General features: G+C 59.1%; 55 protein-coding genes (2 of these 55 only partly in view). 18 read left to right on the forward strand and 37 right to left on the reverse strand.

The window, feature by feature from the left end; genetic code table 11:
• Positions 1-620: the 3' portion of a hypothetical protein gene (locus tag GHO32_RS13970; protein WP_153334405.1), read on the forward strand. 130 nt of this gene lie to the left of the window's left edge; 620 of the gene's 750 nt are visible here — the last part of the coding sequence; its start codon lies beyond the left edge, outside the window; it ends in the stop codon at positions 618-620.
• Between the two features lie 540 nt (positions 621-1,160).
• On the opposite strand, the gene GHO32_RS13975 is transcribed toward GHO32_RS13970, so the two are convergent.
• The gene (locus GHO32_RS13975; protein WP_153334403.1) at positions 1,161-2,021 is read right to left on the reverse strand and encodes an SDR family oxidoreductase; all 861 of its coding nucleotides are present in this window, start codon (positions 2,019-2,021) and stop codon (positions 1,161-1,163) included.
• Positions 2,022-2,210: 189 nt separating this feature from the next.
• Here GHO32_RS13975 and exbB point away from each other — a divergent pair, with 189 nt between their 5' ends.
• From exbB to GHO32_RS14005, 6 genes are all read left to right on the forward strand, one after another.
• On the forward strand, positions 2,211-3,191 hold the full coding sequence (gene exbB, locus GHO32_RS13980) for a tonB-system energizer ExbB (protein ID WP_153334401.1): 981 nt from the start codon (positions 2,211-2,213) through the stop codon (positions 3,189-3,191).
• Positions 3,192-3,197: 6 nt separating this feature from the next.
• Positions 3,198-3,623, forward strand: a complete 426-nt coding sequence (gene exbD / locus GHO32_RS13985; RefSeq protein ID WP_153334400.1) for a TonB system transport protein ExbD — start codon at positions 3,198-3,200, stop codon at positions 3,621-3,623.
• Complete coding sequence (locus GHO32_RS13990; protein WP_153334399.1) at positions 3,620-4,366, forward strand: energy transducer TonB; 747 nt, start codon at positions 3,620-3,622, stop codon at positions 4,364-4,366. The genes exbD and GHO32_RS13990 overlap by 4 nt, the downstream gene beginning before the upstream one ends.
• Before the next feature lie 266 nt (positions 4,367-4,632).
• On the forward strand, positions 4,633-5,553 hold the full coding sequence (locus GHO32_RS13995; RefSeq protein WP_153331249.1) for a hydrogen peroxide-inducible genes activator: 921 nt from the start codon (positions 4,633-4,635) through the stop codon (positions 5,551-5,553).
• Positions 5,554-5,562: 9 nt separating this feature from the next.
• Positions 5,563-7,638 carry an ATP-dependent DNA helicase RecG gene (recG, locus tag GHO32_RS14000; RefSeq protein WP_153334398.1) on the forward strand — a complete coding sequence of 692 codons (2,076 nt, stop codon included), beginning with the start codon at positions 5,563-5,565 and terminating at the stop codon, positions 7,636-7,638.
• A gap of 81 nt (positions 7,639-7,719) precedes the next feature.
• The gene (locus tag GHO32_RS14005) at positions 7,720-9,120 is read left to right on the forward strand and encodes an aminoacyl-tRNA deacylase and HDOD domain-containing protein (RefSeq protein ID WP_153334397.1); all 1,401 of its coding nucleotides are present in this window, start codon (positions 7,720-7,722) and stop codon (positions 9,118-9,120) included.
• 106 nt (positions 9,121-9,226) lie between these two features.
• On the opposite strand, the gene GHO32_RS14010 is transcribed toward GHO32_RS14005, so the two are convergent.
• From GHO32_RS14010 to GHO32_RS14040, 7 genes are all read right to left on the reverse strand, one after another.
• Positions 9,227-9,865, reverse strand: a complete 639-nt coding sequence (locus GHO32_RS14010; protein WP_153334396.1) for an ABC-type transport auxiliary lipoprotein family protein — start codon at positions 9,863-9,865, stop codon at positions 9,227-9,229.
• Entirely contained in the window at positions 9,862-10,800 is a 939-nt protein-coding gene (locus GHO32_RS14015) for an MlaD family protein (RefSeq protein WP_153334395.1), read from the reverse strand. Before GHO32_RS14015 ends, GHO32_RS14010 begins: the two co-directional genes overlap by 4 nt.
• Before the next feature lies 1 nt (position 10,801).
• Positions 10,802-11,605 (reverse strand): ABC transporter ATP-binding protein, encoded by an 804-nt coding sequence (locus GHO32_RS14020; protein ID WP_048371183.1) that lies wholly within the window; start codon positions 11,603-11,605, stop codon positions 10,802-10,804.
• Entirely contained in the window at positions 11,602-12,732 is a 1,131-nt protein-coding gene (locus GHO32_RS14025; RefSeq protein WP_153334467.1) for an ABC transporter permease, read from the reverse strand. The genes GHO32_RS14020 and GHO32_RS14025 overlap by 4 nt, the downstream gene beginning before the upstream one ends.
• A 79-nt stretch (positions 12,733-12,811) precedes the next feature.
• Positions 12,812-13,855: a DUF5924 family protein gene (locus GHO32_RS14030; protein ID WP_153334394.1), complete on the reverse strand. Its 1,044-nt coding sequence runs from the start codon at positions 13,853-13,855 to the stop codon at positions 12,812-12,814.
• A gap of 183 nt (positions 13,856-14,038) precedes the next feature.
• Complete coding sequence (locus tag GHO32_RS14035) at positions 14,039-14,704, reverse strand: fumarylacetoacetate hydrolase family protein (RefSeq protein ID WP_153334393.1); 666 nt, start codon at positions 14,702-14,704, stop codon at positions 14,039-14,041.
• A 23-nt stretch (positions 14,705-14,727) separates the two neighbouring features.
• Positions 14,728-16,122, reverse strand: coding sequence for an FAD-binding oxidoreductase (locus GHO32_RS14040; protein WP_048371175.1), 1,395 nt, complete (start codon positions 16,120-16,122; stop codon positions 14,728-14,730).
• Positions 16,123-16,328: 206 nt separating this feature from the next.
• On the opposite strand from GHO32_RS14040, the gene serA reads away from it, so the two are divergent.
• Entirely contained in the window at positions 16,329-17,558 is a 1,230-nt protein-coding gene (gene serA, locus GHO32_RS14045) for a phosphoglycerate dehydrogenase (protein WP_048371173.1), read from the forward strand.
• 56 nt (positions 17,559-17,614) lie between these two features.
• Here serA and GHO32_RS14050 read toward each other — a convergent pair whose 3' ends face one another.
• Entirely contained in the window at positions 17,615-18,040 is a 426-nt protein-coding gene (locus GHO32_RS14050; protein WP_153334391.1) for a DUF4399 domain-containing protein, read from the reverse strand.
• Between the two features lie 138 nt (positions 18,041-18,178).
• Between GHO32_RS14050 and GHO32_RS14055 the strand changes: the two genes are divergently transcribed.
• Entirely contained in the window at positions 18,179-18,679 is a 501-nt protein-coding gene (locus GHO32_RS14055) for a transporter substrate-binding domain-containing protein (protein WP_153334389.1), read from the forward strand.
• A 50-nt stretch (positions 18,680-18,729) separates the two neighbouring features.
• On the opposite strand, the gene GHO32_RS14060 is transcribed toward GHO32_RS14055, so the two are convergent.
• The 3 genes from GHO32_RS14060 to GHO32_RS14070 are packed head-to-tail and all read right to left on the reverse strand — an operon-like array spanning position 18,730 to position 22,529.
• Positions 18,730-19,983: a cytochrome c gene (locus GHO32_RS14060; RefSeq protein WP_153334387.1), complete on the reverse strand. Its 1,254-nt coding sequence runs from the start codon at positions 19,981-19,983 to the stop codon at positions 18,730-18,732.
• Between the two features lie 12 nt (positions 19,984-19,995).
• On the reverse strand, positions 19,996-21,780 hold the full coding sequence (locus GHO32_RS14065; RefSeq protein WP_153334384.1) for a GMC family oxidoreductase: 1,785 nt from the start codon (positions 21,778-21,780) through the stop codon (positions 19,996-19,998).
• Between the two features lie 2 nt (positions 21,781-21,782).
• A complete protein-coding gene (locus GHO32_RS14070) occupies positions 21,783-22,529 on the reverse strand; it encodes a gluconate 2-dehydrogenase subunit 3 family protein (RefSeq protein WP_153334382.1) in 747 nt (248 codons plus the stop codon).
• Between the two features lie 296 nt (positions 22,530-22,825).
• Here GHO32_RS14070 and GHO32_RS14075 point away from each other — a divergent pair, with 296 nt between their 5' ends.
• Complete coding sequence (locus GHO32_RS14075; RefSeq protein ID WP_153334380.1) at positions 22,826-23,464, forward strand: dual specificity protein phosphatase family protein; 639 nt, start codon at positions 22,826-22,828, stop codon at positions 23,462-23,464.
• Here the strand turns inward: GHO32_RS14075 and GHO32_RS14080 are convergent.
• The gene (locus GHO32_RS14080) at positions 23,461-24,528 is read right to left on the reverse strand and encodes an aminopeptidase (protein ID WP_153334378.1); all 1,068 of its coding nucleotides are present in this window, start codon (positions 24,526-24,528) and stop codon (positions 23,461-23,463) included. The genes GHO32_RS14075 and GHO32_RS14080 overlap by 4 nt on opposite strands.
• Positions 24,529-24,653: 125 nt before the next feature.
• On the opposite strand from GHO32_RS14080, the gene GHO32_RS14085 reads away from it, so the two are divergent.
• Positions 24,654-25,070, forward strand: coding sequence for a hypothetical protein (locus GHO32_RS14085; RefSeq protein ID WP_153334376.1), 417 nt, complete (start codon positions 24,654-24,656; stop codon positions 25,068-25,070).
• Positions 25,071-25,074: 4 nt separating this feature from the next.
• On the opposite strand, the gene GHO32_RS14090 is transcribed toward GHO32_RS14085, so the two are convergent.
• Positions 25,075-25,308 carry a DUF1161 domain-containing protein gene (locus tag GHO32_RS14090; protein ID WP_048371159.1) on the reverse strand — a complete coding sequence of 78 codons (234 nt, stop codon included), beginning with the start codon at positions 25,306-25,308 and terminating at the stop codon, positions 25,075-25,077.
• A 145-nt stretch (positions 25,309-25,453) separates the two neighbouring features.
• Positions 25,454-25,885 (reverse strand): OsmC family protein, encoded by a 432-nt coding sequence (locus tag GHO32_RS14095; RefSeq protein ID WP_048371157.1) that lies wholly within the window; start codon positions 25,883-25,885, stop codon positions 25,454-25,456.
• A 215-nt stretch (positions 25,886-26,100) separates the two neighbouring features.
• On the opposite strand from GHO32_RS14095, the gene GHO32_RS14100 reads away from it, so the two are divergent.
• Positions 26,101-27,105, forward strand: a complete 1,005-nt coding sequence (locus GHO32_RS14100) for an LLM class flavin-dependent oxidoreductase (RefSeq protein ID WP_048389157.1) — start codon at positions 26,101-26,103, stop codon at positions 27,103-27,105.
• Between the two features lie 96 nt (positions 27,106-27,201).
• Here the strand turns inward: GHO32_RS14100 and GHO32_RS14105 are convergent, their stop codons facing one another.
• Together GHO32_RS14105 and GHO32_RS14110 are read right to left on the reverse strand one after the other, a co-directional pair.
• Positions 27,202-27,426: a DUF1161 domain-containing protein gene (locus GHO32_RS14105; protein ID WP_048371153.1), complete on the reverse strand. Its 225-nt coding sequence runs from the start codon at positions 27,424-27,426 to the stop codon at positions 27,202-27,204.
• A 118-nt stretch (positions 27,427-27,544) separates the two neighbouring features.
• A complete protein-coding gene (locus GHO32_RS14110) occupies positions 27,545-27,760 on the reverse strand; it encodes a dodecin (RefSeq protein ID WP_048371152.1) in 216 nt (71 codons plus the stop codon).
• A 155-nt stretch (positions 27,761-27,915) separates the two neighbouring features.
• Between GHO32_RS14110 and GHO32_RS14115 the strand changes: the two genes are divergently transcribed.
• Positions 27,916-28,239 (forward strand): YqjD family protein, encoded by a 324-nt coding sequence (locus GHO32_RS14115; protein WP_048371150.1) that lies wholly within the window; start codon positions 27,916-27,918, stop codon positions 28,237-28,239.
• Here the strand turns inward: GHO32_RS14115 and GHO32_RS14120 are convergent.
• The gene (locus tag GHO32_RS14120) at positions 28,236-29,126 is read right to left on the reverse strand and encodes a LysR family transcriptional regulator (RefSeq protein ID WP_153334374.1); all 891 of its coding nucleotides are present in this window, start codon (positions 29,124-29,126) and stop codon (positions 28,236-28,238) included. The two genes, GHO32_RS14115 and GHO32_RS14120, sit on opposite strands and share 4 nt — an antisense overlap.
• Positions 29,127-29,239: 113 nt before the next feature.
• Between GHO32_RS14120 and trpB the strand changes: the two genes are divergently transcribed.
• Together trpB and trpA are read left to right on the forward strand one after the other, a co-directional pair.
• Positions 29,240-30,460, forward strand: a complete 1,221-nt coding sequence (gene trpB / locus GHO32_RS14125) for a tryptophan synthase subunit beta (RefSeq protein ID WP_048371147.1) — start codon at positions 29,240-29,242, stop codon at positions 30,458-30,460.
• Complete coding sequence (gene trpA, locus GHO32_RS14130; protein ID WP_048389165.1) at positions 30,460-31,266, forward strand: tryptophan synthase subunit alpha; 807 nt, start codon at positions 30,460-30,462, stop codon at positions 31,264-31,266. The genes trpB and trpA overlap by 1 nt, the downstream gene beginning before the upstream one ends.
• Positions 31,267-31,426: 160 nt before the next feature.
• Here trpA and GHO32_RS14135 read toward each other — a convergent pair whose 3' ends face one another.
• The 7 genes from GHO32_RS14135 to phoB form a co-directional block, all read right to left on the reverse strand.
• The gene (locus GHO32_RS14135; protein ID WP_153334372.1) at positions 31,427-31,852 is read right to left on the reverse strand and encodes a Bro-N domain-containing protein; all 426 of its coding nucleotides are present in this window, start codon (positions 31,850-31,852) and stop codon (positions 31,427-31,429) included.
• A gap of 373 nt (positions 31,853-32,225) precedes the next feature.
• The gene (epsC, locus tag GHO32_RS14140) at positions 32,226-33,152 is read right to left on the reverse strand and encodes a serine O-acetyltransferase EpsC (protein WP_048371143.1); all 927 of its coding nucleotides are present in this window, start codon (positions 33,150-33,152) and stop codon (positions 32,226-32,228) included.
• An 89-nt stretch (positions 33,153-33,241) separates the two neighbouring features.
• Positions 33,242-34,624: a pitrilysin family protein gene (locus tag GHO32_RS14145; protein ID WP_153336155.1), complete on the reverse strand. Its 1,383-nt coding sequence runs from the start codon at positions 34,622-34,624 to the stop codon at positions 33,242-33,244.
• A gap of 109 nt (positions 34,625-34,733) precedes the next feature.
• Complete coding sequence (locus tag GHO32_RS14150; RefSeq protein WP_153336156.1) at positions 34,734-36,392, reverse strand: Na/Pi cotransporter family protein; 1,659 nt, start codon at positions 36,390-36,392, stop codon at positions 34,734-34,736.
• Between the two features lie 231 nt (positions 36,393-36,623).
• Positions 36,624-37,964, reverse strand: coding sequence for a hemolysin family protein (locus GHO32_RS14155; RefSeq protein WP_048371137.1), 1,341 nt, complete (start codon positions 37,962-37,964; stop codon positions 36,624-36,626).
• Between the two features lie 123 nt (positions 37,965-38,087).
• Positions 38,088-39,410, reverse strand: coding sequence for a phosphate regulon sensor histidine kinase PhoR (gene phoR / locus GHO32_RS14160; RefSeq protein ID WP_048371136.1), 1,323 nt, complete (start codon positions 39,408-39,410; stop codon positions 38,088-38,090).
• A 64-nt stretch (positions 39,411-39,474) separates the two neighbouring features.
• The gene (phoB, locus tag GHO32_RS14165; protein ID WP_048371134.1) at positions 39,475-40,167 is read right to left on the reverse strand and encodes a phosphate regulon transcriptional regulator PhoB; all 693 of its coding nucleotides are present in this window, start codon (positions 40,165-40,167) and stop codon (positions 39,475-39,477) included.
• A gap of 151 nt (positions 40,168-40,318) precedes the next feature.
• Here phoB and GHO32_RS14170 point away from each other — a divergent pair, with 151 nt between their 5' ends.
• A complete protein-coding gene (locus GHO32_RS14170; protein WP_153336157.1) occupies positions 40,319-40,696 on the forward strand; it encodes a hypothetical protein in 378 nt (125 codons plus the stop codon).
• Between the two features lie 79 nt (positions 40,697-40,775).
• Here the strand turns inward: GHO32_RS14170 and GHO32_RS14175 are convergent, their stop codons facing one another.
• From GHO32_RS14175 to GHO32_RS14210, 8 genes are all read right to left on the reverse strand, one after another.
• Positions 40,776-41,666 carry an ABC transporter permease subunit gene (locus tag GHO32_RS14175; protein ID WP_153336158.1) on the reverse strand — a complete coding sequence of 297 codons (891 nt, stop codon included), beginning with the start codon at positions 41,664-41,666 and terminating at the stop codon, positions 40,776-40,778.
• Positions 41,663-42,583 (reverse strand): ABC transporter permease subunit, encoded by a 921-nt coding sequence (locus tag GHO32_RS14180; protein WP_048371123.1) that lies wholly within the window; start codon positions 42,581-42,583, stop codon positions 41,663-41,665. Before GHO32_RS14180 ends, GHO32_RS14175 begins: the two co-directional genes overlap by 4 nt.
• Positions 42,580-43,722, reverse strand: a complete 1,143-nt coding sequence (locus GHO32_RS14185) for an ABC transporter ATP-binding protein (protein ID WP_048371122.1) — start codon at positions 43,720-43,722, stop codon at positions 42,580-42,582. Before GHO32_RS14185 ends, GHO32_RS14180 begins: the two co-directional genes overlap by 4 nt.
• A 69-nt stretch (positions 43,723-43,791) precedes the next feature.
• Complete coding sequence (locus tag GHO32_RS14190) at positions 43,792-44,886, reverse strand: polyamine ABC transporter substrate-binding protein (RefSeq protein ID WP_282364055.1); 1,095 nt, start codon at positions 44,884-44,886, stop codon at positions 43,792-43,794.
• A gap of 239 nt (positions 44,887-45,125) precedes the next feature.
• Complete coding sequence (locus GHO32_RS14195; protein ID WP_048371120.1) at positions 45,126-46,238, reverse strand: polyamine ABC transporter substrate-binding protein; 1,113 nt, start codon at positions 46,236-46,238, stop codon at positions 45,126-45,128.
• Positions 46,239-46,422: 184 nt separating this feature from the next.
• A complete protein-coding gene (locus GHO32_RS14200) occupies positions 46,423-47,787 on the reverse strand; it encodes an aspartate aminotransferase family protein (RefSeq protein WP_123750750.1) in 1,365 nt (454 codons plus the stop codon).
• Positions 47,788-47,845: 58 nt separating this feature from the next.
• Positions 47,846-49,204, reverse strand: coding sequence for a glutamine synthetase family protein (locus GHO32_RS14205; RefSeq protein ID WP_048371116.1), 1,359 nt, complete (start codon positions 49,202-49,204; stop codon positions 47,846-47,848).
• Between the two features lie 36 nt (positions 49,205-49,240).
• Positions 49,241-50,017: a gamma-glutamyl-gamma-aminobutyrate hydrolase family protein gene (locus tag GHO32_RS14210; protein WP_153336159.1), complete on the reverse strand. Its 777-nt coding sequence runs from the start codon at positions 50,015-50,017 to the stop codon at positions 49,241-49,243.
• 278 nt (positions 50,018-50,295) lie between these two features.
• Here GHO32_RS14210 and GHO32_RS14215 point away from each other — a divergent pair, with 278 nt between their 5' ends.
• Both GHO32_RS14215 and GHO32_RS14220 read left to right on the forward strand, forming a co-directional pair.
• Positions 50,296-51,672, forward strand: coding sequence for a glutamine synthetase family protein (locus GHO32_RS14215; protein ID WP_048371112.1), 1,377 nt, complete (start codon positions 50,296-50,298; stop codon positions 51,670-51,672).
• A 114-nt stretch (positions 51,673-51,786) separates the two neighbouring features.
• Positions 51,787-52,431, forward strand: coding sequence for a TetR/AcrR family transcriptional regulator (locus GHO32_RS14220; protein ID WP_178113892.1), 645 nt, complete (start codon positions 51,787-51,789; stop codon positions 52,429-52,431).
• Between the two features lie 461 nt (positions 52,432-52,892).
• Here the strand turns inward: GHO32_RS14220 and tauD are convergent, their stop codons facing one another.
• The 4 genes in view from tauD to tauA are tightly spaced (at most 55 nt apart) and all read right to left on the reverse strand, a layout consistent with a single transcriptional unit that may run on beyond the window.
• Positions 52,893-53,726 carry a taurine dioxygenase gene (gene tauD, locus GHO32_RS14225; RefSeq protein ID WP_153336161.1) on the reverse strand — a complete coding sequence of 278 codons (834 nt, stop codon included), beginning with the start codon at positions 53,724-53,726 and terminating at the stop codon, positions 52,893-52,895.
• 55 nt (positions 53,727-53,781) lie between these two features.
• Positions 53,782-54,615, reverse strand: coding sequence for a taurine ABC transporter permease TauC (tauC, locus tag GHO32_RS14230; protein WP_048371105.1), 834 nt, complete (start codon positions 54,613-54,615; stop codon positions 53,782-53,784).
• Positions 54,612-55,406: a taurine ABC transporter ATP-binding subunit gene (gene tauB / locus GHO32_RS14235; protein ID WP_153330245.1), complete on the reverse strand. Its 795-nt coding sequence runs from the start codon at positions 55,404-55,406 to the stop codon at positions 54,612-54,614. The genes tauC and tauB overlap by 4 nt, the downstream gene beginning before the upstream one ends.
• A gap of 27 nt (positions 55,407-55,433) precedes the next feature.
• Positions 55,434-56,200, reverse strand: the 3' portion of a protein-coding gene (tauA, locus tag GHO32_RS14240) for a taurine ABC transporter substrate-binding protein (protein WP_153336162.1). It continues 214 nt past the right edge of the window; only the last 767 of its 981 coding nucleotides appear in the window; its start codon lies beyond the right edge, outside the window; it ends in the stop codon at positions 55,434-55,436.

The raw sequence follows: 56,200 nt of genomic DNA on the forward strand, positions 1-56,200 counted from the left end.
ACCTGCGTGAAGCCTTGCTGGCTAACGGGCCGAACCTTGAATGGGACATCGACGCCAAAAACGCCAAAGCCAACTACACCAACGGCTTTGAGTGGGTCGAAGGCAAATTGACGCCTGGCCACAAGGGCGCCTGGCAAGTGGCGGTGTATGGCAGTTCGGCCATCGAGCTTGATATGCAGGGCGCAGAGCTGGTTCAGGCCGCTTCAGACGCCGACCCTCAGCAGTCCTTTGTGCGCACGCCGCTAAAGCTGAGCAGTGAAGCCCCATTAGGTACGAATTTCGAGTACGCGCTCAAGGCGGCCTATCTGGGCGGTCAGTGGCGTGTGATCAGCGGCTTGGGGCAGGGCAATACCGTGACCTTTATGCCGGACGGTCAAGTCAAAGGCCTGCCCAACAACAACGCCTACGCCCTGTGCATGGCGGGCGATTGCGCGTCGATGAGTGGCGAATACGACAGCCTGTGGCTGCAACAGGACGAAATCGGCGCCGCGCATATCTTTGTGCGAAACGGCAACCGGCTTGAAATCTTCCAGGCACTAGACTCCGCCAAGCCTGACGAAATGCCCCAGCTCTACCCTGGCAAACAGGAATGGGTGCTGGAGAAACAGCCTGCTATGTAAGCAGGCGGAGCTGCCGAAGGCTGCGATCTTTTGATCTTCAAAAGATCGCAGCCTTCGTGCCTCGACAGCTCTTATCAAACATAAAATAAGCGATTGATTTTAAAGGCTTTGAAGGAGCGAGCTTGCTCGCGATCTTTTGATCTTGATCTAAAAGGCCCCATTAAACCACGCTGGCTGAACGCAGGTTTTGCGCAGAGGGTAACCCGGCAGGACGCCGGGTTAGCCGCGACACGGCCATGGATGGCCGATCGCGGCGGGCCCACGGAGCAAGGCCTGTGGTGAGGGCATGCCGAGCCAAAGCGAGGCACCGAGGGGTAGGGGCAAAAGCGTTTTGGTTACTTTGCCGCTTTTGCAAAGTGACGCGGCGTAAGGCCGGAACCCTAAGTGGCCGTTGCCGCAGCAACGGATATGTACTCAAGTCAAGAGCTCCCTCACCCTAGCCCTCTCCCGAAGGAGAGGGAACCGATTGGGGGATGCTGAAGATACTCGCTGTCCTGTTTGCTGCGCGACAGCGCGGCGTCGAAGACGGGGCGGCCCCTCCTACGGTTTCATAGCGTCGAGAATCGCGGCATAGCCTTCGCGGTAGCTTGGGTAGCGCGGCTCCCAGCCCAATGCTTTAGCCCGTGCGTTACTGCAACGCTTGCTGCCCGCACGGCGCACGCTCGCCTCTTCGGCCCATTCGGTCACACCCAGGCGCTCGCGCAACCAGTCCACCACCTCGGCCAGCGGCGCGGGTGCGTTGTCGACACCGATGTAGCAGTCGTCCAGCGTTTTGCCCTGATCAGCCGCTTCCAGCAAAAAGGCCAGCAGCCCGGCAGCGTCATCGGCGTGAATGCGGTTGCCGTACAGCGGCGGATTGACCGCAACCCGATAACCCTTGCGCACTTGCCCCAGCAGCCATTCCCGGCCCGGCCCATAAATGCCGGTCAGGCGCACGACACTGGCGGGCACACCGCTGCGCAGCGCTACTTGCTCGGCCTCGAGCATGATGCGACCGGAGTAGTTGGTGGCCTGCGCAGGGGAGGTTTCATCCACCCATTCCCCGTCTTGCTGCACATAAACGCCGCTGCTGGACACAAACAACAGGCGCTTGGGCTGCTGGTTATGCTGTTTGAGCCAGCTCAAGGTGTGCTTCAAACCCTCAACATAAGCGGCCTGATAACCCGCCTCATCGTGTTCGGTGGCCGCGGTGCTATACACCAGGTAATCAATCGGGCCGGTCGGCCAGTCAGCCGGGCATGCCTCATTGAACAGGTCGCCTGCGACACCGATAACGCCTGCTGGCAAGCGATCGATGGAGCGGCGCAGCCCATAGACCTGCCAGCCTTTATCGAGCAACTGAGTGGCCAAGCGACTTCCGACATCACCGCAACCGACGATCAATGCTGTGGCATTGGACATCTCAAAACTCCTTACCAAATGTTACAAAAATGGCTGAACGGACACGACCAAGGTCGTGACATTTGAAAAAAACAAGTGCATTCGCTTTTGTTAACAAGAATTACTTGCAATAATAACGCATCGTTTGCCCTGGGTCTTAAGACGCGCTGTAGGGCAATTCTTCTTTTTCTTTCTTCAGGTCCGGCTAGCATGACACGCAATCAACCCACCGCTTCGCCAACCCAGCTTTCGAGCCCTTCACGTCTATGGCGTGGGCTTGCGGCGCTGATGTTCAGCTTCTTGCTGGCACCTGCTGCGGCCTTTGCCGATGAGCCTGCTGCCCCCGCTGCACATTCTGCGACCGAAGCTGCGGCCCCGGCGCCTGTTGCTGCCCCCGTCGCGACCGACCCTGCCCTGGCAGAAGGCACTGGCGCACCGGCCGATGATGCACCGCAAGTGATCGCTGAAGAAGACAACAGCCTGGGCATGGCCCACGACCTGTCCCCATGGGGCATGTACAAAAACGCTGACATCATCGTAAAAATCGTGATGATCGGCTTGGCCATTGCGTCGATCATCACCTGGACCATCTGGATTGCCAAAGGCTTTGAAGTCTTGGGCGCCAAGCGTCGTCTGCGCGGTGAAATCGCTAACCTGAAAAAAGCCCGTACCCTTCAGGAAGCCAGCGAAACCGCTGCCAAAGAAGGCACCCTCGCGCACCTGCTGGTGCAAGACGCGATGGAAGAAATGCGCCTGTCGGCCAATAGCCGTGAGAAAGAAGGCATCAAGGAACGTGTGAGCTTCCGTCTTGAGCGCCTGGTGGCTGCCTGCGGTCGTAACATGAGCAGCGGCACCGGCGTGCTGGCAACCATCGGTTCCACCGCCCCGTTCGTAGGTCTGTTCGGTACCGTGTGGGGCATCATGAACTCCTTTATCGGTATCGCTAAAACTCAAACCACCAACCTGGCCGTGGTTGCACCGGGTATTGCCGAGGCCTTGCTGGCCACTGCACTGGGCCTGGTTGCAGCGATCCCTGCGGTAGTAATTTACAACGTCTTCGCCCGCTCCATCACCGGCTACAAAGCTCAGGTGGCGGATGCGTCGGCAGAAGTGTTGCTGCTGGTTAGCCGTGACCTCGATCACCTGCCGCCCGAGCGCAGCTCGCAACCGCACATGGTGAAAGTGGGGTAATCGGCCATGGGCCTGCATTTAAAAGAAGGCGATGACGATCTCGCCGAGAACCATGAAATCAACGTCACCCCCTTTATTGACGTGATGCTGGTGCTGCTGATCATCTTTATGGTGGCCGCACCGCTGGCCACTGTGGATATCAAGGTTGACCTGCCCGCTTCGACCGCCAAACCGGCGCCACGGCCAGAGAAACCGGTGTTCCTCAGCGTCAAGGCTGATCAGCGCCTGTACCTGGGCGAAGAGCCGGTCACGGTTGAGGCGTTGGGTCCGACCCTGGATGCCAGGACTCACAACAACAAAAACACGACGATCTTCTTCCAGGCCGACAAAGGCGTGGACTACGGTGACTTGATGAGCGTGATGGATGCACTGCGCGCAGCCGGTTACTTGAAGGTAGGTCTGGTCGGATTAGAGACGGCAGCCAAGAAATGACCATAGCGCGCCAAAAGATGACGCGTTACGCAATCAGCTTGGCCGTGGTGTTGGGTGTCCATGCAGTGGCAGTGATTCTTGCCCTGCAATGGTCCAACCCACGGGCTATCGAACTTCCACCGCAAGCCATGATGGTTGATCTGGCGCCGATGCCAGCACCACCACCGCCTGCGCCGCCGAAAGTGGTGACACCACCGCAACCACCGGCCCCAGTGGAAGAGTTGCCGATACCCAAGCTGGCTGAAGCGCCCAAGCCGAAGATCGCTGTTCCAAAACCGGTCAAACCCAAGCAAAAGCCTCAACCGCCCAAGCCTGTGGAAAAACCTGATCCGGTCAAAGAAAAGCCGTCAGAAGAGAAACCAAGCGACGCCACGCCGACCAAGGCCCCGACTGAGAAGTCTGCTGCACCGGCTCCTGGCCCGTCGCCACAACAACTGGCTGCCAAAGCCAGCTGGGAAGGTACGTTGCTGGCCCACTTGGGCAAGTACAAGAAGTACCCACCAGCAGCTCAGTCGCGGGGCAAGGAAGGTCTGAACCGTCTGCGCTTCGTGGTCGACGCTGAAGGCAAGGTGCTGTCCTACGAGTTGGTAGGTCGCTCCGGCAACGCGGATCTGGACTGGGCCACCCTGGAAATGATTCGCCGGGCACAGCCATTGCCCAAGCCGCCGCCAGAAATGCTGACCAACGGCAGCATCGAAATCGTGGCACCGTTTGTTTATTCCATCGATAAACGTCGGCGTTAACACCACAAAGGGCACCTCAGGGTGCCCTTTGTGCATGTTGGCCCCGCCCCTGTAGCCGCTGACGAGGTACGAAGGCTGCGATGCGGGCCGCAGGACCGCCGTTCGGGGTCGCTTCGCAACCCATCGCAGCCTCATGCTTCGTCAGCGACTACAAAGCTGCGGATGAAACCTGCCGCAGTCACTGTGGTTCCCTGGGCAATGAGTGATAACGTGCGTCTATCGATTGCAGCCGTTATGCTTGGCTCGTCAATACAGGGACGCCCGCTATGACTCTTACCGAATTGCGCTACATCGTTACGCTCGCCCAAGAACAACACTTCGGCCATGCCGCCGAGCGTTGCCACGTCAGCCAGCCGACGCTGTCAGTGGGCGTGAAAAAACTGGAAGACGAACTCGGTGTGCTGATTTTCGAGCGCAGCAAAAGCGCTGTGCGTCTCACGCCTGTAGGTGAAGGTATCGTTGCCCAGGCGCAAAAGGTGCTTGAGCAAGCCCAGGGGATTCGCGAACTGGCCCAGGCCGGCAAGAACCAACTGACCGCTCCGCTCAAAGTCGGGGCGATTTACACCGTTGGCCCGTACCTTTTCCCACACCTTATTCCGCAACTGCATCGGGTCGCCCCGCAAATGCCGTTGTACATCGAAGAAAACTTCACACACGTACTGCGCGACAAACTGCGCAACGGCGAGCTGGACGCGATCATCATCGCGCTGCCGTTCCACGAAGCCGACGTGCTGACGTTGCCGCTCTACGACGAGCCGTTCTATGTGCTGATGCCGAGTGAACACCCGTGGAGCAAAAAAGACACCATCGACGCCAGCCTGCTCAACGACAAGAGCTTGTTGTTGCTGGGTGAAGGCCACTGCTTCCGTGACCAAGTGCTTGAGGCCTGCCCGACGCTGACCAAAGGCGCTGATGGCGCCAAGCACACCACGGTGGAATCCAGCTCGCTGGAAACCATCCGGCACATGGTGGCCTCGGGCCTGGGGATTTCGATCCTGCCGTTGTCGGCGGTCGACAGCCACCATTACGCACCTGGCATTTTGTCGGTGCGCCCGCTGACCCCGCCGGTGCCGTTTCGCACGGTAGCAATTGCCTGGCGCGCCAGCTTCCCTCGGCCAAAAGCCATTGAAATCCTCGCGGACTCGATCCGCCTGTGTTCCGTGGCCAAGCCACCTGCTGCGACGTAAGAAGCTGAAATGACTGAGTTGTCTAACGTGCCGGTCACCGTGTTCAAGGGCGTCGGTGAGGCCATGGCCGAGAAATTGGCCAAGGTCGGGCTCGAAACCGTTCAGGACGTGCTTTTCCACCTGCCATTGCGCTATCAGGACCGCACCCGTGTGGTGCCGATTGGCGCGCTGCGGCCGGGGCAAGACGCCGTGGTCGAAGGCCGGGTGATCGGCCTCGACGTGGTAATGGGTAAGCGCCGTAGCCTGCTGGTGCGTATTAACGACGGCACCGGCGGCTTGAGCCTGCGATTTTACCATTTCAGCAATGCGCAAAAAGAAAGCCTCAAGCGCGGCACCGAAGTGCGCTGCTATGGCGAGGCGCGGCCCGGTGCGTCGGGGCTGGAGATTTACCATCCCGAATACCGCGCCATCACCGGCGCTGAGCCGCCGCCGGTCGACACCACCCTGACGCCGATCTACCCGACCACCGAAGGCCTGACCCAGCAGCGCTTGCGCCAACTCAGCCAGCAAAGCCTGGCCATGCTTGGGCCGCGCAGCCTGCCCGACTGGTTGCCGCCCGAACTGGCCAAGGATTACCAACTGGCCCCGCTGGACGAGGCCATTCGCTATTTGCATCAGCCGCCCGCCGATGCCGATGTTGAAGAACTCGCGCTGGGCCATCACTGGGCCCAGCACCGCCTGGCGTTTGAAGAACTGCTGACTCACCAGCTTTCGCAGCAACGCCTGCGCGAGAGCTTGCGCTCGCAGCAAGCTCCGGCGTTGCCCAAGGCTAAAAAGCTGCCCAAGCAATACCTCGCTAACCTGGGCTTCCCGCCCACGGGCGCGCAAGTGCGGGTCGGCAACGAAATCGCCTACGACCTCAGCCAGCCCGAACCCATGCTGCGCCTGATCCAGGGCGATGTGGGCGCGGGTAAAACCGTTGTCGCAGCCCTGGCCGCCCTGCAGGCGCTGGAGGCCGGTTATCAGGTGGCCTTGATGGCGCCCACTGAAATCCTCGCCGAGCAGCACTTCATCAGCTTTAAACGCTGGCTGGAGCCGCTGGGTCTCGAAGTCGCCTGGCTGGCCGGCAAGCTCAAGGGCAAGGCGCGGGCAGCATCGCTGGAGCAAATCGCTAATGGCGCCCCGATGGTGGTCGGTACCCATGCGTTGTTCCAGGACCAGGTGCAGTTCAAGAACCTGGCGCTGGTGATCATCGACGAACAGCACCGCTTCGGCGTGCAGCAACGTCTGGCCTTGCGCAACAAAGGCGTGGGCGGGGTCATGTGCCCGCACCAGTTGATCATGACCGCCACCCCGATCCCGCGGACCCTGGCCATGAGCGCCTACGCCGACCTCGACACCTCGATCCTCGACGAACTGCCGCCCGGCCGAACCCCGGTCAACACCGTGCTGGTGGTCGACACGCGGCGGGTTGAAGTGATTGAGCGGGTGCGCGCGGCCTGCGCCGAAGGGCGACAAGCGTATTGGGTGTGCACCCTGATTGAAGAATCCGAAGAAATGACCTGCCAGGCCGCCGAAAGCACCTTCGAAGACCTGTCCAGCGCGTTGGGCGAGCTGCGCGTTGGCCTGATCCACGGCCGCATGAAGGCCGCTGAAAAAGCCGAAGTCATGGCCCAATTCAAAGCCGGCGAGCTGCAATTGCTGGTCGCAACCACCGTGATCGAAGTCGGCGTGGACGTGCCCAATGCCAGCCTGATGATCATCGAAAACCCCGAGCGTCTCGGCTTGTCGCAACTGCACCAGCTGCGCGGGCGCGTGGGCCGGGGCAGCGCGGCCAGCCATTGCGTGCTGCTCTACCATCCGCCGCTGTCACAAATCGGACGTCAGCGTCTGGGCATCATGCGCGAAACCAACGATGGTTTTGTGATCGCTGAAAAAGACCTTGAACTGCGCGGCCCCGGCGAAATGCTCGGCACCCGGCAAACCGGGCTGTTGCAATTCAAAGTGGCCGACTTGATGCGCGATGCCGATTTGCTACCCGCCGTGCGCGACGCCGCCCTGGCGTTGCTGGAGCGCTGGCCGAGTCACGTCAGTCCATTACTGGATCGCTGGTTACGCCATGGCCAGCAGTACGGTCAGGTGTAAAAAAGATCGTTCAGTAAATACAGATGCGGCCGATCCAATACCGGGTTATCAAATTTGAGTTGCACACATCGGATGCAGATCATGAGTAAAGTCGCTATTGCCCTCGCCGTTCCGAGCACGCCACCGGTTGTTCAGCAGTTGCTCAGTGAACGGGCGGTTGCCTATCGAGAAGTCCTCGACCATCCGGGGCTCAACCCGGACAGCAAAGTCCAGGCCGTGCTGCTCGATGACACCGCTGGCGCCTTGATGGTGATGTTCGCCCAGAGCCAATTGCTTGACCTCAACCGCTTGGCCGACTTGATCGGGCGTCGCATGGCTGCTGTTGCCCAAAGTCGGCTGCGCGAGATACTCGACCGCCATGGCCTGAAGCAACTGCCGGGTCTGCCGGCCATTACCCGTTCGTCTTGCCTGTACGAAGAGCAACTGCTGCAACAGCCGCTGCTGCTGATCAGCTCGGGTGAGCCGGGCCTGTTGCTGGAAGTCACCCGCGAAGACTTCCTGCGCTTGCTGGGCGTGGCCAACGCCGGGCGCTTTGGTGAGCCTCTGAGCGAGATCACCCTCAACCTGAACCGCCCTGACGACGACAGCGAAGCCATCACCCAGGCAGTCAAGGCCTTCACGGCGCGACGCATTCAGCAGCGGCTTGAAGCCACCATCGAAATACCGCCGCTAGCAGAGAGCGTGCGCAAAATCATGCGCCTGCGGGTTGACCCTGAAGTCACCATCGATGAAATCACCAGCGTGGTGGAAACCGACCCGGCGCTGGCGGCCCAAGTCATGAGCTGGGCATCGTCGTCGTACTACGCGGCGCCGAGCAAAATCCGCTCCGTTGAGGACGCCATCGTGCGCGTGCTGGGAGTTGATCTGGTGATCAACCTGGCCTTGAGCCTGTCACTGGGTAAAACCCTGAGCTTGCCCAAGGACAACCCGCAGTCCTGCACGCCGTACTGGCAACAGTCGATCTACACGGCGGCGGTAATTGAAGGCCTGACCCGCAGCATGCCGCGTGACAAACGCCCGGAAACCGGGCTGGCGTATCTCGCCGGGCTACTGCACAACTTCGGCTACCTGTTGCTGGCCCACGTGTTTCCGCCGCACTTTTCGCTGATCTGCCGCCACCTTGAGGTCAACCCGCACGTTAGCCACAGCGTGATCGAGCAGCACCTGCTGGGCATCAGCCGCGAACAAATGGGCGCCTGGCTGATGCGCCATTGGGGCATGCCGGATGAATTGACCGCCGCGTTGCGTTTCCAGCACGACCCGGACTACATCGACGCCGATGCCGAATACCCGAATCTGGTGTGCATGGCCTTGGGCTTGTTGCGCAATCGCGGGGTTGGCCACGGGGCCTATGCGCCACTGCCTGATGCGCTGTTCGAGCGCTTGAATGTGACCCGCGAAAAAGCCGAAGACGCGGTCAACAAAGTGCTGGAAGCCGAAGTGCTGCTGCGCGAACTCGCCAACAAATTCAGCCAGGTCTAACGCGTAACCTTTCATGTGGGAGCGGGCTTGCTCGCGATATAGGCGACGCGGTGTGTCTGTAACACCGAGTCTTTCCCATCGCGAGCAAGCCCGCTCCCACGGATAGTTACCGTTGCGACTGCGACTGGGCCTGCCCTTGCTGGATCGCCCACTGCACCACTTGCGGCATCAGCGTATCGGCCGCCTGGCCAAAGCCTGCGACAACCTGCGGCACCATCGGATTGCTCAGCGGTTGGCGTGCTTCAAAACGTTTGGAACTGATGATGCGCTGATCGCTGCTGCGCACCAGTCGAGCGTTGTATTGCACCAGCACTTCCGGGCTTTTGCCGTTGTAGTGCGTCTGGAACGCCAACAACTCGCCGCCTAATTCGTAATCGGACTGCAAGTTGCTGTCATCGGTACTCAGCGCCTGCACCCGGCCGTCTTGTAAAAAGGCGTCCAGCAGGCGATTGCGCAACAATGCCGGGGCCGCGTCGCTCCAGCGTGCGCCCTTGTAGTTGCTGATCAGGTTGCCGTCGGGCACCACGGCGATGTTCTGGCTGTTCAGCGTGTTGCTGGCCATTGGTTTATCAAGGCGCAACGACCACTTCACCGGGGCGCCCTGGTTGGCCGCAATCGGCGTTTGCGCATCGGGCAGGCGATACACGTCTACCACTTCGGGCTTGGGGAAAATCGAGCAAGCGCTGAGCAGGCTCAGGCTGGCGGCCAGGAAGAGGGAGCCTGCCAGGCGGTAAGGTCGGATCATGGGGTGAATTCCTTGTTCTGCTCGCGGCCCAGCAAGTAACCGCTCGGGTTGGCTTCCAGACGCCGCGAAATGCCCCGCAGCGTGTTCAGCGTCTCGCGCAATTCATTGACCGCCGGGCCCAACTGATTAAGCCCTTGCAGCCCGCTGTTGAGCGAGGCTTCGTTGTTGTTGATCAGCGTGTTGATGGTCGCCGTGCTCTGCTCCAGCGAGTGCATGGCCTGCTCGGCGCTGGTGAACACTTGCTTACCCTGGCTGTTGAGCAAGCCGTTGGCGTTGCGCATCAGTGCGGTGGTTTGCTCCAGCGTCGCCGAGGCTTGTTTGCCCACTTGCGACAGCTGCTTGAGGGTCTGCGCGATGTCGTTGCGCTGGTCAGCAATGGCGCTGGTGGTTTGCTCAAAATTCGACAGGGTTTTGGCCACGCTGTCGACGTTCTCATGGGAGAACAATCGGTTGGCGTTGTGCAGCAGGATGTTGATGTTGGCCAGCATGTCGTTGCCATCGGTCAACAGTCGGGCAATCGGCGAGGGCGAGGCCACGATCACCGGCAATTTGCCGTCTTTGCCTTTGAGCATCGGGCTGCTTGGGTCACCGCCGCTGAGCTGGATGATCGAGGTGCCGGTCACGCCGGTCAGTGCCAGCTTGGCCTTGGTGTCGACTTTAACCGGCGTGCCGGCCGCCAGGCGAATGCGCGCCAGTACGCGACGCGGGTCTTTGTCGTCCAGACGCAGTTCAATCACGTCACCGACCTTGATCCCGTTGTATTGCACCGAGCTGCCTTTGGACAAGCCGCTGACGGCCTCGTTGAACACCACTTCGTAGTCCGTGAACGTATCGTCCATGCTCGACTTCGCCAGCCACAGGCCAAACAGCATGGCGCCTGCGACGACCAACACGCTGAACAGGCCGATCAATACATGATGGGCGCGGGTTTCCATGTCAATGCTCCTTACGCTGGGTTGCCGCTTCATACGCGGCGCGGCCACGAGGGCCATGGAAATACTCATGAATCCAGGGATCGTCGAAGTTTTCGACTTCGGCGATTGGCGCGGCGACCAACACCCGTTTTTGCGACAACACCGCCACCCGGTCCGTGATGGTGTACAGCGTGTCGAGGTCGTGGGTGACCAAAAACACACTCAAACCCAGCGCATCGCGCAGGGTCAGAATCAGTTGGTCGAACGCCGCCGCGCCAATCGGGTCGAGCCCGGCCGTGGGTTCGTCAAGAAACAGGATGTCCGGGTCCAGCGCCAGGGCACGGGCCAGAGCGGCGCGCTTGATCATCCCGCCAGACAGCGCCGAAGGGTACTTGTCGGCAGCCGACAGCGGCAGCCCGGCCAACGCCAGCTTGACCAGCGCCAGATGCTCGGCGTCGGGGCGGCTCAGCCCGGCGTGTTCGATCAAGGGCATGGCGATGTTTTCGGTGACCGTCAGCGACGAAAACAGCGCGCCTTGCTGAAACAGCACACCAAAACGCCGCTCAATCAACGATCGCTGGGCTTCGGGCAGGCTCAGCAGGTCTTGGCCGAATACCCGCACTTCGCCCTCTGTGGGGCGGCGCAGGCCGACAATGCTGCGCAACAGCACCGATTTGCCCGTGCCGGAGCCGCCAACCACGCCGAGAATTTCGCCTTTGTACACATCCAGATCGAGGTGCTCGTGCACGGTTTGGGTGCCAAACCGATTGCACAGGTCGCGCACTTCGATCACCGCCTCGCGAGGCGTCTTCGTTGGCGTACTCACCAGCCCATCTCCATAAAGAACAGCGCGGCCACGGCGTCGAGCAGGATCACGATAAAGATCGACTGCACCACGCTTGAGGTGGTGTGCGCACCCACCGACTCGGCGCTGCCGCTGACTTTAAAGCCCTCAAGGCAACCGACGGCGGCAATCAAAAACGCAAAGAACGGCGCTTTGACCATGCCCACCAAAAAGTTTTTAACGCCGATGTCGGAATGCAGCATCGAAATAAACATGTCCGGCGAGATGCCCAGCGACACCACGCACACCACCGCGCCGCCCAAAATCCCGGCCATCATGGCCAGAAAGGTCAGCATCGGCAGGGCGATCAGCAGCGCCAGCACCCGTGGCACCACCAAAAGGTCCATGGGGTCCAGGCCTAGCGTGCGGATTGCATCGATCTCTTCGTTGGCCTTCATCGAGCCAATTTGCGCGGTAAACGAACTGGCCGTGCGGCCCGCCAGGAGGATGGCGGTCAGCAGCACGCCAAACTCACGCAGAAATGAAAACGCCACCAGGTCGACGGTGTAGATCCCGGCGCCAAAATTGGCCAGCACCGTGGCCCCCAAAAACGCCACCACGGCGCCCACCATAAAGGTCAGCAGCGCCACAATCGGCGTGGCGTTGAGGCCGATTTGTTCGATCTGCGCCACCACCGGCGTGACGCGCCACTGCTTGGGGCGCAACAGGTTGCGGGCAATGCTCTGCAGAATGACCCCGATAAACCCCAGCAACTGCAAGGTGTCTTGCCACAGCGTGTAGACCGCGCTGCCGATGCGGCTCAGCAGCAAGAGGCCGATATTGATTTCGACCGCTTTGACCGGCACGCAGAAGTCGCGCATCGAGGAGTACACGGTTTGCAGCAGGGCGCGGTCGGCCTCGGGGAGTTTGGTGGCGCTGTCGGCCAGTTGGCTGACGCGCTCGGCGCCCAGCAACTCAACCAGCAACGACGCGCCTGCGGTGTCCAGGCGGGACACGTCATCGAGGTCAATGTGAGTACTGGCGTCGTATTTGCCCGCGAGCTGTTCAGTCAGCTTTTTCAGCCGGGCATAATTGGCCAATGTCCATTGGCCACTGATTATCAGCCGCGCAGGATTACTTGACGTGTCTAGTTGGGCATCGCCCGCCATGGCAGTAATAGTCGTAGGCTCCATGCTCAGTACGCTTAAACGCAGACCTTATGTAATAGCACACTCTTGTAAAAGTGTTTCAGTTTGCCTGTACATCGGTGGGCGTGGATTGATCTGTGTCGGTGACTTTGAAGCGCAGCACACCAATCATCTGTCCGTCTTCGGTCAACACTTTGACCTGCCAGCGCCCGACCGGGTTGGGCGGGAAGTTCAGTTTGTGGGTCCAGGCCCGGTAGCCTTCCTTGCGTCCGCCGTGAATATCCAGGGCGATGCGGTCCACCTCTTGGCCGTTGAGCAGCCACACGTGGTAGATCCGCTCGTTGAGGCCGCGGGGCGCATTGATCGAGGTGTAGGCATACAAACCCTGGCTGCGCAGCTGGCTGACGCTGATCTGCTCGATGCTCTCGCCGGGCGTGCGGCTCTGGACTTGCGTCGTGACCGCGACTTCGGTCATCCACAGCGTTGCGGGCGGCACCCACGAGCGTAGCAGCCAGCCCGTCGCCCCCAGCGCGATGACGATCAGCGGCAACACCAGCCAGCCACGCCAGGTTTTAAGGGGCAGGCTGACTGCCATGCTGGGGATTGAAAGCAGCACGGCTGCGCCCAGCGCCAGTTTGTAGCTCTCGGCGGTGGTCAGGTTAAGGATGATCGGCAGCGCAGTCAGCAGCGCCGCGAACAGCGCCAGCGTGTGCATGCCCAGGTACAGCCAGCGCCGTGGTGCCAGCCATTTGTAATACAGCGGGTCGGTGATGGTCACCAGCGCGGCGGCGCCCAGCAGGCCGGTAAACACCAGTTGGCCGCTGTTCCAGGTGGTGGTGATGAAAAAGAACGGCAGGACGAAAAACAGGCTTTCCTGATGAATCATCTGCGTTGCATAACGCAGCAAAGGCGGGGGGATTTCGCGTTTAAAGACGCGGGCAAACCATTGGGTCAGGGTGTTTTCGAGCATCAGCCAGACCCAGCTCACCAGCAGGATCACCGCGATCCAGCGGGCCATGCCTTGCTGGCGGTCCACCAAAATGAAACTGCCCACACCCGAGCAAAAACCGAACAGCGCAATCAGCCCTGGGTAACGCTTCATCAACTCCAGGACGCGCTGTACGTAGTGGTTCCAGTTTGGCATTCGGTGATTCACATTCTGCGTAGGAAAAATCCGCAACAGAATAACGGTTTAGCGCGGTTGGCGTCCGGGGGATTGCGCCCCAGTTGGCGAATACCCCGTAGGAGCCGCCGAGGAACGATGGCTGCGATCTTTTGATGTTCAAGGTCAAAAGATCGCAGCCTGCGGCAGCTCACAGAGGGAGTATCAGCGAACGATGCTTTCGAAGCGGCTGGCGCCTGGCAGTTCCAGCACCAGCTCATCGCCCACGTTCAGCGGGCCAACACCCACAGGCGTGCCGGTCATGATCACGTCGCCCGCTTGCAGCGAGAAGCACCCGGCCATGTACTGAATCATCGGCACAATCGGGTTGAGCATCAGGGCGCTGTTGCCGTCCTGGCGCACTTCGCCGTTGATGGTCAGGCGGATGCCAATGTCAGTCACGTCCGGGAACGTGCAGCTCGGTACGAACGGTGCGAGTACGCAGGCGCCGTCGAACGACTTGGCGACTTCCCACGGCAGACCTTTAGCCTTGAGCTCAGATTGCTTCTCGCGCAGGGTCAGGTCCAGGCCCGGCGCGAAGCCCGAGATCGCGTCCAATACTTCTTCGGCGCTTGGGTTGTTGGACAACGGCTTGCCGATCAGCACCGAAATTTCGGCTTCGTAATGCACCGAACCGCGATCGTGCGGGATGGCAAACCCGCCTTCGGTCGGCACCACACAACTGCCGGGCTTGATAAACAAGAGCGGCTCAGTCGGGATCGGGTTATCCAGCTCTTTGGCGTGCTCGGCATAGTTACGCCCGATGCACACGACTTTGCCGATAGGAAAGTGAATCCGGGTACCGTCGACGTATTGGTGCTGATAGCTCATGGATCGACTCCGCTGGGGGTTAGTTAAACCGCAAAAATCTTGCCTGGGTTCATGATGCCGTTCGGGTCGAACACGGCCTTGAGGGCTTTCATGTACTCGATCTCAACCGGCGAGCGGCTGTAGGTCAAGTAATCACGTTTGGTCATGCCCACGCCGTGTTCTGCCGAGATCGAGCCGTTGTACTTCTCGACCGTTTCAAAGACCCATTTGTTGACCGTCGCGCACTTGGCAAAGAACTCGTCCTTGCTCAGGTTCTCGGGCTTGAGAATGTTCAAGTGTAGGTTGCCGTCGCCGATGTGGCCGAACCAGACAATCTCGAAGTCCGGGTAGTATTCGCCGACGATGGCGTCAATTTCTTTCAAGAAGGCCGGTACTTTCGACACGGTGACCGAAATGTCGTTTTTGTACGGCGTCCAGTGCGAAATGGTCTCGGAGATGTACTCACGCAGCTTCCACAGGTTGTGCAGCTGGGTTTCGCTCTGGCTCATCACGCCGTCCAGTACCCAGCCTTGCTCGACGCAGTGCTCGAAGGTTTCCAGGGCGGTGTTGGCCACTTCTTCAGTGGTCGCTTCAAATTCCAGCAGCGCGTAGAACGGGCAGTCCGTGTCAAACGGCGAAGGTACGTCGCCACGGGCCATGACTTTGGCCAATGCCTTGTCAGAGAAGAATTCAAAAGCCGTCAGATCCAGTTTGCTCTGGAAGGCATGCAGCACCGGCATGATGGCATCGAAGTCGGCGGTGCCGAGCACCATGGCGGTCAGGTTTTTCGGTGCCCGGTCCAGGCGCATGGTAGCTTCGACCACAAAGCCCAACGTGCCTTCGGCGCCGATAAACAGCTGGCGCATGTCATAGCCGGTGGCGTTTTTGATCAGGTCTTTGTTCAGTTCCAGCACGTCGCCCTTGCCGGTCACCACTTTCATGCCCGCCACCCAGTTGCGGGTCATGCCGTAGCGAATCACCTTGATCCCGCCGGCATTGGTGCCGATGTTGCCGCCAATCTGGCTGGAACCGGCCGAGGCGAAGTCCACCGGGTAGTACAGACCGTTTTCTTCGGCCAGGTTTTGCAGGGCCTTAGTGACCACGCCCGGCTGGCAGACCGCTGTGCGGTCGGTCAGGTTGAGGTCGAGCACCTGGTTCATGTAATCGAAAGACACCACCACTTCGCCATTCGCCGCAACGGCTGCTGCCGACAAGCCAGTGCGCCCGCCCGATGGCACCAGCGCGACCTTGTGGGTGTTGGCCCAACGCACGATGGCCTGGACCTGTTCGATGGTTTTCGGGAAGACGATCGCGGTGGGCGCTGGAGCGAAATGCTTGGTCCAGTCCTTGCCGTAAGCATTAAGGGAATCAGCATCGGTAAGAACCTTGCCAGGCTCTACCAGGGTCTTCAGCTCTTCAATTACGGCAGGATGGGTCATCAACAGAACTCTCGAACAATTCATGGTCATCCTGAGTACGCTTCACGTCGCAGGAATGGGTGTTTAGCGGGGCGCTTATGCTAGCATACGACCCCCCCGTCGAATCGAGCCGTAGGACGATTCACGGTGCCGGTCTTCACGCCGGCCAGGCCAGCTCAGGCTGTCCATTCCCTGCCATTTTTTCTCTGGGACACAGGTTTACGCAGATGAGCAAGACTTCTCTCGATAAGAGCAAGATCAAGTTCCTTCTTTTAGAAGGCGTCCACCAATCCGCTGTTGAAGTACTGAAGTCTGCTGGTTACACCAGTATCGAGTACATCACCAGTTCCTTGCCTGAAGCCCTGCTGAAGGAAAAGATCGCTGATGCCCATTTCATCGGCATCCGTTCCCGTACTCAGCTGACCGAAGAAGTGTTCGACTGCGCCAAGAAACTGGTGGCTGTTGGTTGTTTCTGCATCGGCACCAACCAAGTCGATCTCAACGCTGCTCGCGAACGCGGTATCGCTGTATTCAACGCCCCTTACTCCAACACCCGTTCGGTGGCTGAGTTGGTGCTGGCTGAAGCGATCCTGTTGCTGCGCGGCATCCCTGAGAAAAACGCTTCCTGCCACCGTGGTGGCTGGATCAAAAGCGCGGCCAACTCCTTCGAAATCCGTGGCAAAAAGCTCGGTATCGTCGGTTATGGTTCGATTGGTACTCAGCTGTCGGTACTGGCTGAAGGCCTGGGCATGCAAGTGTTCTTCTACGACACCGTGACCAAGCTGCCATTGGGCAACGCCACTCAGGTCGGCAACCTGCACGAACTGTTGGGCATGTCCGACATCGTGACCCTGCACGTGCCTGAAACCCCGGCTACCCAGTGGATGATCGGCGAGAAAGAAATCCGCGCCATCAAAAAGGGCGGCATTCTGATCAACGCCGCACGTGGCACCGTGGTTGAGCTGGACGCCCTGGCTGACGCGATCAAGGACAAGCACCTGATCGGCGCCGCTATCGACGTGTTCCCGGTTGAGCCGCGTTCCAACGACGACGTGTTCGAAAGCCCGCTGCGTGGCCTGGACAACGTGATCCTGACCCCGCACATCGGTGGTTCCACCGCTGAAGCCCAAGCCAACATCGGTCTGGAAGTGGCAGAAAAACTGGTCAAGTACAGCGACAACGGTACCTCCGTATCGTCTGTCAACTTCCCGGAAGTGGCCCTGCCGGCTCACCCTGGCAAGCACCGTTTGCTGCACATCCACGAGAACATCCCGGGTGTGATGAGCGAGATCAACAAGGTCTTCGCCGAAAACGGTATCAACATCTCCGGCCAGTTCCTGCAAACCAACGAAAAAGTGGGTTATGTGGTGATCGACGTCGACGCCGAGTCCTCGGACCTGGCGCAAGAGAAGCTGCAAAGCATCAACGGCACCATCCGTTGCCGCGTGCTGTTCTAAATCGCGCGCAATAAAAAGGGAGACCCTCGGGTCTCCCTTTTTTTTGACTGCTGTACTTACTTCACATTAACCGTAATTTTCTTCGACACGATCACCGGGTCGAAGGCTTGGTGGCCGGTGTCGCCCAGCTCAAGCTGCAAGGTGTGTTTGCCTGGGGCCAGGGTCAGTTGGGTTTCAGTCTGCGCTTTGCCGAAATGCAGGTGGTGTTCGTCAGTCGGGATCACCTGGCCTGGTGCAATCGGCTGGTCAACATCGACCAGCAAGTGGTGATGGCCAGAATGTGGGGCCGGATCGCCAGCGGGTTTGAGGTCGATGCCTTCAATGCCGAATTTTACGGTGAAGGTTTTATCCACCGTGGCGCCATCCGCCGGGGAGGTAATCGACACTTTTGCGCCCTCAGGCGCGGGAGTGGCAGCCAGGGCCAGAACCGAAGCGCCCATCAACACAGAAGCCAACGCAACACGAGACAGTAGAGCTTTCATTTGTATCTCCGGTTTTTGAAAAAATCGTCGGGCATGCACAACTTTGAGCAGATCTGCTGTCCAACGCCGCAGTTGACCAACATAAAGCAAAGCGAGCGCTTATTGCGAATCGCTTTCATTAAATTCAAAGGAGTGACCATGCGTTTTTTGCCAGGCCTGATGCTTTTATTGCCATTGGCGAGTCCTTTTGCTCACGCAGAACTGATGGACGACGTAAACGATCGTGGTGAATTGCGCATCGCACTTGAGGGCAACCAGGCCCCTTACAGCTTCCAGCAGGATGGCCACTTGACCGGCTTTGACGTCGAACTGGGCGAAATGCTGGCCCGGGAGCTGGAGGTCAATTCCTCGCTCTTGGTCACAGACAGTGATGACCTGCTTTCGGGGGTCGAGAGCGGCAAGTACGACGTGGCCATCAACCACATTGCTATGACTCCTGAACTTCAGGATCGGTTCGATTTCAGCGAACCTTATTTAGCCTCGCCCGAGGTGGCGATCCCTTTCCAGAAAGACAACCCGGCGTTTCAGGGCAGCCTGGACAAAGCCTTGCAGCGCATCAAGGCGGATGGCCGTCTGGCGGCATTGTCAGAGAAGTGGCTGGCCAATGACGCGACTGAGCCCCAGACTTCAGATCAATAACCCCAGGCGCTGCGCAAGAGTGCCCGGGGCTATGGTGTGTGTCCGCGTCCTTAGTCGCGCAACGCCTTCACCTGTGCCGGTTTCACCTCATCGCCTTTATTGCCCCAACTGGTACGAATGAAATTGACCACATCGGCTACTTCCTGATCCGACAGCCTCCAGTCGAAACCCGGCATGGTAAAGGTTGAGGGCGCGGTGTGCGTGGCCGGTAAGGTCCCGCCTTTAAGCACAATGTGAATCAGCGAAGTCGGGTCGTCTGATTGCAATACCGGGTTACCCGCCAATGCCGGGAACACACGGGTGTAGCCATACCCATCGGTGCGATGGCAGGCCGCACAGTTGTCGATGTACACCGCCGCACCGCGCTTGTTGTCATTACCGTTCCATAAGGCATCGGGCACTGTCGGGTCATATTTATGAGGTCTGTCTGCCGAATCGACCGCAGGTAATGTCTTCAAGTAGCGAGCGATAGCGGTCAGGTCGGCATCAGACATGTACTGCATGCTGTGTACGATCACGTCGCTCATACCGCCGAACACCGCGCTGCGATCACTGCGGCCGGTCTTGAGAAACTGCACCAGTTGTTCTTCGCTCCAACTGCCCAGGCCGTCCTTGTGGTCGCCGCGCAGGTTCTTCGCGATCCAGCCTTCCAGCGGCGCACTGCCCGACAGAAACGTGCTGCCCTCTGTCGCGCTCAAGGCTTTTTCCTGCATGGTCAGCGCCCGTGGGGTATGGCATGCGCCGCAATGTCCTAGACCTTCCACCAGATACGCACCGCGACTCACCACCGGATTTTGCCCAGGGGCAGGGGTGAAGTCGGCCACTGCGGGGGCAAACGTCCAGCGCCACATAGCCAATGGCCAACGCATGCTTAACGGCCAGGGAATATCGACCGCTCGGTTCTCGGCAGCGACCGGCTTAACGCCCTGCATGAAGTAGGCATACAGCGCTTGCATGTCGGCCTGGTTGACCCGCGCGTAAGACGGGTAAGGCATCGCCGGGTACAACGTGCTGCCGTTTTTGGCGATGCCATGGCGCACAGCGTTGTCGAAATCGTCAAAGCTGTAGGCGCCGATGCCGCTCGGGTCCGGAGTGATGTTGGTCGAGTAAATCGTACCGATCGGGGTTTCCATGGGCAGGCCGCCAGCGAAAGGCTTGCCACCTTTGGCCGTATGACACGCCACACAGTCACCGGCTCGCGCCAGGTACTCACCGTGTTTGATCAAGGCTGTCTGATCGACTTCAGCAGCCAGCGCCGAAAAACTGCCCAGCAGTGCCAAGGTCGCGATAACAACTGATTTCATGGTCATCGCTCCTTATGCCTGAACCAGTGGGCCGGGGTTTTTCAGGTACTGTTCGCGGATCGCCCTGGCCGACCAGTAGGTCAGCGCGGCCACAAGACCGGTCGGGTTGTAACCCAGCCCCTGCGGGAACGCCGAAGCGCCCGGTACAAACACGTTGTGTACGTCCCACGATTGCAGGTAACGGTTCAGCGCACTGGTTTTTGGGTCAGTGCCCATGATCGCGCCGCCGTTCAGGTGAGTGGTCTGGTAGGACGCGGTGTTGAAGTGTTCACCCACTTTTTTACCGAGCAGGGCGATGGCTTTGGGGTTCATCGCTTCGGCGATCTTGCCCATTTTCTCCATCATGAAACGGTTCATTTTGATGTCGTTTTCTTGCCAGTCGAAGGTCATCCGCAAAAGAGGCTGACCGTAGGCATCGCGATAAACCGGGTCTAGATCGAGATAGTTACCACGGTAGGATTGATGCGCGCCGTGCGCGTCCATTGATACCTGGTGGGTGTAGTAATCAGCGGTGGCTTTTTTCCAGGCGCTGCCCCAGGCCGGTGTGCCAGGTGGGTTGGACGTGCCGGCAATGGGACGGCTGCCGGCCTGGTTGACCCACATCGGCGAGCCACCCACAAAGCCATGTGGCCCGTGGTCAAAGTTATCGGCGTTGAAATCATCAATGGCCACGCCATTACCGCCCGCACCGATAAAGTTGTTGGTGTGCACCTCTTTATCGAAATAGGCCTTGATGGTGCCCATGTTCTGGTACGCGAAGTTTTTGCCGACCACCCCTTCGCCGGTTTTCGGGTCGTACGGTTTGCCGATGCCCGAGAGCAGCATCAAGCGCACGTTGTGGAACTGGAACGCACCCAAAATCACCAGGTCTGCCGGTTGTTCGATTTCACGGCCCAGCGCGTCGATGTAAGTGACGCCCGTGGCTTTGCTCTTGGTGCTGTCCAGGTTGACCCGAATCACATGGGCGTCAGGGCGCAACTCAAAGTTGGGCAGCGGCTTGAGCGCGGGCAAAATGTTCACGTTAGGCGAGGCTTTGGAGTACATGTAGCAGACATAACCGCTGCAGAAACCGCAGAAGTTGCACGGCCCCATTTGTGCGCCATACGGGTTGGTATAAGGCCCTGATGTATTGGCCGACGGCAGGTTATACGGTTTGTAGCCCACGTCAGTGGCCGCTTTCTGGAAGAGCTGGGCCGACACCGTGTTCTTTTGCGATACCAGCGGAAAGTGGTCGGAACGATCCGCCGCATACGGGTTGCCACCCCGGCCTTCGCCCACAATGCGGCCGTTCACGGTCCAGGCCTGGCCCGAGGTGCCGAACACTTTTTCGGCGTAATCGAAGAACGGCTCCAGTTCTTCATAACTGACGCCGAAGTCCTGGATGGTCATGTCCTTGGGGATAAAGTTTTTGCCGTAGCGTTCTTCGTAGTGGCTGCGCATGCGCAGTTCAATCGGGTCAACCCGAAAATGTACCCCCGACCAGTGCAACCCGGCGCCGCCCACACCGTTGCCAGGCAAAAATGCTCCCAGCTGGCGATTGGGCAAGGCCACGTCATTGACACTATGGCGAATGGTCACGGTTTCTTTCGATACATCCTGAAAGAGCTTTTTGCGCACGCTGTATGTCAGTTCGTCGATGACCTGAGGGTAGTTACCGTCCGGGTACGTGTCCTGCATCGGGCCGCGCTCAAGGGCTACAACGTTTAGACCGGCTTCGGTTAACTCTTTGGCCATGATCGCGCCGGTCCAGCCGAAACCAACGATGACGGCATCAACTTTTTTCATAACGGTCGACATGCTCAGGCCCTCTCGCCGCGAATGGAAACTGCCGGGAAGGGGTACTGCTCGTTGCGTTCGACCCAGTCCATAAAGTCAGCGCGAGCGCCGGGGAAGCCGATCATGGTCCAGCCGACCATGCCCTTGTTGCCGCCGTGAATGGGGTCGCAAAAGAAGCCTTCCTTAGTGTTTTGCAGCAGGAAACTGAAAAACATCTTGGCCGGGACGTTCTCGAAGTGGGGCGTTCCGGCCTCCAGCTGTTTGAGCACTTCGTCTCGGGTAGCGCTGTCTAGCCCAGCAAATGTTGAGTTATAGGTCGATTTGCACAGTGCCTCCGTGGCAGCGATGCCCAAGCGGTAGATCTGTTTGGGCACAAGCTTGCTCTGCCAGCCCATCTCGGCCGGCGCATCGGTATTGAACGGACCCTGCATGAACCACAGGGCTCCGCTGGCGTACGGTGTATGCATTTGCCGGTCTATGTATTCCGGGACGCCAGCTTCCAGAGCGCCGGGGCCTTGCTCGTCGGCGGGGATCAGGCGTGCTACCGCAGCGTTTAGAAATGCCCACTCTTGGGCCGTGAAATACGTCGGCTCATAAGGTGTGGCAGGGGAAGACGTGCGCCCCACAGGTTCAGGTGTGGCTGTGGCGCCCTCAGCAGGTGTCGCCATGAGCACAGAACCGCCGAGGCCGGTGCTTGCCACAGTGACTACCGGAATCAGCGTTAGGGTTTTGCGCAAAAACTCACGCCGCGGGTTGTCTTGTTCAGACATGGGAGGGGCACCTCTTCAGACATTCACGGGTAGCAGTTGCTCAGTGGCAACTTTCATTTTGGCAGCGACAAGCGTCGCAGATGAGCTTAAAAAATAGGTATCAGCAATTAATAGTTACAAATACTAGCAGGTAAGGGGCGCGGCTGAATCGATTCATGCGTAATTTTGCCGCACCTCAACGCTGCAACAGCGCTGGCTAATCACGAATTTTTGACAAGTGGCTCACACAGTTTTTATCAGGCCTGACTCACTCTAGCGCCACCTCCTTATCCTTTAGTCGAAGTGGTTGCGCTGACATGCCCAAAGCCCGGTTTGCTCCTGCCCTGTGCCTGACATTATTGGCGGCGTTTTCGCTGCCCCAGGCGATGGCCGATGATTTTGCCGTGGTGCGCCCGCCCCAATGGGCGCAGCCGGTTGATGCGCAATACAACCTGTACCAAATGTCGCCCACGCTGTACCGCAGCGCCTTGCCCGATGACCAGGCCCAGCCTTTGCTGGACAAGCTGCACATCGGCACGGTGATCAACTTTCTGCCCGAAGCGGACAGCAGTTGGTTAAAAACCCCGGGGGTTGAACAGGTCCAATTACCGTACCGCACCAATCATGTCGATGACGCCGATGTACTGGCCGCCTTGCGCGCCATTCAAACAGCTCAGGCCCATGGCCCGGTATTGATGCACTGCAAACATGGTGTCGACCGCACGGGCTTGATGGCAGCCATGTATCGCGTGGTGGTGCAGGACTGGAGCAAAGAAGACGCGCTGAAAGAAATGACCCAAGGTGGCTTTGGCGAAAACTCGCACTTCAAAGATGGCATCAAGTACATGACCCAAGCCAATATCCCGAAACTGCGTCAGGCCCTGGCCAGCGGCGCGTGCAGCACCAGCCCGTTCGCATCTTGCGTGGTCAAGAACTGGTTGAGCCCCAAGGCTTAAGGGTTATTGGCCTCAGGTAAAGCCCCGGCCCACTGGCGCAGCGCCGCTTTGCGCTGCATCGGTGGCAGCTTGCCCAGCTGTTCAACGGCCTTGTAAAACACCGACCAGTCACCGCCGGTTTGCTTGAACAACGCCGCAAAGGCCGGTACCCATTGGTCATACAACCCGAACGGCAGCAGCTTGGCGTTGTTCATCGGGGCATTGACCCACGCGTCGTAGCGGTTGTTGCCCGCCCATTGCTGGTCGCGCAGCGCACGGTATTCACGGCGCATTCGCTCAAACTCCGCGGCTTTACGCTGACGCATCTCAGCCGCCGGCAACGTTTGCGTGTACAGCTGCTGCAGGCGCTGGCGTGTGCTCAGGACCAAGGCAATAAACTGTTCGCGCTGCTGCAAACCCATGGTGTGTGCCGCTGGCAGCCCTTGATAGGCGCGCCATTGGCGCGTGCCTTCCTGCTCGACAAAGCTGGCAAATGACTCGTTGAACTCGGTGTCGTCCTTCACATAAAAGCGCTGATGCGCCAGCTCGTGAAAAATTAGCGTGGCCAACCGCTCATCGCCCCAGTGCAGCATGCTGTTAAGGATCGGGTCATCAAACCAGCCCAGGGTCGAGTACGCCTCAACCCCACTAACCCACACATCCATGCCTTGCTCGCGCTTGAGCGCGGCATCCCCGCGAGCGGCACCCTGTGAGTAATAACCCCGGTAGGCCACGCACCCTGCCACCGGGAAGCAATAGGTGACCGGGTCGAGCGAAAACTCCGCTGTCGCAAACACATTCCACACCACGTACGGTCGCTGAATATCGGCGTACAGGCGATAACTCTGGTTGTCAGGCAGCTTTAACTGTTCGCTGGCAAAGGTCCGGGCCGCCTGGGACCGGGCCAGATGCTGGCGCAAAACAGGGTCACGCTGAGGGTCGGCCACCACCTTGGCCACCGGCTCGCGGGCTTGCAACACGTGCCATTGGCCGGTGAGCAATTGCGAGTAGTAACCCGTACTGGAGCAACCGTATAAAAGAGGTAGAAAGGCGAGGGCAATCAGGCAGCGAACAGTCAGGGGCATGGTGCGGTCCAGTGGGCGACAAGTGCTCAGCAAACACACCCTATGTGACGGGTGAGAAAAAGCCCAGCACCCTGTGAGAGTGGTCTGGCGCTATGCTTATGCATCACAACTTGATGGACACTCCCATGCGCACGCTTCTGCTCTTGCTCACGGCCAGCCTGCTCAGCGCCTGTGCCAGCACGCCTCTGCCGCCACACGACCCGAACATGGCCTGGGTTGATCTGGAAACCCAAACCGGCAAGCTGATCATGGCCGAGCGTCTGGATAACCAGCGCCTGAACGACGGGCGTTATTTTCAGGTAACTCCCGGCAACCACGAGCTGATGGTGCGCTTTGACTACGAAGTGTTTATCGGCGGGATGGGCATGTTCAGCGAGCCGCAAGAGCGGCTGTGTTACCTCTCCGTCAACTACGCGGATTTCCAGCCCGGCCAACGCTACCGGTTGCAGGCACGCTCACTGGGCTTTAACGCTTACGCGCGGTTGTACAACGCCGAAGGCAAGGTGCTGGCCGAGGAGCGGCTGGTGAACTGCCTGCCTTAGTCCGTCAGTTATCGTTTTTCTGATAGATGATCTTCTTCGTGCCGTTTTCGCACGAACCTACCACCATGTTCTGATCGTGTACTTCGTCATTGGTCACGATCTCGAGCGTGTAAGACGACACGTTATTGGCCTGAATCTTGGCTTCGATTTCAGCCTTCAACTCGTCGCAAGGCTTGGGCGCTGCCCATACCGAGGTGGCCAAAGCACAACTGATTACCGCTAAAGCAAAACGTTTCATGATGAGACTCCCTTCTTGCAGAACGCACAGTAATGGTCAGACGCAATCGGCGGCTATTCGATCACATTCGGCGGTGTCTGCGAACTGTCCGGGCAAACGCCGCCCCCACTGCGATGCAGGCGGGGGCGTACGTTGGGTCTATCGATCAGGCCTGCAGCGTGGCGTCGAGGGTGATTTTGGCGTTCAGCACCTTGGACACCGGGCAGCCTTCTTTGGCTTTTTTGGTCAGCTCATCGAATTGCTGCTGGGTCGCGCCCGGTATTTTGGCCTTGAGGATCAAGTGCACCGCAGTAATCGCAAACCCGCCCTCGACTTGATCCAGGGTGACTTCAGCCTTGGTGTCGATGCTGTCGGCCTTAAGCCCGGCATCGCCCAAAATCATCGACAGGGCCATCGAAAAGCAGCCGGCATGGGCGGCGCCGATCAGTTCTTCAGGGTTGGTGCCCTTGCCACCTTCAAAGCGGGCCTTGAAGCCATACGGTGCGTCGCGCAACACGCCCGTCTCGGTAGAGATGGAGCCGATGCCGGTTTTGAGGTCGCCTGCCCAGTGTGCCGATGCAGTCTTTTTAATACTCATACGTGCCTCCTGAAGAACGGCGTGAAGGTTTCACGCCTTGACTGAGGTTGTGAGGGGTGTCGGCTCCACAAAGTTCATCCTGTCGGACAAATCGCATTTTTTCGTGGCTCAAATGATGAATGCCATTGAAACTCGGGTATATGCCCATATTGCTGTCATCACTGGCGGGTTAATGCGAGTGCCTGAACCTGCCCCTCACTTGGAGTAGCCAGCTGATGAAACGATTGTCTGATGTCAAATTCTCGACCCTCGACCTGGTGCCTGTGCGCGAAAACGGTAGCGCCGCCCAGTCGTTGCACAACTCGCTGGATTTGGCCCAACACGTAGAAAAGTTTGGCTACAACCGTTTTTGGGTAGCCGAACACCACAACATGGACGGCATCGCCAGCTCGGCGACCTCGGTGCTGATCGGTTATCTGGCCGGTGGCACCTCGACCATTCGCGTCGGTTCGGGCGGGGTGATGCTGCCCAACCACGCACCGCTGGTGATTGCCGAGCAGTTCGGCACGCTCGAAAGCCTCTACCCTGGGCGCATCGACCTGGGCCTTGGCCGTGCGCCGGGCTCCGACCAAATGACTGCCCGCGCCCTGCGCCGTGAGCGTTCCGGCAGCGCGGACGACTTCCCGGAAGACGTCGCCGAGCTGATGCGCTACCTGGGCCCACGCACCCCGGACCAGCGAGTGATCGCCATGCCCGGTACCGGCACCAACGTGCCCGTGTGGTTGCTGGGGTCAAGCTTGTTCAGCGCGCAACTGGCCGGTGAGCGTGGCTTGCCCTACGCCTTCGCCTCACATTTCGCACCGCGTTTGATGCACGAAGCGATTCGCGTCTACCGCAACCACTTCAAGCCTTCGGCGGTGCTCGACAAGCCGTATGTGATGTTGGGTGTGCCGTTGGTCGCGGCCGATACTGATGAACAGGCTGAATACCTGTCCACCTCCGTGCTGCAACGCATTTTGGCCTTGATGCGTGGGCAGAGCCTGGTACAGCGCGCGCCGGTGAAAACCATGGACGGGCTGTGGCTACCCCACGAGAAAGAAGCAGTGATGAGCTTTTTGGGCCTGGCGATGGTCGGCAGCCCCGAGAAAATCCGCGCCAAACTGCAAGTGCTGGTCGAACAGACCCAGGCAGATGAGCTGATTTTTACCTGTGACCTGTACGAGCATGCAGACCGTATTCATTCCTACGAACTGCTGTCGCAAGTCATGAAAGGGGCCTAAACCCACGTAAAGCCTGTAGGAGCGAGCTTGCTCGCGAGCTTTTAAACAATCAAAAGATCGCGAGCAAGCTCGCTCCTACAGGTGTATTTCAAGGTATCAGCCGCGCTTGTAAACGATATCTTTGGTGCCGCCTTCACATGAGCCCACGACTTTTCCGTCAGAGGCAGTGCCCTTGTCGACCACTTCCAGCGAATAGTGCGGGACGCCATTAGCATCAATCTTCGCAGCAATTTCGCTTTTCAGTTCCTCACAAGGCTTGCCCGCTGCGAAAGCAGTGCCCGCCAGACTCAGTAAAGCTACAGCCACTAAAATCTTTTTCATCGGTCAGTTCCCCAGATCAAAACAAAATGGGTGCGACACGACTGCTCATGTCGCACCCAGAGGGTTTAGCGGACTTTGTGGCAAACGGCCAGTTTGTTGGCTAAAAGTCTGACGCAGATCAGCTGCTGGCGATCCGGAAACCGACCTTCAGCGTCACCTGATAGTGCGCCACCTTGCCGTCCTTGATATGCCCGCGCGTGTCCAGCACCTCAAACCATTCCAGGTGTTTGATGGTTTTGTTGGCTTCGGCCAGTGCATGACTGATGGCGTCTTCTATGCTGCTTGGGGACGAGCCTACCAGTTCGATTTTCTTGTAGGTGTGATGGTCAGACATAACGTTCTCCTTTGTCGTCAATCAAAGCCTAGCAGCGAATCTGCTGAATACTTCGTGGGCCGTTCGCAAGGAAAAGTTCAGGTTTTTTGCACTTTCTGAAAACGGCGCAGTCGGACTAAACACGCACCCTCACTCACAAATGCAGGAGAGCCCTAATGGCTAGCAATACTTCACGTAAAGCGTCATTGCAAAGCATGGAAGCCGAGATCGAGAGCCTGCTCAAGTCTCTGGAGAGCTTCAAGCACGACGCGTCTGACGAGTCCAAAAAGACCCTTGGCGCCCTCAAAAGCAATGCCGAGAACGCGCTGAAACATTCGCGTCACCTGCTCAGCGACGCGTATGAAGAAGTGAAAGACAAAACCCGCGAAACCGCCATTGCCACCCGTGAATACGCACAAGAGCATCCATATGCGACCGCCGGCGTTGCACTGGGTGCATTGGGCCTGCTGGCGGCTTTTCTGCTCTGCAAGCGTAACTAATCCTGCGCAAGCTCAGCCTTGAGCCATTGCGCCAGTTGCCGAGCGCGCCCGTCTGCGGCGCGCTTTGGCACCCACAACGCCAGCTGCGCCGGGGTTTGAGTAAAGCCCCACGGCGCAGTCAGGCGACCGGCTCGCACGTCCTCAGCCACTAACGGCTCAGGGGCAATTGCCACACCCAGGCCCGCCACTGCGGCTTCGAGCAAGTAGTACAAGTGCTCAAACCCTTGCCCGTAATTTAACGCCTTCGCATCGATCGCCTGTTGTTGTGCCCAGCTGGGCCACGCCTGCGGTCGCGACGTGGTGTGCAGCAGCGGTTCATCCAGCAGGGCGCTGGCCGGTGCCTGACACAGTTGCGGGTAATGCGCGTAATGCGGGCTCAGCACCGGGCCGATGCGCTCACTGGCCAATTCGTACACCTGCATGTCAGCGGGCCATGGCGGCTCGGCAAACACCAGCCACGCGTCCAGCCCGGAGCGGCGCGGGTCCAGATCGCCTTCACCGGCCGACAGGTGCAAACGCAAATCTGGCAAGTCGGCTTTCAAACGGCCCAGACGCGGGATAAACCAGCGCGCCAGCAAACTGCCCGAACAGCCCAGCACAAACGGCGCGTCGACATGGCTTTGCGTGAGTTCGGTGCATACATTACGCAAGCGGTCGAAGGCTTCGCTGCTGGCATCGCGCAGGCGGATCCCGGCGTCCGTGAGCTTCAGGCCGCGGCCTTCCTTCACAAACAGGCTGACCCCCAAGTGTTCTTCAAGCACTTTGATTTGCCGACTAACGGCACCGTGGGTGACGTTAAGCTGCTCGGCCGCCTGGCTGACGCTGTTCAGGCGGGCGGTGGCTTCGAACGCGCGCAGGGCGTTCAGGGGCGGGAGATCGCGGCTCATGGTATCTGTGAGTTTTCCTGACAGGTTGTGGCGATCTTATCGGTTTTCATCTGGCGTTGTCGCGCGTAAAGTCAGGCCCATCGACCTTCGCACCTCTTTATCTGGAGCGTCACATGACCCAATCCACATTGCGTAACGGCCCGGACGACAATGGCCTGTTCGGCTCATTCGGCGGCCGCTACGTCGCTGAAACCCTGATGCCGCTGATCCTCGACCTCGACCGCGAGTACGAGCTGGCCAAAAAAGACCCTGAGTTCATCAAAGAACTGGCCTACTTCCAGCGCGACTACGTGGGCCGTCCAAGCCCGCTGTACTTTGCCGAGCGCCTGACCGAGTTTTGCGGCGGCGCCAAGATCTACCTCAAGCGCGAAGAGCTGAACCACACCGGCGCGCACAAGATCAACAACTGCATCGGGCAGATTCTGCTGGCGCGGCGCATGGGCAAAAAACGCATCATCGCCGAAACCGGCGCAGGCATGCACGGCGTTGCGACGGCCACCGTGGCCGCACGTTTTGGCCTGCAATGCGTGATCTACATGGGCACCACCGACATCGAGCGCCAACAGGCCAACGTGTTTCGCATGAAACTGCTGGGCGCCGAAGTGATCCCGGTCGTGGCCGGCACCGGCACCTTGAAAGACGCCATGAACGAAGCGCTGCGTGACTGGGTGACCAACGTCGACAGCACCTTCTACCTGATCGGCACCGTGGCTGGCCCGCACCCGTATCCGGCGATGGTGCGCGACTTCCAGGCCGTAATCGGCAAGGAAACCCGCGAGCAGATGCAAGCCCAGGAAGGCCGCCTGCCGGACAGCCTGGTGGCGTGCATCGGCGGTGGCTCCAACGCGATGGGCTTGTTCCACCCGTTCCTGGACGACACCGGCGTTGAAATCATTGGTGTTGAAGCGGCCGGTTACGGCATTGAAACCGGCAAACACGCGGCCAGCCTCAACGGCGGCGAGCCGGGCGTGCTGCACGGCAACCGTACCTTCCTGCTGCAAGACGACGACGGCCAGATCATCGATGCCCACTCGATCTCGGCGGGCCTGGACTACCCCGGTATTGGCCCGGAACACGCGTGGTTGCACGACATCGGTCGCGTCCAGTACACCTCGGTCACCGACGACGAAGCGCTGGATGCGTTCCATAAATGCTGCCGCCTTGAAGGCATCATCCCGGCCCTGGAAAGCGCCCACGCGCTGGCCGAAGTCTTCAAGCGCGCACCGACCTTGCCGGCCGATCACCTGATGGTGGTCAACCTGTCTGGCCGAGGCGACAAAGACATGCAAACCGTGATGCACCACGTTGAACAGTCCCAGCAGGAGAAACACTGATGAGCCGCCTGCAAACGCGTTTTGCCGAACTCAAAGAACAAAACCGCGCTGCGCTGGTGACCTTTGTCACCGCCGGTGACCCGGATTACGCCACCTCGCTGGCCATCCTCAAAGGCCTGCCTGCTGCGGGCGCTGACGTGATCGAGCTGGGCATGCCCTTCACCGATCCAATGGCCGATGGCCCGGCGATCCAGCTGGCCAACATCCGTGCGCTGGGTGCCAAGCAAAACCTGGCGAAAACCCTGCAAATGGTGCGCGAGTTCCGCGAAGGCAACAGCGACACGCCGCTGGTGCTGATGGGTTACTTCAACCCGATCCACCATTACGGTGTGGCTAAATTCATCGCTGACGCCAAAGCGGCTGGCGTTGACGGCATGATCGTGGTCGACATGCCACCCGAGCACAACTCAGAGCTGTGCGACCCTGCGCAAGCGGCGGGCCTAGACTTCATCCGCCTGACCACCCCAACGACTGACGATGCGCGCCTGCCTAAAGTGCTCAATGGCAGCTCGGGCTTTGTGTACTACGTGTCGGTGGCAGGCGTGACCGGCGCCGGTTCCGCAACTACAGACCAAGTGAGCGAAGCGATTGCGCGCCTGCGCCGTCACACCGACTTGCCGATCAGTGTGGGTTTCGGGATTCGCACTCCGGAACAAGCGGCGGCGATTGCCCGCTTGGCGGATGGCGTGGTGGTGGGCTCGGCCTTGATCGACAAAATCGAAAACGCGGCCACCCCGGAACAAGCGGTCGATGGCGTACTGAGCCTGTGCGCGGCCTTGGCCGAAGGCGTGCGGACTGCTCGTTAAAAGTCAAAAGCCCCCTCACCCTAACCCTCTCCCGGAGGGAGAGGGGACTGATTGGGGGTTGCTGAAGATTTTTGGCAGCCTGTCACCCTTGCACTGAACCGGAGAACACCTCGGTAAAGCTCCCTCTCCCTCGGGAGAGGGTTGGGGTGAGGGCAGGGCTTCACCCGCCGCGCATGGCGGGCACCACTTCATGGGTCAGCCATTGGCGCAAATGGCGGTTTTCGGGGTGGTAGTGGTACAGCAACATCGCATACGCCCCCGATTCGCTGAGCATCAAGGTGTCTTGCACGGTGCCGTGGCTACGGATCGGTAATTCCTGATGCTGATCAGCATCCAGCTTGGCCAACCCTTTACGCCCTAACGTGCGGCCCATCAAACGGCCGAGATCGCGTGCGCAACACCACATTTGATCCCCCAACCACACCACCCGCAATTGCAGGCGATGGCGCACAAAAATTCGGCTGTTAAGTGGCTCGGGGTCAAGCTCGTAATGCGCCAAGGCGCGCCGGGTGGCCGCGTGATCGTTGAGCAAGGTGTGGGTGTAATCGGTGTTTGAGCGGGGTGGGTCGGGTGTGAGGGTTTTCATTTGGCTGCTTCCTAACGTATGGGTTGGAGCCGCTAAACATCACTTCCACATGATAGGTGGCGGCTGTACGCAGGTGTGGAAGACCGGGACGTTAGGCACCCGGCGCACTCGAGAGTGCCCCGCGCACAGCCACCATAAAGCACAGGCAATAAAAAACGCCTGACTGGGTGGCGCTTTGTGCGCCTAACGATATAAGGGCTTCCACACCCTGTCACTGATTTTGCAGTGACAGCCCCAAGACTAGGCCTGCCAACCCGGCCCCACAAGCGGGTCAACGCCGCTACGGGTTGCAGGAAATGTCCGAGAAATCGCCCTCACCCCAACCCTCTCCCTCCGGGAGAGGGCCAGGGTGAGGGCAAGGCATCACGCGGTTTTACTTCTGCGAACCATCATCATGCTGCAAGTTGGCCTGGGTCAGGTTGCAGCCCGCCGGCACGCTGCGGGTGAGCCAGACGTTGCCGCCAATCGTCGAGCCTTTGCCGATGGTGATGCGCCCCAGAATGGTCGCGCCGGCATAGATCACCACGTCGTCTTCTACGATCGGGTGGCGCGGGTGGCCTTTTTGCAGTTGGCCCGATTCGTCCGCCGGGAAACGTTTGGCGCCCAAGGTCACTGCTTGGTAGATACGTACACGTTCGCCGATGATCGCGGTTTCTCCGATCACCACGCCCGTACCGTGGTCGATAAAGAAGCTGCGACCAATCTGCGCGCCCGGGTGAATATCAATACCGGTGGACGAATGCGCGATTTCCGCGCTGATGCGGGCCAGCAAGGGCAGGCCGGCGCGGTACATGTGGTGCGCCAGGCGATGATGAATCACCGCCAGAATCCCCGGATAGCACAGCAACACTTCGTCGACACTGCGCGCCGCCGGGTCGCCGTGGTAGGCGGCCAGGACGTCGGTGTCGAGGATGCTGCGCAGGCGCGGCAAGGCCAGGGCAAAGTCCTGGATCAACACGGTCGCCGTCTCGTCCACGCCCGCATCCGGCAACCCGGCCTGACGCGCCGCGTAACGCAGCTCAAGTCGCGCCTGGGCCAGCAACGCATTAAGCGCTACGTCGAGGGTGTGGCCCACGTAGAAATCTTCGCTCTCTTCGCGAAGGTCGACCGGGCCCAGGCGCATCGGGAACAACGCCCCGCACAGGGCCTCAAGGATCTCGGCCATCGCGGCGCGCGAAGGCAGCTCGCGGCCGCCCAGTTCGCCGCTGACACGGCCGTTTTGCGAACGCCACTGGTTACGGGCCGTGCGCAATTGGCCGACGATGGTTTGCAACTGCCAAGGGTTGGAACGTTCACTCACGCTGAATTCTCCGCGCGCTGGGGGGCTGATTGATCAGCCGCGAATGGGCAATGATTTTTACGGTATCAAACTGTTTCGGGCTTAGCCAATTAACGCGTGCGTCGACGCCAGATTCGCCAGCCCACGAACATCAGCACCAACACGCTCAACGCCGCCGCCAGCGCCACGGTCAAGCCGTTATAACTGAGCAGCGGTTTCTCGATACGCACATAACCGGGCTTGGCAAACAAATGGCGCAACGCCGTGTTGGCTTGCTCAAGTGTCACCGCTTGCAAGCGTTTGGACGGGTCGGCAAACCGGCCGCCGTCGTAGTCGCCCAAGGCGCTCCAGTAGTAATCAGCCAAAGCGCTGTTGCCCTGCACAGCCCAGGCCTGGCGCGCCACGGCGGCGTTTTTGAGGCGGGCAAAGGTCTGCGGGTCGAGGCCGTCCTTGAGCAAACGTTGTTTGAGTTCGCCCATCACCTGTTGAGCCTTGGCCACGTCATCGCGGGCGAGGTCGGCGTTGAGACTTAAAAAGCTCACGCCGCCGAAGACTTCGCGCTCGGCCCAGGGCCCGTAAGACAACCCGTGCTTGAGCCGCAGCTCGCTGTACAACGACCACTCCAGGTAATCGCGCAGCAGGTCCCAGGTTTCATCGTACTGGTCGTCGATCACCGGCTCCGGCAGCAACCAATGCAGCTTGGCCGTCTCGCCGACCACACCGCGCACCAATGTGCGCTCGGTGTCGGCCTTGGCTTCGATGGCGGGCAGCGGCAGGTGCTCGCTGGGGTCGACCGGTTCGAGTGCGCCGTAGGTGCGCTCCAGATACGCCGGCAGCAGGCGGTCGAGGTCGCCAACCATGATCAGGGTCATGTTGTTGGGGGCGTACCACGTGTTGCGCACCGCTTCGAGTTGTTGGCGCGTGAGGTCATGTACCTCGGCGCGTTCGGCGCATTTGAGGCCCAACTCCACCGCCAACTGGTTGCTGGCGCTGTGCCCGAGGTCCTGGCGGTCCAGCCAGCGTTGCAGGTGCGAATAGTGGCCGCCGTCTTCGCGCTCAACCACTTGCTTGGCCTCGCTGATGCGCTGGTCGGTCATTTGTGTGCGGGTCAGCAGGCTCAGCAGCAGGTCGAGGATTTTGCGCTGGTTTTTCGCCGGGGCTTCGATCACAAAGGTGGTGTCGGCATTGCTGGTGTAGGCGTTCCATTCGCCGCCCAGCGCTTGCATGCGCTCTTCCAGGCCGCCTTCACCACCGTCGTCGACGCCGCTGAACAATAAGTGCTCCAGCAGGTGGGGTAGCTGTTGATCGGCGCAACTGAAGTCATCCATGCCCACGCCGACGACCAAACGAATGGACACATGGCCGCGCTCATAGCCGGGCTTGAGGATCAGTTGTAAGCCGTTAGGCAGTTGATAGCCCTCCACGCTGTAGCGGTCGAGGGCAAAAGTCTGAGCTGCTCCCAGCAGCACGCAGATAAACAGCAGGCAACGCATAAAAATCCCTGGATCTCTGAATCCGTTTTGAGAGGGCGAGTGGCGCAGCGCGTCAGTCTGTGCAGGTTAGACGCTGCTTACAGACTGACAACACGTTCGCGTGCAACGTTCAGGGTGAATGCAGGGTGTCGGCGTTGTCTTCAGGTTCCAGGGCGCCGGTATCAATGTTTTCCAGCACCACGTAGGCGCTGCCGCAAAACAGTGAGTTCAGGCGCAGCATGTCGGCGATCAGTTCCAGATGCACGGAGCTGGTTTCGATGCTTTGGGTGATTTTACGTTGCAGGCGGCTCACGTGGGCGTGGGCCAGGCGACGCTCTTGTGCGCGAAAGCGGCGTTTTTCACGCAGCAGTTGGCGCGCGCTCTGTGGGTCTGAGTTAAGGAACACAGTGAGCCCCAGGCGCAGGTTCTCGATGAGCTGGGTTTGCAGGTCTACCAGCTCCTCAAGCCCTGTGGCCGAAAACGAACGGCGTTGTGAGGTTTTCTGCTGCTGGACCTTGCGCAGCATGCGCTCGATCAGGTCGCTGGCCAGTTTAAGGTTGATCGCCAGTTCGATGATCTCGGCCCAGCGGCGACTGTCGTGTTCGCCCAGGTCTTCGCGGGGCATTTGCGCCAAGTACAGTTTGACCCCGCTGTAGAGCACTTCGACGTCATCGCTGAGGGTGCGCATTGCTTGCGTCATCGAGGTTTGCTTGCCGCGCAGAACGTCGAGCATATTGACCAACATGGTGTCGATCAGGTCGCCAATGCGCAGGGTTTCGCGCACGGCGTTGGTCAGCGCCAGAGCGGGCGTGTCGAGTGCGGCTGCGTCGAGGTGGCGCGGGGTGACGCTGCCGTTGGCGATCTCGCGTTCGGGCAATAGTCGGGCACACAGCCGCGCCATGAGGCCGATGGTGGGCAGCATCAAGAAGCAGCGCGTGGTGTTGTAGAGCAGGTGGAAGCCGATGACCAGTTCCTGCGGCCTGAAGTTAAGGCTGTCCATCCAGTTCACCAGCGGCGTGAGCACCGGCATGATCAGCAGCAAGCCGATCAGTTTGTAGAGCAGGCTGCCGAGCGCCACTTGCCGCCCCGCCGCGTTTTGCATGCTGGTGCTGAGGAACGCCAGCACGCCGCTGCCGATGTTGGCGCCGATCACCAGGCCAACGGCCACGGGCAGGCTGATCACGCTGGCGCCGGCCAGGGTCGCGGTGAGCAGTACGGCGGCCAGGCTGGAGTACGAGACCATCGCAAACAGCGCGCCGACCAGTGCGTCGAGCAGCAGGTCGCCGGTCAACGAGGCGAAGATCACCTTCACCCCTTGGGCGTGGGTGATGGGCGCGGCGGCTTCGACGATCAGTTGCAACGCCAGAATAATCAGGCCCAGGCCAATCCCGACGCGCCCCAGTTGCCCGGCGCGGGTTTGTTTGCGCGACAGAAAGAAGATCACGCCCAAAAAAATCAGCAGCGGTGACAGCCACGACAAGTCGAAGGTCAGCACCCGTGCCATGAGCGCGGTGCCGACGTCAGCGCCGAGCATGGTCGCCAGCGCGGGCGTAAGCGCCATCAGGCCCTGGCCGACAAAAGAGGTCACCAGCAGGGCGGTGGCGTTGCTGCTTTGCACCATGGCGGTGACGATGATACCGGCGATAAACGCGAGTATCGGTCTGGACACGTTTTGCCCGATGACATGGCGCAAGTTCGTGCCGTAAACCCGCAAGATACCGGTTCGCACGATGTGCGTGCCCCAGATCAGCAGGGTCACGGCAGAGAGAAGATTGAGCAGGGTCAGCATGCTGGCTCCCTGTGGTCGATACTTTGGAGGATCAGATAGCTGCAGGCCGTTCTTACAGATGTTTCTTAAGCTGTAGTCGGCAATTGAGCAGAACGCCAGCATCGCACAGCTGGCGGTGTGTTGAAACATTTGTGAAACATTTGCACCTTCACTGTAGGAGCGAGCTTGCCTCGCGATCTTTTAAACGCTCAAAAGATCGCGAGACAAGCTCGCTCCTACAGGAAGGTCGGGTTAATTGAGCTTCAGCACTTTGGCCAGGACGATTTTCGGGCCTTTCATCTTTTTGATGATGATGCGCAGGCCTTCAACTTCCAATTGCTCTTCTTCTTCGGGCACGCGGTTGAGGGTGTCGTAGATCAGGCCCGCAACGGTTTCGGCCTCGACGTGGTCAAGGTCGACGCCCAGCAGGCGCTCGATCTTGAACAACGGCGTGTCACCGCGCACCAGCAGTTTGCCCGGCTGGTACGAGAGGATGCCTCGCTCGGCCTTGCGGTGTTCGTCCTGAATGTCGCCCACCAGCACTTCGAGCACGTCTTCCATGGTCAGGTAGCCGACCACTTTGCCGTCAGCTTCTTCCACCAGCGCAAAGTGCGCGCCGCCCTTGCGGAACTGCTCCAGCAGCTGCGCCAGCGGCATGTGACGTGACACGCGCTCCAGCGGGCGGATCAGTTCTTCAAGGTTGAAGGTTTCGGGCAGGTGATCGAGGTCAGCCAGCTCAAGCAGCAGGTCCTTGATGTGCAGCAGGCCGACAAAGGTGTTGGTGTCGGCGTCGTAGACCGGGTAGCGGCTGAACTTGTGACGGCGGAACAGCGCAAGGATTTCCTTGAGCGGTGCCTTGTAGTCCAGGGTCACCAGGTCTTCGCGCGAATTGGCCCAGTCGACCACTTCCAGCTCGCCCATTTCCACGGCCGAGGCCAGCACGCGCATGCCTTGGTCGCTCGGGTCCTGACCACGGCTGGAGTGCAGGATCAGTTTGAGTTCTTCGCGGCTGTAGGCGTGGTCATGGTGAGCACCGGGCTCGCCTTGGCCGGCAATTCGCAAAATGGCGTTGGCGCTGGCGTTGAGCAAGTAGATGGCCGGGTACATGGCCCAGTAAAACAGGTACAGCGGCACGGCTGTCCACAGCGACAGGGTTTCGGGTTTGCGGATGGCCCAGGATTTAGGGGCCAGTTCGCCGACCACAATGTGCAGGTACGAAATGATGAAGAAGGCGGTAAAGAACGACACGCCTTTGATCACTTCAGGCGACTGCACGCCCAGCGCGCCGAGTAGCGGTTCGAGCAAGTGGGCAAACGCCGGCTCACCGACCCAGCCCAGGCCCAGCGAGGCCAGGGTGATACCCAATTGGCAGGCGGACAGGTAAGCGTCGAGCTGGTTGTGCACGGTGCGCAGGATCTGCCCGCGCCAGCCGTTGACGTCTGCGATGGCCTCGACCCGGGTCGAGCGCAGTTTGACCATGGCAAATTCAGCCGCAACGAAAAAGCCGTTGAGCAGTACCAGGATCAGAGCAAAAAGAATCATGCCGAAGTCGGCGAAGAGTGTTGCGAGGGTCAAGCCAGGGGAAGGGTCCATGATGGAGTTTTACGGGTTCCAATATTCAACGAGTTGAGGGTTTCAGGGCCTGCATAAGCAGGCTCCGGCCAAGCAATGTAGCGGCTGACGCGATGCTTGCCTAGTGGGCTTTTGCCACACGGGTCAGCTGACGGAGGCGCTAATCCTGGGTTTTATGACCTGAACCGGGTCGAATTGGCAGGTAAAAGTGCTGCCGTGGCCCAATACGCTGCTGATGTCCAGGTGCCCGTGGTGGCGCAATAGCACGTGTTTGACGATGGCCAGGCCCAGGCCCGTACCGCCGGTGCTGGCGTTGCGGCTGGAGTCTACGCGGTAGAAGCGTTCGGTCAGGCGCGGCAGGTGTTTGTTGTCGATGCCGACCCCCGAATCCTGCACGCTGAGGTGCGCGCCCAAGTGGTCTGCCCACCAGCGAATGCGGATAGAGCCGCCGTCCGGGGTGTATTTGACGGCGTTGAACACCAGGTTGGAAAACGCGCTGCGCAGCTCGGCTTCGCTGCCCTTGAGGGCCACGTTGGTGTCGATGTCCAGGGTGATGGTCTGGTTGCGTTGCCCGGACAGCGCCTGGGCGTCGCCCTTGATCGAGCGCAGCAACGCGTCGATAGGCACCGGCTGGTTGTCCGAGGGGTAGTCGGTGGCTTCCAGCTTGGCCAGTAACAGCAGGTCATTGAGCAGCGTCTGCATGCGTTCGCCCTGTTGCTGCATTTGTGACAGCGGGCGCTTCCAGCGCGGGTTCACGTCATCGACGTTATCAAGCAGGGTTTCCAGATAGCCGCAAATCACCGTCAACGGCGTGCGCAGTTCGTGGGACACGTTGGCAATGAAGTCTTTGCGCATTTGCTCCAGATGGTGGAGGCGGGTGACATCGCGCACCAGCATCAGGTGTTCGTTGTTGCCATAGCGCGTGATGTAGAGCTGGATGCGCAGGTGGTCGTTGACCGGCGATGGAATTTCCAGCGGTTCGGCGTAGTTGCCGTTGTCGAAATATTCCTTGAAGCGCGGGTGGCGAACCAGGTTGGTGACCGGCTGGCCGCTGTCTTGCGGGGTCTTGAGGCCCAACAGGGTTTCGGCGGCGCGGTTCCACCATTCCAGGTCGCCATGGCTGTCGAGCATGACCACGGCGTCTTTGAGGGCGGCGGTAGACTCTTGCACGCGATCAATAACCGCTTGCAGACGCCCGCGTACGCGCTGGTCGCGGCGTTGCAGGTGGTAGATGCTGTCAAACACCTCGCCCCACAGGCCGTAGCCATCGGGCGGTGCTTCGTCGGGTTGGTGATTGCGCAGCCAATCGTGCAGACGCAGCAGCTGTTTAAGGGTCCAGCCCAGATAAAGGCCAAGACCGACGACCAGGCTCCAGCCGTAATACCCACTGATCAGCCCGATGAACAGGCAGCCGGTAATCAAAAGCAATAGATGGCGAATCAGAGTGCCATGCCAATTTGGGTTCAAGTCACACGTCCCGTTGTGAGCCTCACGCTAGAAGCGGCTCAGCCTTTAGCTTGCCGCTGCTTCATTACGCTTTTGTTGAAAACCGATAACCGGTGCCGCGCACGGTTTGTACCAGATTTTCATACGCTTCGCCGAGGGCTTTGCGCAAGCGACGGATGTGCACGTCGACGGTCCGTTCTTCAACGTACACGTTGCCGCCCCACACTTGGTCAAGTAACTGGCCGCGGGTGTAGGCGCGTTCCTGATGGGTCATGAAAAATTGCAGCAGGCGGTATTCGGTGGGGCCCATGTCGGCCGGGGTGCCGTCGATGGTGACGCGGTGGCTGATGGGGTCGAGCAGCAGGCCACCGATTTCAATCGGTGATTCGTTGTCGGCGGGGCCTGCACGGCGTAGCACGGCCTTGAGGCGGGCGACCAGTTCACGCGGGGAGAAAGGCTTGGTGATGTAGTCATCAGCGCCTACTTCCAGGCCCTGAATCTTGTTGTCCTCTTCGCCCTTGGCGGTGAGCATGATGATCGGAATGTCATTGGTCAGTTCTTCGCGTTTCAGGCGACGGGCCAATTCGATCCCCGATGTGCCGCCGGGCAGCATCCAGTCCAGCAGAATCAGGTCAGGTTTACGGTCCACGATGATGGCGTGAGCGTCCTGAGCATTGTCGGCTTCCAGGCAATCGTAGCCAGCCATTTCCAAGGCCACCGCGATCATCTCGCGGATCGGTGCCTCGTCATCTACGATCAAAATGCTCCTGCCAACCATGCCGTAACCCTCGTGTCATTTAACTGTCTTGTGGCGCATTAGATAACGGAATTATTGCAGTCGTGTGACAGCTTTGAGCCTAAAAGCGCTCCGCAGATTAGTGGACTACGCTTTGATCTCAAATCGTACAACCACAAAAAGGGCGATTCCGATGACTTATAACACTACTTCCCTGAAGGCATTGCTGCTGGCCGCCGCGCTGGCGCTTCCGGGGCTGGCCTTTGCTGACGAGCCGGCGATGGTCAAGGACGGATTTCTGGTTGATCACGTCGGCTTGACGCTCTACACGTACGACAAGGATGCGGACGGTAAGTCGACGTGCTACGACACCTGCGCCAAAAACTGGCCACCGCTGCCCGCCAAGTCTGAGGCCAAGGACATGGGTGACTGGAAAACGACCGAGCGCACAGACGGCACGAAACAATGGGTCTACAAGGACAAACCGCTGTACACCTTTGCAGGCGACAAGAACCCCGGTGACAAGACCGGCGACGGCAAAGGCGGTGTGTGGCACGTGGCCAAGCCATAAAGCCTGCTGTTTGGTCAGAAGCGCCCATAAAAAACCTCGCCTCCCTGTGACAGGAGGCGAGGTTTTTTAAATCGCAGTCTTAAGCGGCGTCAGGCGACTTTGGACGGCGTACATCGGGTTGTTTCCAGGACTCGGCAGCGGCTTCGTCGATGGCTTGCTGGATGGCCTTTTTGCGGTGCTCTTCGGCGCGGCGGCTGAAGAACCACACCAGGAAGGTCACCAGCGACACCGCCAGCAAAATCAAACTGGCCACGGCGTTGATCTCGGGTTTAACCCCCAGACGCACTGCCGAGAACACTTCCATCGGCAACGTCGTGGAGCCCGGGCCGGACACGAAGCTGGCCAGTACCAGGTCGTCCAGCGACAGGGCAAAGGACATCATGGCGCCCGCCGCCAGAGACGGGGCGATCATCGGGATGGTGATCAGGAAGAACACCTTCCACGGCTTGGCACCCAGGTCCATGGCCGCTTCTTCGATGGACAGGTCCAGCTCGCGCAGACGCGCCGACACCACCACCGCCACATAGGCCGCACAGAACGTGGTGTGAGCGATCCAGATGGTGACGATGCCGCGCTCTTGCGGCCAGCCAATCATCTGCGCCATGGCCACGAACAGCAGCAACAGCGACAGACCGGTGATCACTTCAGGCATCACCAGCGGCGCCGTCACCAGGCCGCCGAACAGCGTGCGGCCCTTGAAGTGGCTGATACGGGTCAGTACGAACGCTGCGAGGGTGCCCAATGCGACCGCTGCAATCGCCGTGTAGCAAGCGATTTCCAGCGAGCGCATGACCGCGCCCATCAGTTGGGTGTTGTCGGTCAGGCCGGTGTACCACTTCAGCGACCAGCCGCCCCACACCGTCACCAGTTTGGAGGCGTTGAAGGAGTAGATCACCAGAATCAGCATTGGCAGGTAGATGAACAACAGCCCTACCACCAACATAAAGCTAGAGAAACGGATGCGCTTCATATCTTGCCCTCCAGTTCTTTAGCCTGGCTGCGGTTGAACAGGATGATTGGCACAATCAGGATCGCCAGCATGACCACCGCCAGTGCAGAAGCTACCGGCCAGTCACGGTTGTTGAAGAACTCTTGCCACAACACTTTACCGATCATGAGGGTTTCCGGGCCGCCCAGCAGTTCCGGGATCACGAACTCGCCCACTACCGGGATAAAAACCAGCATGCAGCCCGCGATGATGCCGTTTTTAGACAGCGGAACGGTGATCTTCCAGAAGCTGTTGAAGGTGCTCGAACCCAAGTCAGACGCGGCTTCCAGCAAGCTGTGGTCGTGTTTGACGAGGTTGGCGTACAACGGCAGGATCATGAACGGCAGGTACGAGTAGACGATACCGATGTACACCGCGGTGTTGGTGTTGAGGATCTGCAACGGTTGATCGATCCAGCCCATGGACATCAAGAAGCCATTGAGCAGGCCGTTGTTGCTCAGAATGCCCATCCACGCGTAAACGCGGATCAGGATCGCGGTCCAGGTCGGCATCATGATCAGCAGCACCAGTACGGTCTGCATCTCTTTGCGCGCATTGGCGATGGCGTAGGCCATCGGATAGCCGATCAGCAGGCACAACAGCGTGCTGATAAAGGCCATTTTCAGCGAGCCCAGATACGCGGCGATGTACAGCTCATCGTCGCCCAACATGGCGTAGTTGCCCAGGTTCAGCAGGATCTCGAGCTTCTGGTCAACGTAGTTGAGGATCTCGGTGTACGGCGGAATCGCGACGTCTGCCTCAGCAAAGCTGATCTTCAGAACGATGAAGAACGGCAGCATGAAGAACAGAAACAGCCACAGGAATGGAATCCCGATGACCACATGACGGCCACCGGGAGTTATTCGTTGCAGTCGGCGTTTAAGCTTTCGCATGTTCATGAGCGCAGTACCACGCCGCTGTCGTCTTCCCACCAGACGTAGACCTGATCGTCCCAGGTCGGACGAGCGCCCTGGCGTTCAGCGTTGGCCACGAACGATTGCACCAGCTTGCCGCAGGGCAATTCGACGTAGAACACCGAGTGGCCGCCCAGGTAAGCGATGTCATGCACCTTGCCGCGCGACCAGTTGTACTCGTAAGCCGGCTTTTCGGTGGTGATCAGCATCTTTTCCGGGCGGATCGCGTAGGTAATGTGTTTGTCTTCGACCGAAGTGGTGACGCCATGCCCTACGTAAATGTCGTTCTCCAGCTCCGGGCTGTTGATGCGCGCGTAGCCTTCGGCGTCGTCGACCACTTCACCTTCGAACAGGTTGACGTTACCGATGAATTCGCACACCAGGCGGCTCACCGGGGTTTCATAGATGTCGATCGGGCTGCCGATCTGGGCGATCCAGCCCAGGTGCATGATCGCGATGCGCTGGGCCATGGTCATGGCCTCTTCCTGGTCGTGGGTCACCATGACGCAGGTCACGCCGACGCGCTCGATGATTTCCACCAGCTCCAGTTGCATCTGCGAACGCAGTTTTTTGTCCAGCGCACCCATGGGTTCGTCGAGCAGCAGCAATTTAGGACGCTTGGCCAGCGAACGGGCCAAGGCCACACGCTGGCGCTGACCGCCCGACAATTGGTGCGGTTTGCGCTTGGCGTACTGGGTCATGTGCACCAGCTTGAGCATTTCGCCAACGCGGGCATCGATTTCAGCGCTCGCCATTTTGTCCTGCTTGAGGCCGAAGGCGATGTTTTGCGCCACGGTCATGTGCGGGAACAAGGCGTAGGACTGGAACATCATGTTGATCGGCCGCTCATAGGGCGGCAGGTCGGTGATGTCCACGCCATCGAGGAAAATACGGCCCTCTGTTGGGCGCTCGAAACCGGCGAGCATGCGCAGCAAGGTGGATTTGCCCGATCCCGATCCGCCGAGCAAGGCGAAGATCTCGCCTTTGTTGATTTCCAGGGACACATCGTCCACTGCAATCGTCTCGTCGAATTTTTTCGTGACCCGGTCGATTTTGACCAGAACCTGTTTAGGGGTCTGATCGCCCTCGAGGGCTTTCTTATAGGCGCCGGAGGCAACAGCCATTTACGAAACTCCCAACAAATTTAGCAGCCCGAACAAGAGGTTCGGGCCTTGGATAGGTGGTCTTGCGAGCTATTTACCCGTTTTGACCTTAGTCCACGAACGCGTCATCAGACGCTGAATGTTCGGCGGTAGCTCGGTCGAAACGTAAGTCTTGTCCAGCACCGCCTGGGTTGGGTAAACCGCTTCGTCGGTGCGAATGGACTCATCCATTACCTTGTCAGCCGCAGGGTTTGGGTTGGCATAGCCAACGTAGTCACTGACCTTGGCGATGACTTCAGGTTGCAGCAGGTAGTTGATGAACGTGTGGGCTTCTTTGACGTTGCTGGAGTCTTTTGGAATCGCCAGCATGTCAAACCACAGGGCGCCGCCTTCCTTGGGCACGACGTAGGCAATGTTCACGCCTTTTTTCGCTTCTTCGGCACGGTTTTTGGCCTGGAACACATCACCGGAGAAGCCAATCGCTACGCAGATGTTGCCGTTGGCAAGATCGGAAATGTACTTGGACGAGTGGAAGTAGGTGACGTAAGGACGCACCGCCAACAGGGTTTTCTCGGCCTTTTTGTAGTCTTCAGGGTTGGTGCTGTTGGCGTTCAGGCCCAGGTAATTGAGCACGGTCGGCATCATTTCATCGGCCGAATCCAGGAACGACACACCGCAGGCTTGCAGCTTTTTGATGTTCTCTGGCTTGAAGACCACGTCCCACGAGTCGATTTTGTCGACGCCCAGGACTTCTTTGACTTTATCGACGTTGTAACCAATGCCATTGGTGCCCCACAGGTACGGCACGGCGTATTGGTTGCCCGGATCGTTCTGCTCAAGGCGCTTGAGCAAGGCAGGATCCAGGTTGGAATAGTTGGGCAGCTGCGATTTGTCGAGCTTTTGGAAAGCGCCCGCTTTGATCTGTTTGCCCAGGAAGTGGTTAGACGGCACAACCACGTCATAACCGGTACGGCCAGCCAGCAGCTTGCCTTCCAGCGTTTCGTTGGAATCGAAGACGTCATACACCGGTTTGATGCCGGTGGCCTTTTCAAAATCGGCCAAGGTATCGGGTGCTATGTAGTCCGACCAGTTATAAATGTGCACGGTGGGAGCTGCTTGAACGCTGACTGCAAGCGCCAGACCGGCTCCGACCATCAAGGTCTTGCGAAACAGGGAAATAGACACGTGGTGGTCCTCTAAATAGTTGGGCCTGAGTTGCCCGTGTCTTCCGGCAGCTGAACCGCTAAAGACAAAACCGGCGCGCAACTTACCCTCGATAAACCTGCACAGCAAAGTTTTCTGCGATTTATTGCGATAACACGCTGATTTCACATGAAATCTGGCTTGTAGGAGCGAGCTCGTCTCGCGATCTTTTGATCTTTTAAAAGATCGCGAGGCAAGCTCGCTCCTACAGAATTGCCGTGTTACTTACCGGATTTGATCTTGGTCCAGCTGCGGGTCAGCAGGCGCAAGGTTGCAGGTGGCAAGTCACTGATCGCGTACAGATGTTCTTTGACTTCATCCGACGGATAGATGCTTGGGTCACCCGAGATGTCTTTATTCACCAACGGTGTTGCAGCTTTGTTACCGTTCGGGAAACGCACACTGTTAGTGATCTCGGCCATCACTTCCGGTTCCAGCAGGTAGTTCATCCAGGCGTAAGCGGCATCAACGTTTTCGGCATCTTTAGGGATGGCGACCATGTCGTAGAAGCTGCCAGCACCTTCTTTCGGAATCACGTACTTGAGTTTGACCTTGTCACCGGCTTCTTTGGCGCGGCTGATGGATTGCTCCAGGTCGCCCGAGTAGCCCACTGCAACGCAGATGTTGCCGTTGGCCAGGTCAGAGATGTACTTGGAGGAGTGGAAGTAAGCGATCGAAGGGCGAACCTTGAGGAACAGCTCTTCAGCTTTCTGCAGATCGTCTTTCTTCTGGCTGTTGGTCGGCAAGCCCAGGTAATGCAGCGCCACCGGCAGCATTTCGGTTGGCGAGTCGAGCACGCTCACGCCACATTTTTTCAGCTTCTCGATGTTCTCGGGCTTGAAGATCACGTCCCAGGAATCAATGGTGTCGACGCCCAGAGCGGCTTTGACCTTCTCAGGGTTGTAGCCGATGCCAATGGTGCCCCACATGTACGGGAACGCGAATTTGTTGCCCGGGTCACTGGCATCGCCCACGGCCTTGAGCAGAGCAGGGTCGAGGTTTTTCCAGTTCGGCAGCTTGGACTTGTCCAGCTCCTGGTAAACGCCGGCTTTGATCTGCTTGGCCAGGAAGTTGTTGGATGGCACGACAATGTCGTAGCCAGACTTGCCCGCCAGCAGTTTGGCCTCAAGGGTCTCGTTGCTGTCGAACACGTCGTAAACCACTTTGATACCGGTCTTGTCTTCAAACTTTTTGACGGTATCGGGTGCGATGTAATCGGACCAGTTGTAAACGTGCAGCACTTTGTCTGCTGCTTGTGCTGCCCCGGCCATCACACCCATCAAGGACAGGGCGAGAAGGGTCTTGCCAGCTTTTTTAAAACCTGATGCCTTCATCTGTAATGCTCCAATTGTTCTTTTAAACCACCGATTCAGCGACCTGATGTCAGGGTAACCAAAGCCGGCGGCTAGTCTGGCAAGATCCAGGGCAGGCTTTCAAGGGAAGAGCCTTGATTCTTAAGGCTCTAAGCGCAATTGCCTACATAAAATCCGCAGTTTTCTTGCGCCCAAAGCCTAGCAGTTAACCCTGCAATGCTTCCAAGGTCAGATCCAGGCACTTACGCGCCTTGGTCACCAACTCATCGATCTCGTCTTTGCTGATGACCAGCGGTGGCGCGATGATCATGGTGTCGCCGACGGCGCGCATGATCAGGCCGTTATCAAAGCAGAACTGACGGCAGATCATGCCCACACCCCGGCCTTCATAACGTTTGCGAGTGGCTTTGTCCTGCACCAGTTCAATGGCGCCCAACAGGCCAACACCGCGCACTTCGCCCACCAACGGGTGATCGTTGAGTTCGCGTAAACGCTTTTGCAAATACGGTGCCGTTTCGGCGTTGGCCTTCTCGATAATTTTTTCTTCACGCAGGATGCGGATGTTTTCGAGGGCAACGGCGGCGGCTACCGGGTGACCGGAGTAGGTGAACCCGTGGTTGAAATCGCCGCCTTCGTTGAGCACGGCCACCACTTCATCGCGCACGATCAGGCCGCCCATCGGGATGTAGCCCGAGGTCAGGCCCTTGGCGATGGTCATCATGTCGGGTTTGAGGTCGTAGAAATCGCTGCCGAACCACTCGGCAGTCCGGCCAAAGCCGCAGATCACTTCGTCAGCCACGAACAGAATGTCGTACTTGGCGAGGATCTCTTTGATGCGAGGCCAGTAGGTGTCTGGCGGAACGATCACGCCACCGGCGCCCTGAATAGGCTCGGCAATAAAAGCACCGACGTTGTCGACGCCCAGCTCAAGGATCTTTTCTTCCAGCTGATTGGCCGCCCAGATGCCGAACTCTTCCGGGGACATGTCGCCGCCTTCACCGAACCAGTACGGTTGGGGGATGTGGGTAATGCCCGGGATCGGCAAGTCGCCCTGTTCGTGCATGTAGGTCATGCCGCCCAGGCTTGCGCCCGCCACGGTCGAACCGTGGTAGCCGTTTTTACGGCTAATGATGACTTTTTTGTTCGGCTGGCCTTTGATCGCCCAATAGTGGCGGACCATACGCAGCATGGTGTCGTTGCCTTCCGAACCGGAACCGGTGAAGAACACATGGTTCATGCCTTCGGGGGCGATGTCGGCGATGACTTTGGACAACTCAAGCACCGGCGGGTGAGCGGTCATAAAGAACAGGTTGTAGTACGGCAGTTCGCGCATTTGCTTGCTGGCGGCATCGGCCAGTTCGTCACGGCCATAACCAATGGCAACACACCACAGGCCGGCCATGCCGTCGAGAATCTTGTGACCTTCACTGTCCCAGAGGTACACGCCCTTGGCGTGAGTGATGATGCGCGGGCCAACTTCTTTCAATTGCTTGAAGTCACTGAAAGGGGCCAGGTGGTGATCGTTGCTCAGTTGTTGCCAGGCTTGCGTTTGCGGGTTCTTGCTAGTCATACAGCTCTCCTTTTATTCAGTTGGGGGGCCGCACCTTCCAGGTGCGGCTCCCGGCGTGTCAGACGGCGAACAGCAGGAATTCCCGCTCCCACGAACTGATGACGCGCTTGAAGTTCTCATGTTCGGCACGTTTGACGGCGACGTAACCGGTGATGAACTTGGTGCCGAGGTACTTCTCGACGGTCTTGCTGTTTTCCATCCGCTCCAGAGCGTCTTCGATGGTCAACGGCAAGCGCAGGTTGCGGCGTTCATAGCCGCGGCCTACTACAGGCGCGCTTGGGTTGATGCCTTCGACCATGCCGATGTAGCCACACAGCAAGCTGGCCGCGATGGCCAGGTACGGGTTGGCATCGGCGCCCGGCAAACGGTTTTCGACGCGGCGATTTTGCGGGCCGGCATCCGGTACGCGCAGGCCGACGGTGCGGTTCTCTTCGCCCCATTCCACGTTAACCGGCGCTGAGGTATCAGGCAGGAAGCGGCGGAAGGAGTTCACATTCGGTGCAAACAGCGGCAGCAGTTCAGGGATGAACTTCTGCAACCCGCCGATGTGGTTGAGGAACAGCTGGCTCATGGTCCCGTCTTCATTGGAGAAGATGTTTTTGCCCGTGGCGATGTCGATGATGCTCTGGTGCAAATGCATCGCGCTGCCCGGCTCGCCGGTCATGGGCTTGGCCATAAAGGTGGCGGCCACGTCGTGCTTGAGCGCCGCTTCGCGCATGGTGCGCTTGAAAATCAGGATCTGGTCGGCCAGCGACAGGGCATCGCCATGACGGAAGTTGATTTCCATCTGCGCGGTGCCGTCTTCGTGGATCAGGGTGTCCAGATCCAGCTCTTGCAGCTCGCACCAGTCGTACACGTCTTCGAACAGCGGGTCGAACTCGTTGGCCGCCTCAATAGAGAAGGACTGACGGCCGGTTTCCGGGCGGCCCGAGCGGCCAACCGGCGGCTGCAACGGGTAGTCCGGGTCTTCGCTGCGCTTGGTCAGGTAAAACTCCATTTCTGGCGCCACGATCGGCTGCCAGCCGTGGTCGGCATAGAGTTTGAGGACCTTTTTCAGCACGTTGCGCGGTGACAACTCAATCGGGTTGCCCTGCTTGTCGTAGGTGTCGTGAATCACTTGAGCGGTTGGCTCAATGGCCCAGGGCACAACATAGACGGCGTTCTGATCGGGACGGCAGACCATGTCGATGTCGGCCGGATCGAGGAGTTCGTAATAGATGTCGTCTTCGACGTAGTCGCCCGTAACGGTCTGCAGCAATACGCTCTCGGGCAGGCGCATGCCTTTTTCGGCAATGAATTTGTTGGTCGGCGAGATCTTACCGCGGGCAATGCCGGTAAGGTCGGCGATCATGCATTCGACTTCTGTGATCTTGTGGTCTTTCAACCAATCGGTGAGCTGGTCGAGGTTGTTACTCATAAATGCCTCTGGGCTGAGTTTCCTGACTTGAATAAGTCAGGCGTTTACTAACGCATCGGCGTCGCGTTGGTGTGCGCGCCGTCTGCAGGCATCTCCGAATGCCTGGAAGATTGCGAGGTAAATCGGGTTAGAGCTTACCTGCCATTCGGGGTGCCATTGAACTGCTAAAGCAAAAGCCTTGCCGTCTTTTACCGAGACCGCTTCTACCAGCCCGTCCGGTGCCGTGGCTTCAATGCGCAACCCCGGGGCCAACTGGTCAATGCCCTGGGTGTGAATCGAGTTGACGTCGAAGTCGCTCGGCAGGCCCAAACCCGCCAGCACGCCGCCCGGTTGAACGTGCATGGCATGGCTGGGACCGTACTGCACCTCAAGCGGTGCGCTCAGGTCTTCACGGTGCTCTATGAAGCCTTCGACTTCGTGCAATTTCTGGTGAAGTGAGCCACCCAGGGCTACATTTAATTCTTGAAACCCTCGGCAAATGCCGAGCACCGGAACGCCGGCTGCCAGTGCGGCGCGAATCAAGGGGAGGGTGGTGCGATCACGTTCAGGGTCATGCAGCGTGCCTGGCGCGCTGGCCGGGCCGTGATACAAATGCGGTTCGATATTGGAGGGTGACCCGGTAAAGAGCAGGCCGTCCAGACCGTCCAGAATATCGGACGGTTGAATGAGTTCTGCCAGTGACGGCAGGATCAGAGGCAAGCCTTTGGCTGCCACCGCGATCGCTCGCACGTACTTATCGCCAGTGATGTGATAAGGATGCAAACCGATCTGCTTGGTGCAGGCGGTGACGCCGATTATCGGCAGGCGTGACATGTAACACCCCGGTATTATTGCTGTTATGGGTTTGAATCGAGCTTAGCCTCGTTCATTTTTTTACACAACACCCCCGTAAAAAATACAACACGGCCCGCTCAAGCCTGCGGGTAGTGAAGCGATATAAGGGCGAAATTCGCCCTAAAAAGCGTCAAAAATGCCCTTCAAGCGCTTTTTTGGGGCAAAAAATAGGTTGCTTGACTTCGGTATGCCGTTCGGGTTGACTGAAACCCGTAGCGCTCAATGATTGATATTTTTAACAACAAAGGTGTTGCATCATGTCGGTACCCCCGCGTGCCGTTCAGCTTAACGAAGCGAACGCGTTCCTTAAGGATCATCCTGAGGTTCTGTACGTAGACCTTCTAATTGCGGATATGAATGGTGTGGTGCGCGGTAAGCGCATCGAACGCACCAGCCTCCACAAGGTTTACGAGAAGGGCATCAACTTGCCTGCCTCTTTATTTGCTCTGGATATCAATGGCTCAACGGTGGAAAGCACCGGCTTGGGTCTGGACATCGGCGACGCAGACCGAATCTGTTATCCAATCCCTGACACCCTGTGCAACGAGCCATGGCAAAAGCGCCCAACCGCGCAACTGCTGATGACCATGCACGAACTTGAAGGTGACCCTTTCTTCGCCGATCCGCGCGAAGTACTGCGTCAAGTTGTTACCAAATTTGACGATCTTGGCCTGACCATTTGCGCAGCCTTTGAGCTGGAGTTCTACCTGATCGACCAGGAGAACGTAAACGGTCGCCCACAGCCTCCACGCTCCCCGATTTCCGGCAAGCGCCCGCACTCGACACAGGTTTACCTGATCGACGACCTCGACGAATACGTCGACTGCCTCCAGGACATTCTGGAAGGTGCCAAAGAGCAAGGCATTCCGGCTGACGCCATCGTTAAAGAAAGTGCCCCGGCGCAGTTCGAAGTGAACCTGCACCACGTTGCCGACCCTATCAAGGCCTGCGACTACGCGGTACTGCTCAAGCGTCTGATCAAAAACATCGCCTACGACCATGAGATGGACACCACCTTCATGGCCAAGCCTTACCCAGGCCAGGCAGGCAACGGGCTGCACGTCCATATTTCGATTCTGGACAAAGATGGCAAAAATATTTTTGCCAGCGAGGATCCCGAGCAGAACGCCGCATTGCGTCACGCGATCGGCGGTGTGCTCGAGACCCTACCGGCGCAGATGGCGTTCCTTTGCCCTAACGTCAACTCCTACCGTCGTTTCGGCGCACAGTTCTATGTGCCGAACTCGCCGTGCTGGGGCCTGGATAACCGTACGGTAGCGATCCGCGTACCGACTGGTTCCTCCGATGCCGTGCGTATCGAACACCGGGTTGCCGGTGCCGATGCCAACCCGTACTTGCTGATGGCGTCTGTGCTGGCCGGTGTTCACCACGGTCTGACCAACAAAATCGAACCGGGTGCTCCTGTAGAAGGCAACTCCTACGAGCAAAACGAGCAAAGCCTGCCGAACAACCTGCGTGATGCACTGCGTGAGTTGGACGATAGCGAGGTCATGGCCAAATACATCGATCCCAAATACATCGATATTTTTGTGGCCTGTAAAGAGAGCGAGCTGGAAGAGTTTGAACACTCCATCTCCGACCTCGAATACAACTGGTACCTGCATACCGTATAAGCGATTGCAGTACTCAAGAAACGCCACGGGTTTTACCGCCCGTGGCGTTTTTTTTGCGCTGTGCAATCGGTTAACCCGGCTCGTACAATGCCTGCAGCCCCGCAGGAGACACCCATGACGCGCCTCGCCACACCACGAGCCACCCCTCGCAAACCCCGCGCACGTAGCCAGGGCCGAATTGATTCGATCCTTGCCGCCGCCCGGACCTTGCTGGCGACACAGGGCGTCGCCAGCCTGTCGATTTACAGCGTGGCCGAGCATGCGGGCATCCCGCCGTCATCGGTGTATCACTTTTTCGCCAGCGTGCCGGCCTTGCTCGAAGCGCTGACCGAGGATGTGCACGGTGCTTTCCGCGCCTGCCTGCAAGCGCCCATCGACCACGACGCATTGACGACCTGGCGTGATCTGTCGCGGGTGGTCGAGCAGCGCATGATGACTATCTACAGCGAAGACGCAGCGGCCCGGCAACTGATCCTGGCGCAGCACGGCCTTACCGAAGTCACCCGGGCAGACCGTCAGCACGACCTGGAACTGGGGCAACTGCTGCACGCGCTGTTTATGCGCCATTTTGAATTGCCGGTACTGCCGCAGGACGTCGACGTATTCGCCTTGGCAATGGAACTGGGTGATCGGGTGTATGCACGCTCGATCCAGCTGCACGACAGCATCACCCCGCGCATGGCCGAAGAAGGCCTGCGCGTGGTGGATGCGTATTTGGGGTTATACCTGCCGCCGTTTTTGCCAAAACGACAACCGTAAAGCTCCCTCACCCTAGCCCTCTCCCGGAGGGAGAAGGAACCGATTGGGGGATGGTATAGAGGTTCTGCGGCCTGCAAGCCATGCACTGAACCTGAAAACACCTCGGTAAAGCTCCCTCTCCCGGAGGGAGTAGGAACCGATCGAGGGATGTTGTCGATGTTCTGCGGTCTGCAAGCCATGCACTGAATCTGAAAACACCTCGGTAAAGCTCCCTCTCCCGGAGGGAGAAGGAACCGATTGGGGGATGTTGTCGATGTTCTGCGGCCTGCAAGCCATGCACTGAATCTGAAAACACCTCGGTAAAGCTCCCTCACCCGGAGGGAGAAGGAACCGATTGGGGGAGGTTGTCGATGTTCTGCGGCCTGCAAGCCATGCACTGAATCTGAAAACACCTCGGTAAAGCTCCCTCTCCCTCGGGAGAGGGCTGGGGTGAGGGGCAAAGGATGTACGCCGCTTTCAAATCAGAACGGAGCATCACCCAAAATGGTCGCGCGGTGCATCACACGACGGTTAGGGCGGTAGTCGTCCACGGCGTAATGCTGGGTGACGCGGTTGTCCCAGAAGGCCACGTCGTTTTCCTGCCAGCGCCAGCGGATGGTGTATTCAGGGCTGGTGGCGTGGGCAAACAGCAACTTCAAAATCGCGTCGCTTTCGGCCTCTGACAGCTCATTAATCTTGGTGGTGAAGCCTTCGTTGACGAACAGCGATTTACGCCCGCTCACCGGGTGCGTGCGCACCACCGGGTGGGACAGCGGCGGGTTGTTTTTGCGGGTCTGTTCCCAGCGCGCAAGGTCTTCGGGGGTAGAGCCAAAACGCTCCAGCGGGAACGACTTGGTGAAGTCGTGCGTGGCGGTCAGGCCGTCCAGCAGCACTTGCAGCGGCTTGGACAAGCCCTCAAAGGCCGCGATGCCGCTGGCCCACAAGGTATCGCCGCCGAAGGCCGGCAGTTGCTTGGCGCTCAAAACCGCGCCCAGTGCCGGGGTTGGCAAAAAGGTCACGTCGGTGTGCCACACCGCGTTGTCGCGTACGTCGGTCACGGCCGTGTCCAGCACCAGCACTTCAGGCTGTTCCGGTACGTTGGGGTAAATCGGGTGAATGTGCAGGTCACCAAAGTTGGCGGCAAAACGCGCTTGCTGTTGCGGGGTAATGACCTGGTTTTTGAAGAAAATCACCTGGTGTTGAAGCAACGCCTGCTCGATGGCATCGCGCTGTTCCAGGCTCAGTGGTTGGGTCAGGTCAACGCCGTCAATCTGGGCGCCAAGGGCAGAGCTAATGGGGGTAACGGTCAGGCTCATGGTCGTCTCGCTAGCAGCGCGCCGATGGGTCGGCGTCGTGTGATATTCGGTGTAATTAGTGAACCTGGCCGTGCCACGGCACCAGTTTGCGTTGCAGGGCGCGCAAGCCCATTTCCATGGCGAAGGCAATGATGGCAATCACCAGAATGCCCAGCACCACTACATCCGTGACTAAAAACTGTGCGGCAGACTGCACCATAAAACCCAGGCCGCTGGTGGCGGCGATCAGCTCTGCCGCAACCAACGTCGACCAGCCGACCCCGAGGCCAATGCGGATACCGGTCAAAATATCCGGCAAGGCGCTCGGCATAATTACATGGCGGATCAACTGCCAGCGCGTGGCGCCCAACGACTGTGCGGCGCGGATCTTGGCCGGGTCGACGGTACGCACGCCGGTGGCGGTCGCAATCGCAATCGGGGCGAAAATCGCCAGGTAAATCAGCAGCACTTTCGACAGCTCGCCAATGCCGCACCAGATCACGATCAGCGGCAAGTAAGCCAACGGCGGGATCGGGCGGTAGAACTCGATCAGCGGGTCGAAAATGCCCCGCGCAATGCGGTTATGGCCAATGGCAATACCCACCGGCACGGCTGTCAAAATCGCAAAGCCAAGCCCCAGGCCGATACGGCTCAGGCTCGCGCTCAAGTGCTGCCACAGGGTGGAATCCATGTAGCCTTTGGTCGCCAGCAACCAGCCTTTTTCCAGCACGGCAGACGGTGGCGGTAAAAACAGCGGTTCGATCAAGCCGGCGGCGGTCACGCCCCACCAGGCAAGGATCAAGGTGGCGAGGGTCAGCACGCTGATCCAGCGTGTGCTCAGGCTGCGCTTTGCCGGGCGCGGCGCGTGAGGTGCAGCAACGGGGGCTGCGGCGACTTCATAACTGCTCATGCGCGCTCCTGCCGCTGGGCGGCACCACGTTGTGAAAACACGCGCTCAAGCACGTGCTCACGGGTTTCGATAAAGCGGGGGTCGGACTTGATCGAGCGAGCGGACTCGCCAGCGTTATAACGCTGACCGAAATCCAGGGTCAGGCGCTCAACAATACGGCCAGGGTTGGGCGCCAACAGAATCAGATCCGTGGCCAAAAACACGGCCTCTTCAATGTCGTGGGTAATCAGGAACACCGGTTTGTCGGTGCGTTTGCACACTTGCAGCAACAGCTCTTGCATCTGTTCACGGGTGAACGCATCAAGGGCGCCGAAGGGTTCGTCCATCAGCAGCACACGCGGGTCGGCCGCCAAGGCACGGGCCAGGCCCACACGCTGGCGTTGACCGCCGGACAGCTCCCACACACGGCGTTTTTCAAAGCCCGACAAATCCACCAGCGCGAGCATTTCACGGGCACGCGCTTCGCGTTTGTTGCGCGCCACGCCGGCCAGTTCCAGGCCGAAAGCCACGTTGGCCAACACGTCTTGCCAAGGCAGCAAAACGTCGTCTTGAAACACCACGCCGCGTTCGGCGCTCGGGCCTTTGACCGGGGCGCCATCCAGGGTAATGCGCCCGGCGCTAGGTTCAACAAAACCGGCAATCAGGTTGAGCAGCGAGGTTTTACCGCTGCCCGAAGGGCCAAGTGCGACCAGCAGTTGCTGAGGTCCGAGATTGACGGAAATATCCGACAGCACCGGCTCAGCTGCGCCTGGGTACTGTGCGCTGATGCGCTCCAGTGATAACAAGGCCATGACGGTCGATTCCTCAGTTGGTGTAGGTTATTGAGTGACGAACTGGGCGGTCACTGACGGTGCGTAATCCGGCAGCACTGCGTCGACCTTGCCTTGCTCTTTCAGGAAGGCGGCGGTGTCAGTCAGGGCTTTGGTGGTCGGTGCATCCAGCAGCACTTTTTGTTCAGCCGCTACCGGGTAAACGTTGCCTTCCAGCAGGCCAGGAATGTCAGCGGCCTTGGCGCCGGAGAGCTTCTCTACCTTGGCGACGTTGCTTGGGTTGGCAACCCAGGCTTTAGGGTCCTTGTTGTAGTCGGCGTAGGCATCCAGGGTAACTTTGGCGAATTCCTTGACGATTTCCGGGTGCTTGGCCGCGTAGTCCTTGCGCACAATCCAGGCATCAAAGGTGGGAGCGCCGAGCTTGCCCAGTTCGCCAGAGGTGATCAGCACTTTGCCGCTGTCTTTGGCCACACCCAGTGCCGGGTCCCACACGTAGGTGGCGTCGATATCACCGCGTTTCCAGGCCGCGATAATGGCCGGTGGTGCGAGGTTCAGGATGGTCACTTTGGACGGGTCGATGTTCCAGTGTTTCAGCGCTGCCAGCAGGCTGTAATGGCCGGTCGATACAAACGGTACGGCGATTTTTTTGCCTACCAGGTCTTGTGGGCTGTTGATGCCCGAGCCGTTGCGGGCTACCAGAGCTTCAGCGCCGCCGATCTGGGTGGCGACCAAAAAGGTTTCGACCGGAACACCGCGGGTGATGGCGGCGGTCAGCGGGCTCGATCCCAGGTAACCGATTTGCACGTCGCCCGAGG

This window comes from Pseudomonas sp. FSL R10-2189, from assembly GCF_009600325.1.
Classification (GTDB): domain Bacteria; phylum Pseudomonadota; class Gammaproteobacteria; order Pseudomonadales; family Pseudomonadaceae; genus Aquipseudomonas; species Aquipseudomonas helleri.

Bases quoted from the DNA above. Each gene is read 5' to 3' on its own strand.
- GHO32_RS13975 (WP_153334403.1), bottom strand. From the start codon at position 2,021: ATGTCCAATGCCACAGCATTGATCGTCGGTTGCGGTGATGTCGGAAGT.
- exbB (WP_153334401.1), top strand. From the start codon at position 2,211: ATGACACGCAATCAACCCACCGCTTCGCCAACCCAGCTTTCGAGCCCT.
- exbD (WP_153334400.1), top strand. From the start codon at position 3,198: ATGGGCCTGCATTTAAAAGAAGGCGATGACGATCTCGCCGAGAACCAT.
- GHO32_RS13990 (WP_153334399.1), top strand. From the start codon at position 3,620: ATGACCATAGCGCGCCAAAAGATGACGCGTTACGCAATCAGCTTGGCC.
- GHO32_RS13995 (WP_153331249.1), top strand. From the start codon at position 4,633: ATGACTCTTACCGAATTGCGCTACATCGTTACGCTCGCCCAAGAACAA.
- recG (WP_153334398.1), top strand. From the start codon at position 5,563: ATGACTGAGTTGTCTAACGTGCCGGTCACCGTGTTCAAGGGCGTCGGT.
- GHO32_RS14005 (WP_153334397.1), top strand. From the start codon at position 7,720: ATGAGTAAAGTCGCTATTGCCCTCGCCGTTCCGAGCACGCCACCGGTT.
- GHO32_RS14010 (WP_153334396.1), bottom strand. From the start codon at position 9,865: ATGATCCGACCTTACCGCCTGGCAGGCTCCCTCTTCCTGGCCGCCAGC.
- GHO32_RS14015 (WP_153334395.1), bottom strand. From the start codon at position 10,800: ATGGAAACCCGCGCCCATCATGTATTGATCGGCCTGTTCAGCGTGTTG.
- GHO32_RS14025 (WP_153334467.1), bottom strand. From the start codon at position 12,732: ATGGCGGGCGATGCCCAACTAGACACGTCAAGTAATCCTGCGCGGCTG.
- GHO32_RS14030 (WP_153334394.1), bottom strand. From the start codon at position 13,855: ATGCCAAACTGGAACCACTACGTACAGCGCGTCCTGGAGTTGATGAAG.
- GHO32_RS14035 (WP_153334393.1), bottom strand. From the start codon at position 14,704: ATGAGCTATCAGCACCAATACGTCGACGGTACCCGGATTCACTTTCCT.
- GHO32_RS14040 (WP_048371175.1), bottom strand. From the start codon at position 16,122: ATGACCCATCCTGCCGTAATTGAAGAGCTGAAGACCCTGGTAGAGCCT.
- serA (WP_048371173.1), top strand. From the start codon at position 16,329: ATGAGCAAGACTTCTCTCGATAAGAGCAAGATCAAGTTCCTTCTTTTA.
- GHO32_RS14050 (WP_153334391.1), bottom strand. From the start codon at position 18,040: ATGAAAGCTCTACTGTCTCGTGTTGCGTTGGCTTCTGTGTTGATGGGC.
- GHO32_RS14055 (WP_153334389.1), top strand. From the start codon at position 18,179: ATGCGTTTTTTGCCAGGCCTGATGCTTTTATTGCCATTGGCGAGTCCT.
- GHO32_RS14060 (WP_153334387.1), bottom strand. From the start codon at position 19,983: ATGAAATCAGTTGTTATCGCGACCTTGGCACTGCTGGGCAGTTTTTCG.
- GHO32_RS14065 (WP_153334384.1), bottom strand. From the start codon at position 21,780: ATGTCGACCGTTATGAAAAAAGTTGATGCCGTCATCGTTGGTTTCGGC.
- GHO32_RS14070 (WP_153334382.1), bottom strand. From the start codon at position 22,529: ATGTCTGAACAAGACAACCCGCGGCGTGAGTTTTTGCGCAAAACCCTA.
- GHO32_RS14075 (WP_153334380.1), top strand. From the start codon at position 22,826: ATGCCCAAAGCCCGGTTTGCTCCTGCCCTGTGCCTGACATTATTGGCG.
- GHO32_RS14080 (WP_153334378.1), bottom strand. From the start codon at position 24,528: ATGCCCCTGACTGTTCGCTGCCTGATTGCCCTCGCCTTTCTACCTCTT.
- GHO32_RS14085 (WP_153334376.1), top strand. From the start codon at position 24,654: ATGCGCACGCTTCTGCTCTTGCTCACGGCCAGCCTGCTCAGCGCCTGT.
- GHO32_RS14090 (WP_048371159.1), bottom strand. From the start codon at position 25,308: ATGAAACGTTTTGCTTTAGCGGTAATCAGTTGTGCTTTGGCCACCTCG.
- GHO32_RS14095 (WP_048371157.1), bottom strand. From the start codon at position 25,885: ATGAGTATTAAAAAGACTGCATCGGCACACTGGGCAGGCGACCTCAAA.
- GHO32_RS14100 (WP_048389157.1), top strand. From the start codon at position 26,101: ATGAAACGATTGTCTGATGTCAAATTCTCGACCCTCGACCTGGTGCCT.
- GHO32_RS14105 (WP_048371153.1), bottom strand. From the start codon at position 27,426: ATGAAAAAGATTTTAGTGGCTGTAGCTTTACTGAGTCTGGCGGGCACT.
- GHO32_RS14110 (WP_048371152.1), bottom strand. From the start codon at position 27,760: ATGTCTGACCATCACACCTACAAGAAAATCGAACTGGTAGGCTCGTCC.
- GHO32_RS14115 (WP_048371150.1), top strand. From the start codon at position 27,916: ATGGCTAGCAATACTTCACGTAAAGCGTCATTGCAAAGCATGGAAGCC.
- GHO32_RS14120 (WP_153334374.1), bottom strand. From the start codon at position 29,126: ATGAGCCGCGATCTCCCGCCCCTGAACGCCCTGCGCGCGTTCGAAGCC.
- trpB (WP_048371147.1), top strand. From the start codon at position 29,240: ATGACCCAATCCACATTGCGTAACGGCCCGGACGACAATGGCCTGTTC.
- trpA (WP_048389165.1), top strand. From the start codon at position 30,460: ATGAGCCGCCTGCAAACGCGTTTTGCCGAACTCAAAGAACAAAACCGC.
- GHO32_RS14135 (WP_153334372.1), bottom strand. From the start codon at position 31,852: ATGAAAACCCTCACACCCGACCCACCCCGCTCAAACACCGATTACACC.
- GHO32_RS14145 (WP_153336155.1), bottom strand. From the start codon at position 34,624: ATGCGTTGCCTGCTGTTTATCTGCGTGCTGCTGGGAGCAGCTCAGACT.
- GHO32_RS14150 (WP_153336156.1), bottom strand. From the start codon at position 36,392: ATGCTGACCCTGCTCAATCTTCTCTCTGCCGTGACCCTGCTGATCTGG.
- GHO32_RS14155 (WP_048371137.1), bottom strand. From the start codon at position 37,964: ATGGACCCTTCCCCTGGCTTGACCCTCGCAACACTCTTCGCCGACTTC.
- phoB (WP_048371134.1), bottom strand. From the start codon at position 40,167: ATGGTTGGCAGGAGCATTTTGATCGTAGATGACGAGGCACCGATCCGC.
- GHO32_RS14170 (WP_153336157.1), top strand. From the start codon at position 40,319: ATGACTTATAACACTACTTCCCTGAAGGCATTGCTGCTGGCCGCCGCG.
- GHO32_RS14175 (WP_153336158.1), bottom strand. From the start codon at position 41,666: ATGAAGCGCATCCGTTTCTCTAGCTTTATGTTGGTGGTAGGGCTGTTG.
- GHO32_RS14180 (WP_048371123.1), bottom strand. From the start codon at position 42,583: ATGAACATGCGAAAGCTTAAACGCCGACTGCAACGAATAACTCCCGGT.
- GHO32_RS14185 (WP_048371122.1), bottom strand. From the start codon at position 43,722: ATGGCTGTTGCCTCCGGCGCCTATAAGAAAGCCCTCGAGGGCGATCAG.
- GHO32_RS14195 (WP_048371120.1), bottom strand. From the start codon at position 46,238: ATGAAGGCATCAGGTTTTAAAAAAGCTGGCAAGACCCTTCTCGCCCTG.
- GHO32_RS14200 (WP_123750750.1), bottom strand. From the start codon at position 47,787: ATGACTAGCAAGAACCCGCAAACGCAAGCCTGGCAACAACTGAGCAAC.
- GHO32_RS14205 (WP_048371116.1), bottom strand. From the start codon at position 49,204: ATGAGTAACAACCTCGACCAGCTCACCGATTGGTTGAAAGACCACAAG.
- GHO32_RS14210 (WP_153336159.1), bottom strand. From the start codon at position 50,017: ATGTCACGCCTGCCGATAATCGGCGTCACCGCCTGCACCAAGCAGATC.
- GHO32_RS14215 (WP_048371112.1), top strand. From the start codon at position 50,296: ATGTCGGTACCCCCGCGTGCCGTTCAGCTTAACGAAGCGAACGCGTTC.
- GHO32_RS14220 (WP_178113892.1), top strand. From the start codon at position 51,787: ATGACGCGCCTCGCCACACCACGAGCCACCCCTCGCAAACCCCGCGCA.
- tauD (WP_153336161.1), bottom strand. From the start codon at position 53,726: ATGAGCCTGACCGTTACCCCCATTAGCTCTGCCCTTGGCGCCCAGATT.
- tauC (WP_048371105.1), bottom strand. From the start codon at position 54,615: ATGAGCAGTTATGAAGTCGCCGCAGCCCCCGTTGCTGCACCTCACGCG.
- tauB (WP_153330245.1), bottom strand. From the start codon at position 55,406: ATGGCCTTGTTATCACTGGAGCGCATCAGCGCACAGTACCCAGGCGCA.